This is a genomic window from Microbacterium flavescens (genome assembly GCF_018588945.1).
GTDB lineage: Bacteria > Actinomycetota > Actinomycetes > Actinomycetales > Microbacteriaceae > Microbacterium > Microbacterium flavescens.
Genome location: NZ_JAFIWA010000007.1, coordinates 115344 through 171997 on the forward strand (window position 1 = coordinate 115344; position 56654 = coordinate 171997).

54 protein-coding genes and 2 tRNA genes (2 of these 56 cut by a window edge) are annotated in these 56654 nt (G+C 71.3%); 28 read left to right on the plus strand and 28 right to left on the minus strand.

The annotated features are described in order from the left end of the window. Positions 1-901 carry the 5' portion of a cell division ATP-binding protein FtsE gene (ftsE, locus tag JX005_RS14110; RefSeq protein ID WP_214468229.1) on the minus strand. Its footprint begins 179 nt before the window's first position, so only the first 901 of its 1080 coding nucleotides appear in the window; it begins with the start codon at positions 899-901; its stop codon lies beyond the left edge, outside the window. Between the two features lie 117 nt (positions 902-1018). On the opposite strand from ftsE, the gene JX005_RS14115 reads away from it, so the two are divergent. Both JX005_RS14115 and JX005_RS14120 read left to right on the plus strand, forming a co-directional pair. After that, positions 1019-2308 (plus strand): HNH endonuclease signature motif containing protein, encoded by a 1290-nt coding sequence (locus JX005_RS14115; RefSeq protein WP_246533991.1) that lies wholly within the window; start codon positions 1019-1021, stop codon positions 2306-2308. A 68-nt stretch (positions 2309-2376) separates the two neighbouring features. Beyond that, a complete protein-coding gene (locus tag JX005_RS14120) occupies positions 2377-2724 on the plus strand; it encodes a cupin domain-containing protein (RefSeq protein WP_246533992.1) in 348 nt (115 codons plus the stop codon). A gap of 22 nt (positions 2725-2746) precedes the next feature. On the opposite strand, the gene prfB is transcribed toward JX005_RS14120, so the two are convergent. Continuing rightward, positions 2747-3856, minus strand: coding sequence for a peptide chain release factor 2 (gene prfB / locus JX005_RS14125; RefSeq protein ID WP_214468231.1), 1110 nt, complete (start codon positions 3854-3856; stop codon positions 2747-2749). On the opposite strand from prfB, the gene JX005_RS14130 reads away from it, so the two are divergent. Together JX005_RS14130 and JX005_RS14135 are read left to right on the plus strand one after the other, a co-directional pair. Next, positions 3855-5150 (plus strand): MFS transporter, encoded by a 1296-nt coding sequence (locus tag JX005_RS14130; RefSeq protein ID WP_246533993.1) that lies wholly within the window; start codon positions 3855-3857, stop codon positions 5148-5150. The genes prfB and JX005_RS14130 overlap by 2 nt on opposite strands. Further along, positions 5147-5476 (plus strand): hypothetical protein, encoded by a 330-nt coding sequence (locus JX005_RS14135; protein WP_214468232.1) that lies wholly within the window; start codon positions 5147-5149, stop codon positions 5474-5476. The genes JX005_RS14130 and JX005_RS14135 overlap by 4 nt, the downstream gene beginning before the upstream one ends. Before the next feature lie 24 nt (positions 5477-5500). Here the strand turns inward: JX005_RS14135 and JX005_RS14140 are convergent, their stop codons facing one another. Then, complete coding sequence (locus JX005_RS14140) at positions 5501-6517, minus strand: transcriptional regulator TrmB (protein ID WP_246533994.1); 1017 nt, start codon at positions 6515-6517, stop codon at positions 5501-5503. A 78-nt stretch (positions 6518-6595) separates the two neighbouring features. Between JX005_RS14140 and JX005_RS14145 the strand changes: the two genes are divergently transcribed. After that, positions 6596-10468: a S8 family serine peptidase gene (locus JX005_RS14145; protein ID WP_214468233.1), complete on the plus strand. Its 3873-nt coding sequence runs from the start codon at positions 6596-6598 to the stop codon at positions 10466-10468. Positions 10469-10605: 137 nt separating this feature from the next. Continuing rightward, positions 10606-11106, plus strand: coding sequence for a nucleoside deaminase (locus JX005_RS14150; protein WP_214468234.1), 501 nt, complete (start codon positions 10606-10608; stop codon positions 11104-11106). 10 nt (positions 11107-11116) lie between these two features. Here the strand turns inward: JX005_RS14150 and xdhC are convergent, their stop codons facing one another. Genes xdhC through JX005_RS14165 form a run of 3 tightly spaced genes read right to left on the minus strand, consistent with a single transcriptional unit; the run spans position 11117 to position 15791 of the window. Further along, positions 11117-11950 (minus strand): xanthine dehydrogenase accessory protein XdhC, encoded by an 834-nt coding sequence (gene xdhC / locus JX005_RS14155; RefSeq protein WP_214468235.1) that lies wholly within the window; start codon positions 11948-11950, stop codon positions 11117-11119. 14 nt (positions 11951-11964) lie between these two features. Continuing rightward, entirely contained in the window at positions 11965-14340 is a 2376-nt protein-coding gene (gene xdhB / locus JX005_RS14160; protein ID WP_214468236.1) for a xanthine dehydrogenase molybdopterin binding subunit, read from the minus strand. After that, entirely contained in the window at positions 14337-15791 is a 1455-nt protein-coding gene (locus tag JX005_RS14165) for a xanthine dehydrogenase small subunit (protein WP_214468237.1), read from the minus strand. Before JX005_RS14165 ends, xdhB begins: the two co-directional genes overlap by 4 nt. Positions 15792-15896: 105 nt before the next feature. Between JX005_RS14165 and JX005_RS14170 the strand changes: the two genes are divergently transcribed. From JX005_RS14170 to pucL, 6 genes are read left to right on the plus strand one after another with little or no spacing between them, the layout of a single operon-like run. Beyond that, positions 15897-17195, plus strand: coding sequence for a DUF6986 family protein (locus JX005_RS14170; RefSeq protein WP_214468238.1), 1299 nt, complete (start codon positions 15897-15899; stop codon positions 17193-17195). Then, on the plus strand, positions 17192-18016 hold the full coding sequence (locus JX005_RS14175; protein WP_214468239.1) for a bifunctional allantoicase/(S)-ureidoglycine aminohydrolase: 825 nt from the start codon (positions 17192-17194) through the stop codon (positions 18014-18016). The genes JX005_RS14170 and JX005_RS14175 overlap by 4 nt, the downstream gene beginning before the upstream one ends. After that, entirely contained in the window at positions 18013-19362 is a 1350-nt protein-coding gene (allB, locus tag JX005_RS14180) for an allantoinase AllB (protein WP_214468240.1), read from the plus strand. The genes JX005_RS14175 and allB overlap by 4 nt, the downstream gene beginning before the upstream one ends. Beyond that, a complete protein-coding gene (gene uraD / locus JX005_RS14185) occupies positions 19352-19849 on the plus strand; it encodes a 2-oxo-4-hydroxy-4-carboxy-5-ureidoimidazoline decarboxylase (protein ID WP_214468241.1) in 498 nt (165 codons plus the stop codon). The genes allB and uraD overlap by 11 nt, the downstream gene beginning before the upstream one ends. Continuing rightward, positions 19846-20181: a hydroxyisourate hydrolase gene (uraH, locus tag JX005_RS14190; protein WP_214468242.1), complete on the plus strand. Its 336-nt coding sequence runs from the start codon at positions 19846-19848 to the stop codon at positions 20179-20181. The genes uraD and uraH overlap by 4 nt, the downstream gene beginning before the upstream one ends. Positions 20182-20187: 6 nt before the next feature. Continuing rightward, entirely contained in the window at positions 20188-21081 is an 894-nt protein-coding gene (gene pucL, locus JX005_RS14195; RefSeq protein WP_214468243.1) for a factor-independent urate hydroxylase, read from the plus strand. 4 nt (positions 21082-21085) lie between these two features. On the opposite strand, the gene JX005_RS14200 is transcribed toward pucL, so the two are convergent. Genes JX005_RS14200 through JX005_RS14230 form a run of 7 tightly spaced genes read right to left on the minus strand, consistent with a single transcriptional unit; the run spans position 21086 to position 25533 of the window. Beyond that, on the minus strand, positions 21086-21469 hold the full coding sequence (locus JX005_RS14200) for a pilus assembly protein TadG-related protein (protein ID WP_307858599.1): 384 nt from the start codon (positions 21467-21469) through the stop codon (positions 21086-21088). A gap of 47 nt (positions 21470-21516) precedes the next feature. After that, positions 21517-21996, minus strand: coding sequence for a TadE family protein (locus JX005_RS14205; protein WP_307858600.1), 480 nt, complete (start codon positions 21994-21996; stop codon positions 21517-21519). Further along, positions 21971-22363 (minus strand): TadE/TadG family type IV pilus assembly protein, encoded by a 393-nt coding sequence (locus JX005_RS14210; protein ID WP_214468245.1) that lies wholly within the window; start codon positions 22361-22363, stop codon positions 21971-21973. Before JX005_RS14210 ends, JX005_RS14205 begins: the two co-directional genes overlap by 26 nt. A gap of 3 nt (positions 22364-22366) precedes the next feature. Next, positions 22367-22570, minus strand: coding sequence for a hypothetical protein (locus tag JX005_RS14215; RefSeq protein ID WP_214468246.1), 204 nt, complete (start codon positions 22568-22570; stop codon positions 22367-22369). Positions 22571-22604: 34 nt separating this feature from the next. Further along, the gene (locus JX005_RS14220) at positions 22605-23531 is read right to left on the minus strand and encodes a type II secretion system F family protein (RefSeq protein WP_307858601.1); all 927 of its coding nucleotides are present in this window, start codon (positions 23529-23531) and stop codon (positions 22605-22607) included. Continuing rightward, positions 23528-24385, minus strand: a complete 858-nt coding sequence (locus JX005_RS14225; RefSeq protein WP_214468247.1) for a type II secretion system F family protein — start codon at positions 24383-24385, stop codon at positions 23528-23530. Before JX005_RS14225 ends, JX005_RS14220 begins: the two co-directional genes overlap by 4 nt. Then, a complete protein-coding gene (locus JX005_RS14230) occupies positions 24382-25533 on the minus strand; it encodes a TadA family conjugal transfer-associated ATPase (protein WP_214468248.1) in 1152 nt (383 codons plus the stop codon). The genes JX005_RS14225 and JX005_RS14230 overlap by 4 nt, the downstream gene beginning before the upstream one ends. A 104-nt stretch (positions 25534-25637) precedes the next feature. On the opposite strand from JX005_RS14230, the gene JX005_RS14235 reads away from it, so the two are divergent. The 3 genes from JX005_RS14235 to JX005_RS14245 all read left to right on the plus strand — a co-directional run bounded on the left by JX005_RS14235 (position 25638) and on the right by JX005_RS14245 (position 26844). Further along, positions 25638-25850, plus strand: coding sequence for a PLDc N-terminal domain-containing protein (locus JX005_RS14235; protein WP_214468249.1), 213 nt, complete (start codon positions 25638-25640; stop codon positions 25848-25850). Between the two features lie 69 nt (positions 25851-25919). Beyond that, positions 25920-26001, plus strand: a tRNA-Leu gene (locus JX005_RS14240). A 66-nt stretch (positions 26002-26067) separates the two neighbouring features. Beyond that, entirely contained in the window at positions 26068-26844 is a 777-nt protein-coding gene (locus JX005_RS14245) for a DedA family protein (protein WP_214468250.1), read from the plus strand. A 13-nt stretch (positions 26845-26857) separates the two neighbouring features. Here the strand turns inward: JX005_RS14245 and ku are convergent, their stop codons facing one another. Continuing rightward, entirely contained in the window at positions 26858-27802 is a 945-nt protein-coding gene (ku, locus tag JX005_RS14250) for a non-homologous end joining protein Ku (RefSeq protein ID WP_214468251.1), read from the minus strand. A 78-nt stretch (positions 27803-27880) separates the two neighbouring features. On the opposite strand from ku, the gene JX005_RS14255 reads away from it, so the two are divergent. After that, positions 27881-30355 (plus strand): ATP-dependent DNA ligase, encoded by a 2475-nt coding sequence (locus tag JX005_RS14255; RefSeq protein WP_214468252.1) that lies wholly within the window; start codon positions 27881-27883, stop codon positions 30353-30355. Here the strand turns inward: JX005_RS14255 and JX005_RS14260 are convergent. The 4 genes from JX005_RS14260 to murI form a co-directional block, all read right to left on the minus strand. Beyond that, on the minus strand, positions 30352-31272 hold the full coding sequence (locus JX005_RS14260) for a cation diffusion facilitator family transporter (protein WP_214468253.1): 921 nt from the start codon (positions 31270-31272) through the stop codon (positions 30352-30354). The two genes, JX005_RS14255 and JX005_RS14260, sit on opposite strands and share 4 nt — an antisense overlap. 85 nt (positions 31273-31357) lie before the next feature. Next, complete coding sequence (gene rdgB, locus JX005_RS14265) at positions 31358-32002, minus strand: RdgB/HAM1 family non-canonical purine NTP pyrophosphatase (RefSeq protein WP_214468317.1); 645 nt, start codon at positions 32000-32002, stop codon at positions 31358-31360. A 22-nt stretch (positions 32003-32024) separates the two neighbouring features. Continuing rightward, complete coding sequence (rph, locus tag JX005_RS14270) at positions 32025-32795, minus strand: ribonuclease PH (protein WP_214468254.1); 771 nt, start codon at positions 32793-32795, stop codon at positions 32025-32027. A 28-nt stretch (positions 32796-32823) separates the two neighbouring features. Beyond that, positions 32824-33651, minus strand: coding sequence for a glutamate racemase (gene murI / locus JX005_RS14275; protein WP_214468255.1), 828 nt, complete (start codon positions 33649-33651; stop codon positions 32824-32826). 41 nt (positions 33652-33692) lie between these two features. Here murI and JX005_RS14280 point away from each other — a divergent pair, with 41 nt between their 5' ends. Continuing rightward, positions 33693-35024 carry a nicotinate phosphoribosyltransferase gene (locus tag JX005_RS14280; protein ID WP_214468256.1) on the plus strand — a complete coding sequence of 444 codons (1332 nt, stop codon included), beginning with the start codon at positions 33693-33695 and terminating at the stop codon, positions 35022-35024. Between the two features lie 6 nt (positions 35025-35030). Here the strand turns inward: JX005_RS14280 and JX005_RS14285 are convergent, their stop codons facing one another. Genes JX005_RS14285 through JX005_RS14295 form a run of 3 tightly spaced genes read right to left on the minus strand, consistent with a single transcriptional unit; the run spans position 35031 to position 38058 of the window. Next, entirely contained in the window at positions 35031-35297 is a 267-nt protein-coding gene (locus JX005_RS14285; protein ID WP_127474413.1) for a DUF3039 domain-containing protein, read from the minus strand. Between the two features lie 41 nt (positions 35298-35338). Then, on the minus strand, positions 35339-36907 hold the full coding sequence (locus JX005_RS14290) for a hypothetical protein (RefSeq protein WP_214468257.1): 1569 nt from the start codon (positions 36905-36907) through the stop codon (positions 35339-35341). After that, on the minus strand, positions 36883-38058 hold the full coding sequence (locus JX005_RS14295) for an ABC transporter ATP-binding protein (protein ID WP_307858602.1): 1176 nt from the start codon (positions 38056-38058) through the stop codon (positions 36883-36885). The genes JX005_RS14290 and JX005_RS14295 overlap by 25 nt, the downstream gene beginning before the upstream one ends. Before the next feature lie 197 nt (positions 38059-38255). On the opposite strand from JX005_RS14295, the gene JX005_RS14300 reads away from it, so the two are divergent. The 5 genes from JX005_RS14300 (at position 38256) to JX005_RS14320 (ending at position 44438) form a co-directional block, all read left to right on the plus strand. Beyond that, complete coding sequence (locus JX005_RS14300; protein ID WP_214468258.1) at positions 38256-38948, plus strand: phosphocholine cytidylyltransferase family protein; 693 nt, start codon at positions 38256-38258, stop codon at positions 38946-38948. A gap of 63 nt (positions 38949-39011) precedes the next feature. Continuing rightward, on the plus strand, positions 39012-39920 hold the full coding sequence (locus tag JX005_RS14305; protein ID WP_214468259.1) for a hypothetical protein: 909 nt from the start codon (positions 39012-39014) through the stop codon (positions 39918-39920). A 103-nt stretch (positions 39921-40023) separates the two neighbouring features. Further along, entirely contained in the window at positions 40024-41688 is a 1665-nt protein-coding gene (locus JX005_RS14310; protein ID WP_214468260.1) for a S8 family peptidase, read from the plus strand. Positions 41689-41728: 40 nt separating this feature from the next. Continuing rightward, positions 41729-43000 (plus strand): alpha/beta fold hydrolase, encoded by a 1272-nt coding sequence (locus JX005_RS14315; RefSeq protein WP_214468261.1) that lies wholly within the window; start codon positions 41729-41731, stop codon positions 42998-43000. 58 nt (positions 43001-43058) lie between these two features. Continuing rightward, a complete protein-coding gene (locus tag JX005_RS14320; RefSeq protein ID WP_214468262.1) occupies positions 43059-44438 on the plus strand; it encodes a maltokinase N-terminal cap-like domain-containing protein in 1380 nt (459 codons plus the stop codon). Here JX005_RS14320 and JX005_RS14325 read toward each other — a convergent pair whose 3' ends face one another. Further along, entirely contained in the window at positions 44439-45728 is a 1290-nt protein-coding gene (locus tag JX005_RS14325) for a CDP-glycerol glycerophosphotransferase family protein (RefSeq protein ID WP_214468263.1), read from the minus strand. Between the two features lie 40 nt (positions 45729-45768). On the opposite strand from JX005_RS14325, the gene JX005_RS14330 reads away from it, so the two are divergent. Further along, the gene (locus JX005_RS14330) at positions 45769-46863 is read left to right on the plus strand and encodes a glycosyltransferase family 2 protein (RefSeq protein ID WP_504740358.1); all 1095 of its coding nucleotides are present in this window, start codon (positions 45769-45771) and stop codon (positions 46861-46863) included. A 10-nt stretch (positions 46864-46873) separates the two neighbouring features. Here the strand turns inward: JX005_RS14330 and JX005_RS14335 are convergent, their stop codons facing one another. From JX005_RS14335 to JX005_RS14345, 3 genes are all read right to left on the minus strand, one after another. Further along, positions 46874-48322 (minus strand): CDP-glycerol glycerophosphotransferase family protein, encoded by a 1449-nt coding sequence (locus JX005_RS14335; RefSeq protein ID WP_214468264.1) that lies wholly within the window; start codon positions 48320-48322, stop codon positions 46874-46876. Beyond that, positions 48319-49596: a CDP-glycerol glycerophosphotransferase family protein gene (locus JX005_RS14340; RefSeq protein WP_214468265.1), complete on the minus strand. Its 1278-nt coding sequence runs from the start codon at positions 49594-49596 to the stop codon at positions 48319-48321. The genes JX005_RS14335 and JX005_RS14340 overlap by 4 nt, the downstream gene beginning before the upstream one ends. A 61-nt stretch (positions 49597-49657) precedes the next feature. After that, complete coding sequence (locus JX005_RS14345; protein WP_214468266.1) at positions 49658-51154, minus strand: S1C family serine protease; 1497 nt, start codon at positions 51152-51154, stop codon at positions 49658-49660. A 119-nt stretch (positions 51155-51273) separates the two neighbouring features. On the opposite strand from JX005_RS14345, the gene JX005_RS14350 reads away from it, so the two are divergent. Then, positions 51274-52473, plus strand: a complete 1200-nt coding sequence (locus tag JX005_RS14350) for an aminotransferase class I/II-fold pyridoxal phosphate-dependent enzyme (RefSeq protein ID WP_214468267.1) — start codon at positions 51274-51276, stop codon at positions 52471-52473. A 6-nt stretch (positions 52474-52479) separates the two neighbouring features. Here JX005_RS14350 and JX005_RS14355 read toward each other — a convergent pair whose 3' ends face one another. After that, positions 52480-53295 carry a carbon-nitrogen hydrolase family protein gene (locus tag JX005_RS14355; protein ID WP_214468268.1) on the minus strand — a complete coding sequence of 272 codons (816 nt, stop codon included), beginning with the start codon at positions 53293-53295 and terminating at the stop codon, positions 52480-52482. After that, on the minus strand, positions 53292-53825 hold the full coding sequence (locus tag JX005_RS14360; protein WP_214468269.1) for a DUF6328 family protein: 534 nt from the start codon (positions 53823-53825) through the stop codon (positions 53292-53294). The genes JX005_RS14355 and JX005_RS14360 overlap by 4 nt, the downstream gene beginning before the upstream one ends. A 93-nt stretch (positions 53826-53918) precedes the next feature. Between JX005_RS14360 and JX005_RS14365 the strand changes: the two genes are divergently transcribed. Then, positions 53919-53992, plus strand: a tRNA-Met gene (locus JX005_RS14365). A gap of 60 nt (positions 53993-54052) precedes the next feature. On the opposite strand, the gene JX005_RS14370 is transcribed toward JX005_RS14365, so the two are convergent. Then, positions 54053-54523 (minus strand): MarR family winged helix-turn-helix transcriptional regulator, encoded by a 471-nt coding sequence (locus JX005_RS14370; protein WP_214468320.1) that lies wholly within the window; start codon positions 54521-54523, stop codon positions 54053-54055. 80 nt (positions 54524-54603) lie between these two features. Here JX005_RS14370 and idi point away from each other — a divergent pair, with 80 nt between their 5' ends. The 3 genes in view from idi to JX005_RS14385 are tightly spaced (each overlapping or abutting the next) and all read left to right on the plus strand, a layout consistent with a single transcriptional unit that may run on beyond the window. Further along, entirely contained in the window at positions 54604-55155 is a 552-nt protein-coding gene (gene idi, locus JX005_RS14375) for an isopentenyl-diphosphate Delta-isomerase (protein ID WP_214468270.1), read from the plus strand. Beyond that, a complete protein-coding gene (locus tag JX005_RS14380; protein ID WP_214468271.1) occupies positions 55152-56207 on the plus strand; it encodes a polyprenyl synthetase family protein in 1056 nt (351 codons plus the stop codon). Before idi ends, JX005_RS14380 begins: the two co-directional genes overlap by 4 nt. After that, a protein-coding gene (locus tag JX005_RS14385) for a phytoene/squalene synthase family protein (RefSeq protein WP_214468272.1) crosses the window boundary here: on the plus strand, positions 56204-56654 show its 5' portion. 419 nt of this gene lie beyond the right edge of the window; only the first 451 of its 870 coding nucleotides appear in the window; the start codon lies at positions 56204-56206; its stop codon lies off the right edge, out of view. Before JX005_RS14380 ends, JX005_RS14385 begins: the two co-directional genes overlap by 4 nt.

Here is a 56654-nt window from a genome sequence, read left to right on the forward strand (position 1 = left end):
CGTCTGGCGTCGGCGCTGCGGATGCGGGCACGCTCGACGCGGAGGACGGCGCGGGCGCGGCATCCGTCCCCTCTTCCTGCTCGAGGTTCGCGAGGGTCGGATCGAGCCCGGCCTCGGCCGCCGCAGCGGCCTCTCGCTGCACCTCGAGCACGGCGGTGAGCGCCGCGACCGCGGCCGCTCCGCGCTCCTGCTGGGGGGCGAGGCTCGGGAGTCCGGACGTGTCGCCGTAGCCGCCGTGCCGCTCGTCGCGCACGATCTCGCCGTGGACGAGCTCGATGACGCGGCGCTGCATCTGGTCGACGAAGCCTGCCTCGTGGGTGGCCATGACGACGGTGGTGCCGCCGGCGTTGATGCGCGCGAGGAGCTGCATGATGTCGACGGATGTCGCGGGGTCGAGGTTTCCGGTCGGCTCGTCGGCGAGGAGCACCTGCGGCCGGTTCACCAGGGCGCGGGCGATCGCGACGCGCTGCTGCTCACCGCCCGACAGCTCGTGCGGGAACCGCTTCTCTTTACCCGCCAGGCCGACGAGCGCCAGGACCTCGGGGACGGTCTGCTGGATGAAGCCTCGCGACGAGCCGATGACCTGCAGCGTGAAGGCGACGTTCTGGAAGACGGTCTTGGTGGGGAGGAGGCGGAAGTCCTGGAACACCGCGCCGATGTGCCGCCGGAAGTAGGGCACCTTGCGGTTCGACAGCGTGCGGAGGTCGCGTCCGAGCACGACCACCCGGCCGTCGCTGGGCGTCTCTTCGCGGAGGATCATGCGCAGGCACGACGACTTGCCTGAGCCGGAGGCGCCGACGAGGAACACGAATTCGCCGCGCAGCACCTCGAAGTCGACATTGCTCAGGGCAGGCTTCGACGTGCCCTTGTAGCGCTTCGTGACGTTCTCGAACCGGATCATGGCCTAACGAGCCTAAGCGGATGCCTCGCCCCCCGCTCCCGCGACACCCGGCGCCGCGGCATCCGATCGTCCGTGCGGGCGGCCCGAATGTCGTAGGTATGTTCTAAAGTCCAAGACATGACCGACGACCCGTTCTCCAATCCGTCCGAGGCGGATGCCTGCGACGACGGTGGCAACGGGTTCGAGGGTCCGGATGACGTGGCGCGGGTGACCGAGGTGGCCGCGATGATGTCGGTGTTCGCCGCTCAGCGGGTCATGAGGGTCGAGGCGATGCGGCGCAACGCGCTCGAAGATGCGGCCCGCTACGGCGGTGCCGTCGTATCGGTGGTCGAACGGTCGGTGCGGTTGGAGCTGGCGGCGGCACTGCGGGTCACCGAGCACACCGCGGCTGCGCTTCTCGGGTTCTCCGAGGCCCTGGTGCACCGGTACCCGGGTGCGCTGGCGGCACTCGAGCGCGCACAGATCACCGAGCGGCACGCCGAGGTCCTCGTCAACCTGCTCGATGTGGTCGAACCCGATGTGCGCGCGCGGGTAGCCCCCGCGGCCGTCGAGTTGGCGATCGGTCTGCCGGTGGGTGCGTTCCAACGGCGGCTGCGGGCGCTCCTCGACGCGGAGCGCGCGGCGACGCTCGCCGAGCGGCACGAGGCGGCCATACGGCAGCGGCGCGTGATCGTCGACGTCGCGCACGACGGCATGGCGTGGCTGCACGCGTTCCTGCCCGCCGTCGAGGCCCGTGCGATCCAGGGACGACTGACCGCGATCGCCAAGACGCTCGCCGACAACGACGAGCGCACACTGGACGAGCGGCGCGCAGACGTGTTGGGCGACCTGCTCATCGACGGCGACACGACGGCGCTTCCACCGCAGGCATCGGGGATCCGGGCCACGGTCAGCGTCACCGTCCCCGTCTTCACCCTCCTCGACGAGGCCACCGACGCCGCGCCGGCTGTGGTGGAGGGCGTCGGTCCGGTGACCACGACGCAGGCGCGCCAGCTGGCCGGCGGAGCAGACGGATGGACGCGGATCCTCACGCATCCCGAGACCGGGATGGTGCTGTCCGTCGGGCGCGACCAGTACCGACCGCCTCCTGCGCTGCGCCGCCTGGTCCGATGGCGCGCCGACCGGTGCATGGCCCCCGGCTGCGGCATCCCCGCCGGCAGATGCGAGATCGACCACACCGTCGCCTGGGAGCACGGCGGTGCCACGGCGCTCGACAATCTCGCGCCGCTCTGCAAGGGCCACCACACCCTCAAGCATCACGGCGGCTGGCGGGTGAACCAGATCCCGGGCACCGGGGGTGCCCTGCAGTGGATCTCGCCGTCCGGACGGCGCTACCGCGTCGACCCCGAGCGACCCGTCCCCGTCTTCCGGCCGTCCGTCGGCGACACCACCTCCGCTCCCTTCTGAGCTAGGTGCCGGGCGCGCGGGCGAGGCCGGACTGGACGCGACGACGCGTGGCACCGACGATGGAACGCATGACCGCGTTTCCCATCCCCGCAGCCGAGCTGCTCATCGGCGCATCGCGGACGATGCGCTTCGAAGGCGAGCAGTACGGCTCTGGCGTCTCGTTCTTCTACGTCGACAACGACCCCGGCATGGGGCCGGGTCTGCACCGCCACCCGTACACCGAGACGTGGCTCGTGATCGAGGGCGAGGCCACCATCCGGATGGGCGACGACACCGTCATCGCTCACGCCGGAGACACCGCCGTGGTGGCCGCCGACACGTGGCACGGCTTCACGAACACCGGTCAGGGCCGGCTGCGGATCGTGTGCATCCACGCGTCGCCGGTCATGATCCAGGAGAACCTCGACGAGAGCTGAGGCCGACCGTCGCCGTCCGGCGTCAGTCGTCGTCCTTGCGCTTGCGCCACCGGATGCCGGCCGAGATGAAGCCGTCGAGATCGCCGTCGAACACGACGGCCGGGTTGCCGACCTCGTGCCCCGTGCGCAGGTCCTTCACGAGCTGCTGGCCGTAGAGGAAGTAGGACCGCATCTGGTCGCCCCAGCTCGCGGTGATGACACCGGCGAGCTCCTTCTTCTTCGCGGCTTCCTCTTCGCGCTGCAGCAGCATCAGGCGCGTCTGGAGCACCCGCATCGCTGCGGCGCGGTTCTGGATCTGGGACTTCTCGTTCTGCATCGACACGACCAGGCCCGTCGGGAGGTGGGTGATGCGGACGGCGGAGTCGGTGGTGTTGACCGACTGCCCGCCAGGGCCCGACGAGCGGAAGACGTCGACGCGGATGTCGCTCTCCGGAACCTCGACCTCTTGGGCCTCCTCCATGACGGGGATGACCTCGACCGCGGCGAAGCTGGTCTGCCGCTTGTCGGCCGATCCGAAGGGGCTGATGCGGGCGAGCCGGTGGGTGCCGGCCTCGACCGAGAGGGTGCCGTAGGCGTACGGAGCGTCGACCTCGAACGTGGCCGACTTGATGCCCGCGCCCTCGGCGTACGACGTGTCCATCACCTTGACGGGGTACTTGTGGCGCTCGGCCCAGCGCAGGTACATGCGCAGCAGCATCTCGGCGAAGTCGGTGGCGTCGTCGCCACCCGCGCCCGAGCGGATCGTGACGACGGCCGAGCGGTCGTCGTACTCGCCGTCGAGGAGAGTCTGCACCTCGAGCTGCCCGATGATGTCTTCGAGCTCGGCGATCTCGTGACGCGCCTCCTCGGCGGAATCCTCGTCGTCCATCTCGTTCGCGAGCTCCACCAGGACTTCGAGATCATCGAGCCGCGCCTCGACATCATTGACCCGCTTGAGCTCAGCCTGACGGTGGCTGAGGGCGCTGGTGACCTTCTGCGCCTTCTCCACGTCGTCCCACAGATCGGGCGCCCCGGCCGCCTCGCTCAGCCGCGCGATCTCGGCCGTGAGTGCGTCGACGTCGACCACGGACTTGATGTCGGAGAACGTGGAGCGCAGGGCCTGGATATCGGCGGAGGGGTCGAAGTCGAGCATGACAGTCCAGACTAACGTGGATGCGGTGAGCGATCGTCCGCGAGATGTGCTCGTCCGGTTCGGGCCGATGATCTACGGCCCGACCCTCCTCTTCGCACTCGGAGAGGGCGCGGTCATCCCGTTGATCCCCGTGATCGCGGCCGAGCTCGGCGCCGACCTCGCGACGGCCGCCCTCGTCGCCTCGGCGCTCGTCGTCGGGCAGCTCTGCGGCAACATCCCCGCCGGCTGGGCCGTCGCGCGCATCGGCGAGCGCCTCACCATGGCGATCGCAGGAGTGGTGGCACTCGCGGCAGTGGTGGCCCTCGCCCTCGCCCCCTCGCTCGGGGCGTTCGCGCTGGCCGTGCTCCTCATCGGCTTCTGCGCCGCCGCGTTCGGTCTGGCGCGCCACTCATTCATGACGACGCGGGTCCCCCTGCAGTTCCGGGCGCGCGCCCTCTCGCTCCTCGGCGGCACCTTCCGCCTCGGCATGTTCATCGGCCCGTTCGTCGCCGCAGGTCTGCTGGCCGTGTTCGGCGACGAGCACGCCACCATGTGGTTCTTCGGCGCCTGCCTGGTCGCGACGGTGCTGCTGGTGCTGCTCGGCCCCGATCCCGAGCGCGCCGTCCCGACCGCCGCCACCGCGCGCGGCGATGCGACGCTCACCGAAGACACCGGCGAACCCGTCACCGGCTCGATCCCCACGACCGAGCGCGCGGGGGTCTTCCGCACGATGTGGGCGTACCGGCGTGTGCTGTCCCGTCTCGGGCTGGCCGCGGCATCCCTCTCCGCCATCCGATCGGCGCGGCAGGTGGTCCTGCCGCTCTGGGGCGTCTCGATCGGGCTCGACGCGCAGACCATCGCGCTCGTCGTCGGGGTCTCGGGCGCGATCGACTTCGCCCTCTTCTACGCGAGCGGCCAGGTCATGGACCGATTCGGCCGTCTGTGGGCGGCCCTCCCCGCGATGCTGCTCATGGGCCTCGGATTCATCGCGCTGTCGTTCACGCACGACCTCCAGCAGTCCGCGCTGTGGTTCGCGATGTTCGCGGCGGTGCTCGGAGTGGGCAACGGCCTCTCGAGCGGCATCCTGCTCACCCTCGGCGCGGACGTCGCGCCCAAGACCGATCCGGCGCCCTTCCTCGGGTCATGGCGCACGCTCACCGACGCGGGCGGCGCCGTTTCGCCGCTCATCGTCTCGGCGATCGCGGCGGCCGCGAGCCTGGCCGTGGCGACGGGCGTCGTCGGGGTCATCGGCCTCGTGGGCGCAGCGGCGTTCGTCCGGTGGGTTCCGCGGTTCGTGCCGAGGTCACGCCCGTGAGCACCGTCCGCTTCTGCCGCAGCCGCAGCAACGGCCGGCGCTGCACCCGACCGCTGGATCATGCGGGGCTGCATCGCCACCGGTCGATCATGTGGACGGATGCCGCGGCCGACCCGCCGCGCTGCACCGGGTCCGGCACGCCCGGCGCCCCCGCAGCGATGCTCCCCGACGGCTTCCCCGACGGCCGCGCGCTGTGCTCGACCTGCCTGCGATTCGTGCGGCTCGACGATGACGGCCTGCTCGTCGAGCACGACACGTCCGACCCTGCCGAGTCCGACGCGGACCTCGCCCGGCGGCGCACCTGGTTCAACACCCACGCCGGCTGACGGCGGCCGTCCTTTCGCGGGTCCTCAGACCCACGACCTCCGCACGGCCTCGGCGCCCAGCTGCATGCGGGTGGTCACACCGGCGATCTCCATGAGGTCGGCGACCCGCCGCTGGACGGTGCGCAGCGAGATTCCGAGCTGCGCCGCGGCCGCGGCATCCGTCACTCCCAGCAGGAGCAGCCGGAGGAGGTCGCGGTCTACTTCCTCGGTGGTGGGCACTGCCGAGACGGGGAGGAAGGCGCTGGCCGCGGCCCAGTACTCCTCGAAGATCGAGCTGACGAGGTCGAGCAGTCCGCTCGGGTGGATGAGCAGCGCGCCGAAGCCCCGGTCGTCGCCGTGCGCGTGCATCGGCACCAGTGCCATCTGGTCGTCGGCGATGAACATGCGGGTCGGGAGCCTCGGGAGCACCCGGATCTCCTCGCCGATCTGGGCCATCTCGCGTGCCACCGTGAGGAAGCCGGGGCGTTCGAGCACCGCGCTCTCGACGATCACGCGGTAGCGCACGCCGCGCGCGAGGGCACGGTCCTCCTCGACGTTCTCCTCGCCGGTCACGAGCGCGACCTCGTGCAGGACGAGGACGCGCACCTGATCGGTGGAGGCGGCCTGCAGCTGCGCGACGCGCTGACGCACCGCGTCGTCGCCGATGACGACGTCGACCACGTCGGCGACGCTGCGCTGCTCGGCGGAGCGGCGGTACAGGTCGCTGAGCTCGACGAGCGCCTCGTGTGCGCGGGTGAGTCCGCGTTCGCGTTCGAGCAGCAGCGGGCGCAGCGCCATGGACGGCGGAGAAGCCACGAATCGGTCGCTGCGCGCGGCCTGACGTGCCAGCAGTCCCAGTCGTTCGAGCTCGGCGACGATCGGACGCACGCGGGGCAACGACATGCTGAGCGCCTCCGCCACCTCGGGTGTCGACGCCGAGGTCTGCTGGACGATCCACCGGTAGACCGAGGTGTGCGCCTCGTCGAGACCGAGTGCGTCGAGCACGGTGACCTTCTCCACGCCGACCATCCTCACCCGCCCGGCATGGCGGATGGTGGCCATGGCATTTCTCCGCCATAACTTTACGCCGAGGGCCGTGAGAGCTTCGTATCAGATCCCCTACCCCCGAGAGGTTCACGCATGTCCAATCCCCCACCCATCGGTCGCCGTCTGCGTCCGATCGTCGCCGCCACAAGCGGTCTGGCGATCGGCATCGCAGGCATCTGCCTCTGCACTCTGCCGGCGGCCGCAACCGCCAACGTCGACGGTCCCCCCGCCTCTGACGCCGTCGCCGGCAGCTCCTCCACCGTCACGCTCATCACCGGCGATCGCGTGACCGTCACCGACCTCAGCGACGGCACCCACGCCGTTGAGATCGACACCGCCCTCGAAGGCGCCGGTGTGCGCACCTACGAGGCCGCCGGCGAGTTGCACGTCCTTCCCGACGCGGCGATGCCGTACCTGGCTTCGGGCGCGCTCGACCAGGACCTCTTCAACGTGTCCAAGCTGATCGAGTTCGGCTACGACGACGCCTCGGTCGACGCGACGCCGATCATCGTCGAGACCGACGGCGCCGCGGCTCGCACGTTCGCCGCTCCGGTCCCGGGGCTCGATGTGCAGACCGAGCTCGAGAGCATCGGCGGCGCAGCCGCGACGCTCGGCCACGCCGACGCCGCTTCGGCGTGGAGCGCGCTCACCGGGACGGATGCCGCGTCCGCGCGCTCCTTCACTTCCGGAGCCGCTCTTGCCGGCGGCCTCGAGGCCATCCACCTCGACGGCAAGGTTGAGGCGACACTCGAGTCGAGCGTGCCGTTCATCGATGCGCCGGCGGCGTGGGCCCAGGGCCACACCGGCGGAGGCGTGACGGTCGCCGTGCTCGACACCGGCATCGACGACACGCACCCCGACATTCAGGGCCGCATCGTCGAGGGCTCGAAGAGCTTCGTTCCCGGCGAGGAATTCGCCTGGGACCCGAACGGCCACGGAACGCACGTCGCCTCGACCATCGCCGGTACCGGCGCTGCGAGCGACGGCACCCACCGAGGTGTCGCCGACGGCGCGGACCTGCTGATCGGCAAGGTGCTCGGCGCGGACGGCTACGGCCAGGACTCGTGGATCATCGAGGCGATGGAGTGGGCCGGCCAGAACGCCCCGATCGTGTCGATGAGCCTCGGTTCGATGTCGCCCTCGGACGGCAAGGACCTCATGGCCGAGTCGCTCAACCAGATCGCCGCAGACACCGGCTCGCTGTTCGTGGTCGCTGCCGGCAACTCCGGCGCCCCCGAGACGATCGGCGCCCCCGGATCAGCCGAGCAGGCGTTCACCGTGGGCTCCGTCGACGACCCGTCGGGCGGCATGTCCTACTTCTCGAGCCAGGGCCCGCTGTCGCGCTCCGGCGCGCTGAAGCCGGACGTGTCGGGTCCGGGCAACGACGTCACGGCGGCTCGCTCCGCCGACAGCGCCGGCGACGGCTCGTACATCGGCATGAGCGGCACGTCGATGGCCACGCCGCATGTGGCCGGCGCCGCCGCCATCCTGCTGAGCGCGAACCCCGACCTGACGACCGCTGAGCTCAAGGCGGCGCTCGCGAGCACGGCCACCGACTACGGCTTCACCGCCTATGCCGGCGGATCGGGTGTCATCAACGTCGACGACGCGCTCAACGCTCCCGTCGTCGCGTCCGGATCCGGCGACTTCGGCATGCTCATGTGGGGCGAGGAGCCGACCCCGGTTGAGCGCACCATCGAGTACACGAACCGCACGGAAGCCGAGATCACGGTCTCCCTCGAGGCCACGCTCGTCGACACGACCCCCCGTGGCGACAACGGGCCGGGCCCGTTGAGTGCCGGCATCGCGTTCGACGCGCTGACACTGGACGCCCAGGCGCTCACGATCCCGGCTGGCGGCACCGCGTCGGTCGGGATGACCGTCGACCCGGCGAAGGTGCCCGCCGGCACGCAGCTATCGGGCGTGCTCGTGGGGTCGGTTGACGGCGTGGCGGTCACCCGCACCGCTCTCGGCACGATCGCCGAGGCCGAGCGCTACGACCTCACACTGACCGCGACCGACTTCGCAGGCCAGCCCACGCAGACCTACGCACTGCTGTGGAACGAGGCGCAGAAGTTCGTCGAGCCGGTGTTCGTGGACGGTGAGACGACGCTGCGCCTCCTCAAGGGCGAGTACACCGTGATCGCCTACATGGAGCTCAACCGCACGCCTGACACGATCGCCACGGTGCTCGTCGGCGACCCGAAGGTGGTCCTCGACCAGAATGCGGCGGTCGCACTCGACGCCCGCACCGCGACCGAAGCAACGGTCGACGTCGGCGACGACCGCGTCGAGCAGGTCTTCCAGCGCATGGACGTTAACGTCGACAGCTTCGCCGCCGGCGTCATCATGCCCGTCTGGACAGACGAGCTGTGGGCGCAGCCGATGAAGGTCGACGACGCCGACTTCGACTTCACGACGCGCTGGCGTCTGTGGGAGCCGATGCTGACGGTGAAGGCGGGCAAGCAGCAGCTCGACATCATCCTGCAGGTGGGCTCGACCTTCCTCAACGGCGAGATCAAGGCCACGGCCGTGAACGCCGGGAAGGGCTCTGCCGAGGAGGTGGCCGCGGCCCGCGTCGGCGGGAGGGTGGCGATCATCACGCGGTCCGACGACATCACGCCCGGACAGGCCGTCGCCAATGCGGCTGCCGCCGGCGCCAAGCTGGTGATCCTCGCCAACGACGCGGACGGCGAGCTCAGCACCTGGGTAGGCTCCGACGACTTCGAGTCGGACGCGCCCATCGCCGTCGCCGCCATCAGCGGCGTCGAGGGACGCAAGCTTCTCGCCGAGGTCGCGAAGAAGAAGGTGACCGTCCGGGCGGTCGGCGACGAGTTCGCCGACGTCGTCTACGACATCGCGCGCTACAGCGATGGCGAGATTCCCGCCGACCTCTCCTACGCGCCGAAGAACCTGACCCGCATCGACACCCGGTACCACGGTCAGAACGAGCTCATGAGCGAGTTCCGGTACGACTTCGTACCGGGCGCGACGTACGGCAGCGGATACCCGATGCGTGCCGAGCGCGGAGTCGTGCGCACCGAGTGGGTCAACACCGAAGACCTGCGCTGGAACCAGGGTGTCGGAGTGGAGTCTGTGCGCTGGGAGATGCGAGACATGCTGCGCGCCTATAAGCCGGGGCAGAGGCTCGAAGTCGAGTACTTCGGCGGCATCGTGCGTCCGGCCATCGGCCTCGGCTACTGGGTGCCCTACCGCGTGTCGGACTACACCCAGATCAATGTGCCCAGCTGGGCGGACGGCGGCGATCCGATTCACACGGGAGCCTTCGACACCTGGATGGAGAACCCCACGGTCCGGCAGCTGACCGACGTCTACATCGACGGTGAGCTCGTCAAGCAGGCCGAGTACCAGGGCGCGACGGTGTACGACCTGCCGGACGGCGAGCAGGACTGGCGCGTGGTCAGCACGGCGACGCACGACGGCTCGCACCTGCGAGGCTCGACGAAGACCGTGACCGAATGGACGTTCCGCTCCGAGGGCAAGCTCGGCGACTGGACCAACCGCCTGCTTCCCATGATCTCGGCGTACTACGACGTCGACGTCAATGAGGACAACATGGCGGGCGACCGGCGGCGCAAGGGCTCGGGCATCGCGCTCGGTCTCGAGGTCGGCCACGTCGCGGGCACTGCTCCCGCCGGCAAGATCACGGATGCGACGCTCGAATACCGCACCGCGGGCGGTTCCTGGAAGCCGGCGTCGCTCAAACCGGCGAAGACGGATGCCCCCACGGGCGCCGTCGAAGGGGACGGCGACATCTTCGTGACGTCGCGCGCCTGGGTCAGCGGCTACGCCGCGCAGATCCCGGTGTCCGACAAGGGCGGCTGGGTCGACCTGCGGGTGACGGCGACGGATGCCGCGGGCAACACGTTCTCGCAGGAGATCGTGAAGGCGTTCGAGGCCACGCCGGTGAAGGGCGCAGGCCACGGCGGCGGCCACCGGCACTGATGAGCACTGATTACAAGCGCTGACGCCTGACGGCCGGCACAGGGCCCCATCCGCTTCGGCGGTTGGGGCCCTGTGCCGTCGAGGGACGTCGGCGCGCTGTCCCGTCACGCTCGTGCCGCGTGGCGTACGGTCGTGGCATGTCCTCGTCCACAGGGGCGTCGCCGGAGGCCGCCGATCTCCTCGCCCGCGCCGTCGACATCGCGACCGGCAACGCCGGCGAGTCCGGCGGCCCGTTCGGCGCGATCGTCGTCGCGCGCGATGGCCGCATCTTCGAAGGCGTCAACCGGGTGACGGCCGACCTCGACCCGTCGGCGCACGCCGAAGTCGTCGCCATCCGCCGCGCCTGCAAGGGTCTCGGCACCTTCGACCTGTCGGGCGCCACCCTCTACGCGAGCTGCGAGCCCTGCCCGATGTGCCTCGCGACCGCCCTGTGGGCGCGCATCGACCGCGTCTACTTCGCCGCCGACCGCGAGGACGCCGCGACGGCCGGCTTCGACGACGCCCGCTTCTACCGGTACTTCGAGGGCATGCCCGAAGACCGGGCGATCCTCCCCGTCGAGCGCATCGGCCTGCCCGACGACGGGCACACCGCGCCCTTCGTCGCGTGGGGTCTCAACGACCGGCGCATCGAGTACTGACGCCCGGCGCTCACCCGTCCGCGGTGACCGCCGCGGCCTCGATGAGCTGCAGGGTGCGCGCGGCGACGCTCACCGCGATGGACGCCGGCGCCTTGCCGCCGATCTCCGGGATGCCGATCGGCGTCGTGACGCGGGCGAGCTCCGCCTCGGTGTGCCCGAGTTCGGTCAGCCTCACGCGGAAGCGCGCCCACTTGGACGACGAGCCGATCAACCCGATCGACCCGAGGTCGTCGCGCCTCAGCGCCTGATCGGTGATCGCGAGGTCTTCACCGTGGTCATGGGTCATGACCAGCACATGCGCGCCCGCCGGCAGCACGGCGATGGCCGCCTCCGGTACGGGCGCATGCCGCACGTGCACCGTTGCGACGGCATCGGCCAGGATGCCCGACGTGCCCGGCACACCGAGGCGTGCCTGATCCAGCATCTCCGAACGGGTGTCGACGAGCACGAGCACCAGTTCGTGCCGCGCGAGGATGCGCGCCAGCTCGATCCCGACATGGCCGAGACCGAAGATCGCCACCGTCGGCACGGCGCGGACCGGTTCCAGCAGCATGGTCACCTCTCCTCCGCAGCATTGGATGCCGTACTCGGTCGTGGTCCTGTCGCTCAGCGTCAGGGTGAGCAGGCGCGGCTCGCCTGCGCCCGTGACGAGCATCTCGCGCGCCTCCGCGATCGCCGTTGCCTCCAGGTTCCCCCCGCCGACCGTGCCGAAGAGGGCGTCCGGCGACACGATGAGCTTCGCACCGCCGTTCCGGGGCGCGTGCCCACGCACCATCGCGAGCGTCACGATGACCGCGGGCGTGCGCGACTCCCGCAGCCGCTGCAGCGCGTCGACCCAGTCCATGGCGCGAGCGACCCTCAGCGCCGCGCCTCGGCGGGCTCCGTCGCGGCGCCGGGCACCACGGAACCTTCCGCCGCCTGCGCGGCCCGGATCGCCCAGAAGACCGCCTCGGGGGTCGCGGGCGATGCGAGCTCCACGCTGTGCCCCGCGGGCCCGAAGGCTCCCACGGCCTCGCGGATCGCCTCACGCACGCTGAACGCGAGCATGAGCGGCGGCTCCCCCACCGCCTTCGAGCCGTACACGGCTCCGTCCTCGCGGGCGTCTTCGAAGAGCCGCACGTGGAACTGCTCCGGCATCTCCGAGAAGCTGGGCAGCTTGTAGGTGCTCGCCGACTGCGTCTGCAGGCGTCCGCGGCTCGGTCCGTCGCCGGTGTCCCACCGCAGCTCCTCGAGCGTCAGCCATCCGGTGCCCTGCACGAAGCCGCCCTCGATCTGACCGATGTCGATCATCGGCGAGAGCGAGTCGCCGACGTCGTGCACGATGTCCACCCTGCGCAGCCGCATCGCACCGGTGAATCCGTCCACCTCGACCTCGGCGGCAGCGGCTCCATAGGCGAAGTACTTGAACGGCGAGCCCTGCATCCGCACGCCGTCCCAGTGGAGTCCCTCGGTGCGGTAGTAGCCCGCGGCGAACAGCTGCACCCGCTGCAGGTACGCCGCGTGGGCGACCTCGGCGAAGGTGAGCCGCTTGTCGACGCCCGGTGCCGAGACCCAGCCCCGCGAGAACCGCACGGTGCCGGCATCCGCTCCCAGCATCTCCGCCGCGACGGGCGTCATCCGCGCCCGCAGCTGTTCGCACGCGTTCTTGACGGCGCCGCCGTTGAGGTCGGCTCCGGCCGACGCCGCCGTCGCGGACGTGTTCGGCACCTTGTCGGTCCGCGTCGGCGCGAGGCGCACCTGGTCGAGTCGCAGGCCCAGCGTGGTCGCCGCGACCTGCAGCATCTTCGTGTGGAGCCCCTGGCCCATCTCGGTGCCGCCGTGGTTCACGAGCACCGAGCCGTCCTTGTAGACGTGCACGAGCGCGCCCGCCTGGTTGAACGCGGTGAAGTTGAACGAGATGCCGAACTTGACCGGCGTGATCGCGATCGCCCGCTTGACGTGCGCGTGGGTCTGGTTGAACGCCCGCACCTGCTCTCGACGGGCGTCGACATCGCTCTCGTCGCGCAGCTGGTCCCAGATCGCGGGCATGCGCGCGGCATCCTTCACCGGCTGCCCGTAAGGCGTGAGCTGGCCCTCGCGATAGAGGTTCTGCCGACGCAGGTCGACGGGATCCTTTCCGAGCAGGGGCGCGGCGCGGCCGAGGATGTCTTCGATCAGGAAGACGCCCTGGGGTCCGCCGAAGCCCCGGAAGGCGGTGTTCGACGGCTTGTTCGTCCGGGCGATGCGTCCGAGCGCACGCACGTGAGGGATCCAGTACGCGTTGTCGAGGTGGCAGAGCGCCCGGCTCATGACGGGCTCCGACAGGTCGAGGCACCAGCCGCCGTCGGAGGTGAGCGTCGCGTCCAGCGCGAGCAGTCCACCGCTCTCGTCGAAGCCGGCGCGCCAGGAGATGTGGAACGGATGCCGTTTCCCGGTCATCGTGATGTCCTGCGTGCGGTTCAGCCGCAGCCGCACGGGGCGACCCGTGAGCTTCGCGCCGAGGGCGGCGATCGCGGCGAGGCCGTGCGGCTGCATCTCCTTGCCGCCGAATCCACCACCCATCCGCAGGGTCTGCACCGTCACCTGGTGCGACGGAACGCCCAGCACATGCGCGACGATCTCCTGCGTCTCGCTGGGGTGCTGCGTCGACGACTGCACGAAGTACTGGCCCTCGGAGTCGCGCAGCGCGAGCGAGGCCTGCGTCTCGATGTAGAAGTGCTCCTGTCCGCCGAGCTCGGTCACGCCTTCGAGCACGAAAGGCGCCTCGGCGAGGGCCGCCTGGGCATCCCCTCGCTCCACCGTGCGCTGCACGCCTTGGAACGAGCCCGCGGTGATCGCCTCGGAGAGGGTGAGGATGCTCGGCAGCGGGCTGTACTCGACCGTGACGGCCGCGGCACCCAGCCGCGCCGCCTCGGGTGTCTCGCCGAGCACCCAGGCCACAGCGTGCCCGTGGAACATCGCCTCGCGAGGGAACAGCGGCTCGTCTTCCTTCACGCCGGCGTCGTTGACGCCGGGCACGTCCTCGGCCGTGAGCACCCGAACGACGCCCGGCACGCGGTAGGCGCCCGAGACGTCCAGGTCGACGAGCGCGTGCACGTCCGTGGACTGCACGGGCCAGGCCGTGAGCACGCCTGAGGCCCAGACCGACAGGTCGTCGGTGTAGGCGGCTGCGCCCGTCACGTGCAGCGTCGCACTCTCGTGCGGCACGGCGATGCCGACGACCGGGTCGGCGGGGCGCTGGGCGAGCTCGCTCATGCCGTCGCCTCCTCGTGCGCGACGTCTCCCGCGGTGGCGCTGTAGAGCTTCAGAAGCGAGTTGCCGAGCATCAGGGCGCGGTAGTCCGCGCTCGCACGGTGGTCGGACATGGGCGTGCCCTCCGAGGCCAGCACGGCCGATGCGGCCCGCACGGTGGCGATGTTCCACGGCTCACCGATGAGTCGCCGCTCGGTGTCGCGTGCGCGCAGCGGCGTGGCGGCGACGCCGCCCAAGCCGATGCGGGCGGCCGTGACGACGCCCTCCTCGATGTCGAGGGCGAACGCGATCGCCGCACTGGAGATGTCGTCGAACCGCCGCTTGGCGATCTTGTGGAACGCGGTCACCGGTGCGAGGGGCAGCGGGATGCGGACGGCGCGGATGAGTTCGTCCGGGCGCCGCACCGTCTGGCGGTAACCGGTGAAGTACTCGGCCAGCTCGACCTCCCGGTCGCCCTCCAGCGACGTCAGCACGACCCGAGCGTCGAGCGCGAGAAGCGCCGGAGCCGCGTCGCCGATCGGCGACGCCGTGCCGAGGTTCCCGCCGATCGTGGCGCGATTGCGGATGAGGCGCGACGCGAACTGCGGGACGAGTTCGCCGAGGAGCGGAACCCGGCCGCCGAGCCGACGCTCGATCTCAGACAGCGTCAGCGCCGCGCCGATCTCGATCACATCCTCCGAAGCCGCCAGCGTGCGCAGCTCGGGCAGCCGGTCGATCATGACGGCGAGCGCGGCGCGACGACCGCGCAGGTTGACCTCGACGCCCCAGTCGGTCGCACCGGCGACGACGGTCGCCTCAGGCTCGTCACGCAGCAGCCGGAGCGTCTCGCCCAGCCCGGCAGGACGCACGAAGCGCGCGCCGTCGACGACGAGATCAACGGGAGCAGGTTCCGGCGCGGGCTGGGCGCGGCGCTCCGTGAGCGGGTCGGTGGGATCCGGCATCCCGAGCGCATATGCGGCGTCACGGATCGGCCGGTATCCCGTGCAACGGCACAGGTTGCCGCTCAGAGCGTGCAGGTCGAATCCGTTCGGGCCGTGCTCGTGATCCGCGGCGCCGGCGGCCGACGGAGTCCGGTCCGCGCGGTAGAACTCCGCCGCCATGCTGCACACGAAGCCGGGAGTGCAGTATCCGCACTGCGATCCGCCCGCTTCGGCGAGGCGCTCCTGCACGGGGTGCAGCGCCTCGGGCGACCCGAGGCCCTCGGCGGTGACGACTTCCTGACCCTCCAGAGAGCGAACGGGCACGAGGCAGGAGTTGACCGGCACCCACGCCGACGCGTCGGCGCCGTCCGGGCCGAGCACGAGCATCGCGCACGCGCCGCACTCGCCCTCGGCACAGCCTTCCTTGCTCCCCGTCAGCCCGACGGAGCGCAGCCAATCGAGCGCGTTCGCATTCACCGGCACGCCGTCCAGCGCCCGGCGGATCCCATTCACGGTAACGACGTTGTCAGCCAAGTGAGCTCCTCTTGCGCGATTGTACGTCGGCACTGTGGCGATCGCTCCTCGCGTGCGCCACGATGAGGGAACAGGATGGTCGGCCGCCGAAGGAGGCACCGCCGTATGAGCGAACCCGTCGCGCGTGCCCCGGGTGGCCGGCTCACGCCTGCGGTGCTCGATCACGTCGACGCCTCACTGCGCGAGACCGATGACGTGCTGCGCACCGCGTACCCGGGCCACGACGGCTCGCGCCAGCCGGTGCACACGGTGTACGTCCCCGCCGACCGCATGACCGCGACTCTGCCCGCGCAGTGGGGCGTCGCAGCGCTGGCCGCCGCCGACGCCGCAGGCGGCCTGGCCGTGCTGGCCGAGCGGGTCGGCCTGGCGCCGTCACTCGCCCGCGAGGTCGTCCCCCGCGTCCGCGCGAAGCTGGAGCGCGAGCCGATCGAAGACCTGCGGCTGGATTTCGAGGACGGCTACGGCGACCGAGGCGACGACGTCGAAGACGCCGACGCCGTCGCCGCCGCCCGGCGCGTGGCCGAGGCGGTCGAAGCCGGCGCGGCGCCGCCGTTCACCGGCATCCGCTTCAAGAGTCTCGAGCAGTCGACGCGCTCGCGCGGCCTGCGCACCCTCGACCTGTTCCTCGCCGCTCTCATCGACGACGGCGGACTCCCCGACGACCTCCTGCTGACGCTCCCGAAGGTGTCGACGATCGCGCAGGTCGAGGCGATGGTCGTGGTCGCCGCGGCGCTCGAGCGCACCCACGGGCTGCCGGAGCGCGCGCTGCGGTTCGAGGTGCAGATCGAGACACCCCAGATCGTGCTCGGCCGCGACGGGCGCGTGCCACTCGCACAGCTGGCCGCCGCCGGCGACAGGCGGGTCACGGGGCTCCACTTCGGCACCTACGACTACACCGCGTCGCTGGGCATCTCCGCCCGCCACCAGTCGCTCGAGCATCCCGCGGCCGACCTGGCGAAGGACCTCATGCAGCTCGCGGTGGCCGGCACCGGCATCCGGCTGTCCGACGGCTCGACCAACATCCTCCCCGTCGGCGACGGCGCGCTCGACGCCTGGGTGCTGCACGCCCGGCTCGTGCGCCGCGCCCTCGAGCGCGGGATCTTCCAGGGCTGGGACCTCCACCCGCACCAGCTGCTGACCCGGTATCTCGCCACGTACGCGTTCTTCCGGGAGGGATATCCGGATGCCGCGGCCCGCCTCGCCGGGTACCTGCAGAGCCGTGCGGGCACCGTGCTCGACGAACCGGCCACCGCACGAGCGCTGGCGTGGTTCCTGCAGCGCGGCGTGGAGTGCGGGGCGGTCGACGTCGCCGATGTCACCGCCGACGTGGGCATCGGTCCCGACACGCTCACCGCGCTCGCGCATCCCACCCGTCCCGCTCCCCCGGCTGAGGAGTCCGCATGAGCTACTTCACCCCGTCGGGCGGACTGCCCGCCCAGACCGAGCTGCTCACCGATCGCGCTATCGTCACGGAGGCCTACACGGTCATCCCCCGGGGCGTGCTGCGCGACATCGTCACGAGCAGCCTGCCCGGGTTCACCGCCACACGCGCCTGGATCCTCGCCCGGCCGATCGCCGGATTCTCGACCACCTTCTCGCAGCTCATCGTCGAGATCGGCGCGGGCGGCGGCGCCGAGCGCCCCGAGCAGGAGGCCGGCGTCGAGGGCGTCGTCTTCGTCACCTCCGGCAGCCTCACCCTCACGATCGCCGGCGAACGCCACGTGCTCGAGCCCGGCGGCTACGCCTACCTCGCAGCCGGCGAGGAGTGGTCGCTCGCGAACGAGGCCGACGGGCCGACGAGCTTCCACTGGATCCGGAAGGCGTACGAACCGCTGGACGGCCACCCCGCGGCATCCTTCGTCACCCGGGATCAGGATGTCGTCCCCGAGCCGATGCCCGACACCGACGGCGCATGGGCGACGACCCGTTTCGTCGACCCCGACGACCTCGCCCACGACATGCACGTGAACATCGTCACCTTCCAGCCCGGCGGGTCGATCCCCTTCGCCGAGACGCACGTCATGGAGCACGGCCTCTTCGTGCTCGAGGGCAAGGGCGTCTACCGCCTCAACGGCGACTGGGTCGAGGTGCAGGCGGGCGACTTCATGTGGCTGCGCGCCTTCTGCCCGCAGGCCTGTTACGCGGGCGGGCCGGAGCCGTTCCGCTATCTGCTGTACAAGGACGTGAACCGTCAGATCCGCCTGACCGGGACCAGCCCGACGTGACGTTCGACACGGTCTTCCGCGCGGCACGCGTGCTCGTCGACGGCGCGTTCCGTCCGGCCGACGTGGGTGTGCGGAACGGCGTCGTCGCCCACCTCGGCGAGGTGGGGACGGGACGGGATGCAGCGTCCCTCGTCGAGCTGCGCGACGACGAGGTGCTGCTGCCCGGGCTCGTCGACACGCACGTCCACGTCAACGAGCCCGGCCGCACCGAGTGGGAGGGGTTCGAGTCGGCCACCCGCGCCGCGGCCGCCGGCGGCGTGACGACGATCGTCGACATGCCGCTCAACAGCATCCCGCCCACGGTGTCGGTGGACGCCCTCGCCCAGAAGCGCTCGGCCGCCGTGGGGAGCGTCTACGTGGACGTGGGGTTCTGGGGCGGGGTCGTGCCCGGCAACCTCGCCCAGCTGCGCCCCCTCGCCGAGGACGGCGTATTCGGCTTCAAGTGCTTCCTCGCCCCGTCCGGCGTCGACGAGTTCCCTGCCGTCACCCCCGACGAGATGGGCGAGGCGATGGCGGTCATCGCCTCGCTGGGCTCGATGCTGATCGTCCATGCCGAGGACGCGCACACGATCGAGACCGCACCCCACCGGGGTGGCCGCGACTACGCCGACTTCCTCGCCTCGCGTCCGGCCGCGGCTGAGGACACCGCGATCGCCGACGTCATCCGGCTCGCCGAAGCGACCGGGGCGGCGTCCCACATCCTGCACCTGAGCAACGCGAACTCGCTCGCTCGCATCGTCGAGGCGCGGCGGCGCGGCGTCGACCTGACCGTGGAGACCTGCCCGCACTACCTCACCCTCATCGCAGACGACATCGCGGCCGGCGCGACCGTGTGCAAGTGCTGCCCGCCGATCCGCGACGCCGGCAACCGCGACGCGCTGTGGCAGGGCCTCGCCGACGGCTCGGTCGACTTCATCGTGTCGGACCACTCCCCCAGCACGCCCGATCGGAAGAACGCGGGCGACGGCGACTTCGAGGTGGCGTGGGGCGGGATCGCCTCACTGCAGCTCGGGCTGCCGTTGGTGTGGACCGAGGCGCGGCGGCGCGGTATTGGCCTGGCGCGCATCGTAGAGCTCATGGCCGAGAACCCCGCGGCGCGCGTGGGCCTCGCCGACAAGGGCCGGATCGCGGTCGGCGCCGCCGCGGACTTTGCGGTGTTCGCGCCCGACGAGACGTTCGTCGTGGATGCGCGGGCGCTCGAGCACCGGCATCCGATCTGCCCGTATGACGGCCGCGAACTGACGGGTGTGGTGCGGGCCGCCTACCTCGCCGGCGCACGCATCGACCGCGCCGTGCCGCGCGGGCGTCTGCTCACCCGGCGCGAGGAGGTGCCGCATGCGGCTTGAGGAGTTCAACGCCGCAGGCCGCGGCGACGCGCTCGCCGCGCTGCGAACGTGCGCCGACGTGACGCGCTGGTGCGAGCAGCTGGTCGATCGCCGGCCGTACGCGTCGGTCGACGAGCTGTTCGCCGAGGCGGCGAGCGCAGCCGACCCGTTCAGACCGGATGAGGTCGATGCGGCACTCGCGCGGCATCCGCGCATCGGCGAGCGCGCGCACGGCGTCAGCCGCGAGGCGGCGCTGTCGCGATCGGAGCAGGCCGCGGTCGACCCGGCGGACGTCGAGGTGCAGCGCGCTCTGCGCGACGGCAATCGTGAGTACGAGGAGCGGTTCGGACGGGTGTTCCTCATCCGGGCCGCGGGGCGGAGCGCGCCCGAGATCCTGGCCGCGCTGCGCGCACGACTGGAGAACGACCCCGACATCGAGGCGCGGGTCGTCGGAGAACAGCTGCGCGAGATCGCGCTGCTGCGACTGGAGGGGATGGTGCAGCCATGAGCGTCTCGCACATCACGACGCACGTGCTGGACGCGGCCCGGGGGCGACCGGCGAGCGGCGTCGCCGTGCAGCTGCTCGCCCGCGACGGCGAGGACTGGCAGCCGATCGCAGAAGCGGTGACGGATGCCGACGGCCGGGCGTCGCAGCTCGGTCCTGAGCGCGTCGCTCCCGGCGACTACCGGCTGCGGTTCGACACCGGCGCATACTTCGACGCGCAGGGCAGGCCGACGTTCTATCCCGAGGCGGTGCTGACGTTCCGCGTCGACGAGGGGCACTGCCACGTGCCACTTCTGCTGAGCCCCTTCGCCTACTCCACCTACCGAGGAAGCTGAGCACCGATGAGCATCGTCCTGGGCGCCAATCAGTACGGCAAGGCCGAGGTGCGCGTCGTCAAGGTGACGCGCGACGACCCCCGCCACGAGATCGAAGACCTGAGCGTCACGTCGCAGCTGCGCGGCGATTTCGCGGCCGCCCACCTGACCGGCGACAACCGGCATGTCGTGCCGACCGACACTCAGAAGAACACCGTCTTCGCGTTCGCGCGTGCCGGCATCGGGTCACCCGAGGAGTTCCTGCTGCGCCTCGCCGACCACTTCACCGGATCGTTCGATTGGGTCACGGGCGGCCGGTGGACCGCCGAGAGCTACGCGTGGCAGCGGATCCACGTGGACGGCGCCCCGCACGACCACTCGTTCATACGCGTCGGCCAGGAGACCCGCACCGCCGTGGTCGTCGCCGACGGCGACGCACGTCACGTGCTGGGCGGACTCCGCGGGCTGACCCTGCTGAAGACCACCCAGTCGGGGTTCGAGGGGTACCCCAAGGACCGCTACACGACGCTGCCCGAGACCCGCGACCGGGTCCTCGCGACCGACGTCGCGACCCGGTGGAGGTACCTCCCGGGCGCGGACGTCGACTACAACGCCGTGTACGCCGACGTGAAGCGCATCCTGCTGGAGGAGTTCACGCGCCGGTACTCGGCAGCGCTGCAGACGACGATGTTCGAGCTCGGCACCGCGGTGCTGGAGGCGCACGACGAGATCGCCGAGATGCGGTTTTCGCTGCCGAACAAGCATCACTTCGTCGTCGACCTCGAGCCGTTCGGCCTCGACAATCCGAACGAGGTGTTCTACGCCGCCGACCGCCCCTACGGGCTGATCGAGGCGCAGGTCACCCGGGAGGGCGTCGAGCCGGCCGACGCCGCGTGGGACGGCGCGACGGCGTTCTGCTGAGGCGTCACCTCAGCGCGGTGCGGCTGGTCGCAGTCGACTCGATCGCGACCCCGTCAGGTACGAACAGGGTGAGGACGGGGGGACGCCACGTCGCCGCGACCGTGACCCGCGCCGAGAGGCCGTCGGGGGTGTCGGCCGAGACGAGGGCCGCACCCTGTCCCACCTCGTCGACCATCGCCTGAGCCTGGTCGCGGACATGCGCCGACGTCAGCTCGGCGACCGGCTCGCCGTGTTCGACCGAGAGCACGAAGCCGTCCGCGGCGGCGAGGGCCGCGGCATCCGCCAGCGAGTCCAATCGCTTTTGCGCGAGATAGAGGCTCGTCGCATCTGCGCACAGCAGGATCGCCACGAGTGCGAGCGCGCCGTAGCCGAGAGTCAGCAGCAGCACGCTCCCCTCATCATCCGGAGATCCTGACGCAGGCCCCCGCCGCAGCTTCATCGCGTGCCCCAGAAGCGCGAGACCTTCTGTGCGGCCGACGCTTCGACCGGGATGCTCGCGAGCCGGTCGAGCCCGAGGACGGCAGGCACCAGCGGGAGAGCGACACGCGTGCGCAGCGTCACGACGAGCGTCGCTCCCGCACGCGGGCACTCCCCACCGGCCGGGCGGCAGTCGAACGCCACGTCGAGCGCCGCGGGGTCGAGGCCGTACTCGGTGGCGATGGCCGTAAGGACGAGATCCGCGCGTCGCGACGCGTCGGCGCGATCGGTCGCCGTCGCGACCGAGCGGGCGACGTGACGCGCCCCCGCCTCGGCACCCAGCGACTGGCTTTGAACGAGTCCGAGCGCGCCGACGAGGTAGACGAGCGGAACGAGCAGCAGCAGGCCGACGAGGATGAACTCGAGAGCGGCGGAGCCCCGTTCGCGGTCGTCAGCCGGTAGGGCTAGGTCGTCAATCGAAGGACTCGACCGGGGCACGGGCCGTCACCTCCATCGTCTGCGGTGCGCCGAGCAGACCGACCAGCGGGAGCACCGCGCGTACCGTCACCTCCACGGCGGGGTGGCCCGACGTGTCCGTTTCCCGCACGGCGACGTCGGCGGCGTACTCCTGCCCGACCGTGCGAGAGACGATCTCGCGCGTGCGCCGCGCCCCGTCGTCGAGCGACGTGTCGGCGAGCGCAGCGTGGTACGCGCCCTCGACGGCCGCGTCGTGCACGACGTTGCGCACATAGACGGCCAGTCCGAACTGCAGGACGCCCAGGGTGAGGACGGTGAGCAGCGCTCCGACGAGCACGAACTCGACGGGGCTGGATCCGGCGTCGTCGAGCGGAGGACGGACGCGCACGGGCTAGAAGCCGGAGACCCGCGAGATCGCCTGCTCGAACAGGCCGGCGAGCGCGGGTCCGGCGAGTGCCCAGATGACGACGACCAGTCCGGCGGTCATGAGCGTGATGAGCACCCAGCCGGGCACGTCGCCCCGCTCGTCCTCGGCGAAGTCGACGAGGGAGGCTCGGAGCCGCGCCGTCAGGCGCTGGAGGTGGTGGCGGATCATTTCTCTCCTTCGAGGGGGGTGAGTGGAAGATGGGTCAGCCGAGGCCGAGCCGGAGCATGAACACTCCCGGGAACACGGCGAACAGGACGCTGAGCGGGAGGATGAGGAACACGAGGGGGACGAGCATGTAGATCTCTTTGCGCCCGGCGCGCTCGATGAGATCGCGCTTGGCGTCTTCGCGCGCGTCGAGCGCCTGAGCGTGGAGCACCTGGGCCAGGGGCGCACCGCGATCGATCGCGGCGACGAGCTGGTCGACGGAGCGCGAGAGCGCCGGGATCTGCAGGCCGTCCGACATCTTGGCCAGGGCTTCCGGAAGCGGGGACCCGGTGCCGACCGCCACCACGGCGCCGCGAAGCTCCGCGGTCAGCTCGCCGGCTCCCACTGCGCTCACCCGGCGGAGCGAGTCGAGAATCCCCTCCCCCGCGGAAAGGCACAGCGCCACGAACTCGAGCACGGTGGGCAGCTCTTCGCGGATGCGTCCGACCCGCGACTTCGCCGCGTGGGAGAGCCACGCGTCGCACCCGAGCATCCCCCCGACGGCGAACAGGGGCGGCAGCAGGACGAGCGACGGCGAGCCGCGCCCGAGGAGGACGACCGCGACCACGATCAGACCTCCGGCGGCGAGGCCCGCGACCGACCATGCCAGCTGACGGCCTCTGAAGGCCGAGGCATCCATCGCCCAGCCTGCCTGGTGGAGCCGTCGCGCGAGCGCGGCGTCACCGCCGAGGAAACGTGCGAAGCGCTGCCGCAGCGCGTCCCAGGCCAGGGCGGGCGCCGGAGCCGCGAACGCGACGCCCACGCCGCGCGGGTCGGTCACGTCGCGGATGTACGGCGCGATCCGCCGCGCGAGGCTCGGCGCCCCGAACCGCGGCGCGAGCGACAGCAGCAGGCAGGCGCCGACGCCGAGCGCCGTGCCCAGCACGATCGAGAACGCGAGATCGTCGGTGGGGAGAATGCTCACCCGAACCACCTCCGCGGCTCGGGGAGGCGCCCGAGCCGGATCATCACGCGGAAGGCGACGAACGACACCGCCGCTCCGGCCAGGATGAGCGCGACGCCCTCGGTACTGGCGTAGGCCTCGGCTCCTTCGGGCCGCATCGCGAGCAGCGACAGGATCACCCACGGCGCGGCGACCCCCAGCACGGCGGCACCGCGGATCCACGACTGGCGCGACTCGACCTCAGCGCGCAGGGCGGTGTCAGCCCGCACCGACGCGGCGAGCGCGCGCAGCACGGGGGTGAGCTCCGTCCCGCCCACCTGCCGCGCCATGCGCAGCGTCTCCAGGATGCGATCGCCGACCGGATCGGCGAGCGCGACCTTCAGTCGCTGCGCGCTGGAATCGAAGTGACCGGATGCCGCGACATCGCGTGCGAACCCCGCGAATGCGGGCCGAAGCTCGGCGGGGGCGGACTGCGAGAGGCTGGCGACGGCGTCGGGGAGCGACATCCCGGCACGGACCGACGCGATGAGAAGGTCGCACACGTCCGGCCACAGCCCGCGCCGCACCCGCACGAGCCGAGAGCGCCGGGCGCGCAGCCACGCGAAGGGGGCGATGCCGCAGGCGACGGCCGCGACGAGGCTCAGTGTCGGCACCTGCGCGATGAGCCAGGACGCAGCGGCGCCGACCGCCGCCGCGCACACGGCCACGACGATCACCGAACCGGGCGACACGCGCGCGAGCCCCGCCGCCTCGAGGAGCCGCGCCAGACTCCCGGACGACGCCGCGGCAGTCCGCTCCTCTCGCAGCGGCCAGAGCCAGGGCGACAGCGCGAGCAGGGTGCCGGCGGCGAGCACGGCGCCCCAGACGAACGTCATGCGTCCTCGCTCCGGTAGAGCGTGCGCGCCGCGATGACGCCCGACTCGACGCCGACGGGCTCGACGATCTCGGCGACACGGCGCCGGCCGGCGGCATCCCGCTCGCAATGCACGACGAGATCGACGGATGCCGCGACCGCCGGCAGCACGAAGGCGGCGTCGATGTTGCGGCCGGCCAGCAGCGGCAGAGCGGCGAGCTTGCCCAGCGCCTCTCGTGCCGAGTTGGCGTGGATCGTCGCAGCGCCGGGCACGCCGGTGTTGAGCGCGAGCACGAGGTCGAGCGCCTCGGCATCGCGCACCTCGCCCACCACCAGGCGGTCGGGTCGCATGCGCAGCGCCTCCTTCACCAGGCGCCGCAGGCTCACCTCGCCGGTGCCCTCGAGGCTCGGCTGGCGGCCCTGGAGCGCCACGAGGTCGGTCGCGGCGACGGCGAGCTCGAAGGTCTCCTCCACGGTGACGATGCGGTGCTCGGGCGGGCAGGCCGCGATGAGGGCGCCGAGGAGCGTCGTCTTGCCCGCATGGGTGGCACCCGACACCAGCACCGAGGCGCCGCGGCCCATCGCTGATCGCAGCAGGTCCGCCCCGTGCGGGGCGAGTGAGCCCGCAGCGACGAGCCGGTCGAGATCGCGGAAGGCCGGCAGGAACTTGCGGACATTCACCGCCCAGTGCCGCCGGGTGATGTCGGGGATCACCACGTGCAGGCGGGAGCCGTCGGGCAGGGAGGCGTCGACGAAGGGCTGGCTGAGATCGACGCGGCGACCCGAGGATTGCAGCATCCGCTCCACGAGGTCTCGCACGGCGGAGTCGGTCAGCGTGAGCGGCGTTCGCTCGGGCACCCCGCCGCGAGCGACGAAGATGCGGTCGGGAGCGTTGATCCACAGCTCTTCGACGGAGGGGTCGTCGAGATAGGGCTGCAGCGGACCGTACCCCGCGACGGCGGCGAGCACCTCCCGCACGCAGGCCGACTCATCGTCAACCGGTGCGAGCCCTCGAGCGAGCGCGAAGTCGTTGTGACGACGCACCTCGGTGCGGGCGATGTGCGCCGCGAACTCCGGGTCTTTCGAGGGGTCGGCCCGCTCGGCCCGGAGTCGTTCGCGCACTCGCTCTGCGACGAGCGTCGTCGTGGGCGGGGCAGTGGGCGAAGGCACCACTGCATCCTCGCAAGGGAGGAAAACGACATTCCGAAGTTATCCACAGGTGCGCGGCGCGGCCATGCGAGGCAGGATGGACAGCACAACGGAAGGAGCCGCGAATGGGCACCACGAAGACGGAGATCTCCCCGGGCGGCCGGGCGGCCCTGGGCGTGCTGGGGCTCGTGCAGGCGGTGTTCGCGTTCCTCGCGTTCTGGGACCTCGCGCATCGCGACGCCGAGGAGGTGCGGGGCCCGAAGCCGGTGTGGATCCCGGCGATCCTGGTCAACTGGATCGGTCCGGCGAGCTACTTCCTCTTCGGAATCCGTCGCTGACCCCGACCGGAGAACCGGGGGTTTCCCCCACAGCCGCCGTCCAGCCCCCTCAGTAGACTGATCCTGCTCGCGGGAGTGGTGGAATTGGCAGACACGCAGGATTTAGGTTCCTGTGCCTCCGGGCGTGTGGGTTCAAGTCCCACCTTCCGCACGCAGCTGCTTCGCTGACCCGCGCTGCCGCGCCGCCGACCTCAACGACCGACGGGAACCCCACATCGTGCACGCCGTCCCCACCGCTCTCATCCCCTGGCTCGATCCTGCCGCGATCATCGAATGGGCCGGCCCCTGGGCGCTCGTGGTGGTGTGCTTCATCGTCTTCGCCGAGACGGGCCTGCTCATCGGCTTCCTGCTGCCGGGCGACACGCTCCTGGTCATCGCCGGCCTGCTCTCGCACCCGCAGGACTACGCACCGAACGGCGTCTTCGGCCTGAGCGTCTGGTGGGTCGCGCTGCTGATCGGACTCTCCGCCTTCGTCGGCGGCGAAGTCGGGTACTACATCGGCCACAAGGGCGGACCCTCGGTCTTCGAGAAGAAGGAGTCGGGGCTTTTCAGCGTCAAGAACGTCGAGCGCACGAACGCCTTCTTCGAGCGCTTCGGCGGACTCACGATCATCCTCGCGCGCTTCGTGCCGATCGTGCGCACGTTCGCGCCCGTCGCCGCCGGCGTCGGCCACATGAACAAGTGGAAGTACACGCTCTACAACTTCATCGGAGCGGTGATCTGGGGCTTCGGGCTGACGATGTTCGGCTACCTCATCGGCTTCATCCCGCCGGTCGCCGACTTCGTCGAGAACTACATCGACCTCATCCTGCTCGCGGCCGTGGGTGGCACCGCCATCGTGACGCTGTGGCACTACTTCCGCGAGCGCAGCAAGGCCAAGAAGGCCGCCGCCGCCGGTGAGGACGTCGTCACCGACCACCAGGAGGCCGAGGCTCTCGTGCTCGACAACGACGTGTTCGACCGCGGTCCCGAGCACGAGTCGCCGCGGGACTGATCGGACTCGCCCGTCAGGAGGCCTTAGCGGTCTTCTTCGCCGCCGGCTTCTTGGCGGCGGGCTTCTTGGCGGCCGGCTTCTTCGCGTCGCTCTTCGGCGCCGATTTCTTCGCCGCGGGCTTCTTCGCGGGGGCGTCGTCTTTCTTCGCGGATTTCGCGCCGCCGCCACGTGCTGCCCGCGACTTCTCGACGCTCGCGCGCAGCGCCTCCATGAGGTCGATGACCTCTCCCCCGGTGTCCTCCTCCTCGTGGTCGCCGAAGGTCTCGGAGGTGTCGAGCGCGTCGCCCTGCTCGAGCTTCGCGTCGATGAGGATGCGCAGCTCCTGCTGGTACTCGTCGGTGAACTCCGACGGATCGAAGTCGCTCGCGAAGCTCTCGACGAGGGATGCCGACAGCTCGAGCTCCTTCGCCGAGATCCGCACCGTCTCGTCCAGCGCCGGGAAGGCGGCCTCGCGTACCTCGTCCGCCCACAGGAGCGTCTGCAGCACGAGCACGTCACCGCGCACGCGCAGCGCCGCCAGCCGGGTCTTCTGGCGCAGCGAGAACCGCACGATCGCCGTGCGGTCCGTCTGCTCGAGGGTCTTGCGCAGCAGCACATAGGCCTTGGGCGAGGCGCTGTCAGGCTCGAGGTAGTACGCCTTGTCGAGGGTGAGCAGGTCGACCTGATCGCTCGGCACGAACTCCACGACGTCGATCTCTCGGCTCTTCTCGGCAGGGAGCGCCGCGAAGTCCTCCTTGGTGAGCACGACCGTCTTGTCGCCGTCGTCGTAGGCCTTGTCGATGTCCTGGTAGGGCACGACCTCACCGTCGATCTCGCACACGCGCTGGTAGCGGATGCGACCGCCGTCCTTGTTGTGCACCTGATGCAGCGACACGTCGTGGTCCTCGGTCGCCGAATACACCTTGACCGGCACATTGACCAGACCGAAGGTCAGCGCGCCCTTCCAGATCGCCCTCATCCCACCAGTGAACACCGGTCACACCCGCCACGGCTAGCCCATATGCGGGTGTTGACATGTCGCGGCTACCCTGAACGCATGCCCCGCGCAGAGCAGACGGTCTCGATCGGCGGCCGGAGACTGCGCGTCACGAACCTCGACAAGGTGCTGTACCCCGAGACCGGGACCACCAAGGGCGAGGTCATCGACTACTACACGCGCATCGCGCCGCTGCTGATCCCGCACGTCGTCGGCCGGCCGGTGACCCGGAAGCGGTGGCCCGAAGGGGTGGGCACCGACGACGATCCCGGCATGGTGTTCTTCGCGAAGGACCTGGAGCGCGGCGCACCCTCCTGGGTGAGGCGGATGCCGATCCCCCACTCCACGGGCACCAAGAACTATCCGCTGGTCGGCGACGTGCCGACCCTCGTCTACCTCGCGCAGGTGGCGAGTCTCGAGCTGCATGTGCCGCAGTGGCGATTCGCGCCCGACGGCGAACGCGGCTTCGCCGACCGGCTCGTCCTCGACCTCGACCCCGGGCCCGGCGCCGGCCTGCCGGAGTGCGCGATCGTGGCGGGCTGGGCACGCGGCATCCTGTCGGGAATGGGACTCGAGCCCTACCCGGTGACCAGCGGCAGCAAGGGAATCCACCTGTACACGGCGCTCCCCGAAGGCCAGACGACCGAGCAGGCCTCGATCATCGCCAAGGAGCTCGCGCGCGCGATCGAGGCCGACCACCCCGACCTCGTCGTCAGCTCGATGAAGAAGACCGAGCGCCCCGGCAAGGTGCTGATCGACTGGAGCCAGAACAACGGCGCCAAGACGACGATCGCGCCGTACTCGCTGCGCGGCCGCACCCACCCGACGGTCGCCGCTCCCCGCACCTGGGACGAGCTCGAAGACCCGGACCTGCGCCACCTGCTGTTCGAGGAGGTGCTCGAGCGCATGGAGGAGCTCGGCGACCCGATGGACGCGCTCGGCTTCCACGCCGGCGGTCGCGAGGCGGAGGCAGGACCCCTCTCGGCGTACATCTCCAAGCGCAGCGCGTCGCGCACGCCCGAGCCGGTTCCGGGGAATCCCCTGGGCGCCATCCCGCACGGCGAGAAGCCCATCTTCGTCATCCAGGAGCATCACGCGACGGCGCTGCACTGGGACTTCCGCCTCGAGCACGACGGCGTCCTCGTCAGCTGGGCGGTGCCTCGCGGCGTGCCGCACTCGTACAAGCGGAACAACCTCGCGATCATGACCGAGGACCACCCGATGGAGTACGCGACGTTCGAGGGCACGATCCCCGCCGGCGAGTACGGCGGCGGCTCGGTCACGATCTGGGACGACGGCCGCTACGACCTCGAGAAGTGGCGCGACGACGAGGTGATCGCGACGCTCGAGGGCCGTCCGGGCGGGCCGCTCGGGCGCGTGCGCCTCGCGCTCATCCGCACGGAGGGCGAGGGCGAGAAGTCGAGCTGGCTGCTGCATCGGATGAAGACGGATGCCGCGGGCCGCGCTCAGCCGGACGGCATCCCCGTCGAACCCAGCCCGCAGGCCGACGAGCGCCCGCCGGCACCCCGCCCCTCGACGACCGCGTCCTCCGCCCCGACGGCGCCGGCCGCGATGCTCGCGACGAACTCCACGCCCGCGATGGCACGGCAGGCGGCGGCTCGCTGGGGAGGCGACGCGTGGGTCGAGGGCAAGTGGGACGGCATCCGCGCCGTCGGCGTGTGGGACGGCGCACGGCTGCGGCTCTACGCCCGCAGCGGCAACGACATCACGCACCGCTACCCCGAGCTGACCGACGTCGACGCCGGCTTCGGCGATGCACCCGCGATCGTGGACGGCGAGCTCGTCGCGCTCGAGCCTGACGGCAGACCCAGCTTCCCGCTCCTGCAGGGGCGCATGAACCTGGAGCGTCCCGCCGAGATCACCCGCGAGTCGCGTAGGGCACCGGTGCGCTACTACCTCTTCGACGTCCTGTCCGCCGACGGCGATGACGTCACGGAGCAGCCGCTGCGCGCCCGCCGTCGCATCCTCGAGGATCTCGCCGCCGACGCCATCCGGCTGATCACCGTCCCGCCGGTCTTCGACGACGTCGACGCCGCGCTCGAGGCGAGCAGCACGCTGCGCCTCGAGGGGATCGTCGTGAAGGACCCGCGCTCGCGCTACACGGGTGGCGTCCGCTCCGAATCGTGGCTGAAGGTCAAGCACACGAGCACGCAGGAGGTCGTGATCGCCGGCATCCGGCCCGGGAAGGGCGGACGCAGCGGCACCTTCGGGTCGCTCCTGCTCGGCATCCCCGGACCGGACGGTCTCCGGTACGCCGGTCGTGTCGGCACGGGGTTCAGCGACAGCATGCTCACCCAGCTGCTCCGCACGCTGACGCCGCTGCGCACCGGTGAGAATCCCCTGGTCGGCGTGCCTCCGCTCGACGCGCGGGACGCCCTCTGGGTCCGCCCCGAGCTCGTCGGCGAGGTCGAGTACGGCGAGTTCACCCCGGCCGGCATCCTGCGCCATCCGCGCTGGCGGGGTCTCCGGCCCGACAAGAGTCCCGACGAGGTGCGACGCGAAGACCGCCCCTAGGCGTGCGCGTCGTGCTCGATGTGCCCGGCCGGCTCGAGCTGGAAGGTCGAGTGCTCGACGTCGAAATGCTCCGAAAGGCAGGACTGGAGGGAGCTCAGGATGCCGGAGGCCCGCCCGTCCCGCATCGCGGCGTCGTCGACCACCACGTGGGCGCTGAACACGGGTGCCCCGCGCGTGAGCTGCCACACGTGCACGTCGTGCACGTCGACCACCCCCGAGGTGGCGAGGATGTGGTCGCGGATGTCGCGCACGTGCGTTCCCGCCGGAGCGGACTCCGCCAGCACCGACACGACCTCGCGCAGCAGGCCGATCGCACGCGGGATGATCATGGCGGCGATGACGAGCGAGGCGAGCGCATCCGCCTGAACCCAGCCCGTGGTCACGATGACGATCGCGGCGATGATCACCATGGCGGACCCGATGAGGTCGCCGAGCACTTCCAGGTAGGCGCCCCGCACGTTGATGCTGCGGCGCTGAGCGGAGCTGAGGAGCCACATCGCGACCGCGTTGGCGATGAGGCCGGCGACGGCGACCGCCAGCATGAGTCCGCCGGCAACTTCCACCTCGCCCGGGTCGAGCAGGCGCTTGACGCCCTCTACGGCCACCCACACCGACAGCACGATGAGGATGGCGCCGTTGACGAGGGCGCCGAAGACCTCGGCGCGCTGGTAGCCGAAGGTGCGCCGGTCGTTCGCCGGCCGCGCCGCCACGCTCGTCGCCACGAGCGCGATGACCAGGGCCGCGGCATCCGTGAACATGTGCGCCGCGTCGGCCAGGAGCGCGAGGGATCCCGACAGCGCCGCGCCGACCACCTGCACCACCATCACGAGACTCGTGATCGCGAGCGAGATCGCCAGCAGCCGGCGGTTGCTCGCCCCGCGGATGCCGCCCTGCGGGGCGCTCGCGTGATCGTGCATGCGCCCAGGCTAAGCCCGGGCGCAGAGCCTCATGCGCCGATCCGCCCAGTCGGGAATGATCGTGATTCTCACTCCCGCGAGCGCCTCAGAGCTGCTCGAGCAGCGGCGCGAGCTCGGCGAAGGCGCGGGCGCGGTGCGACGAGCGGTTCTTCTCGAGCGAAGACCATTCGCCGACGGTGCGCTCGCTGCCCGGCTCCTGGCCGTCCGGGATGAAGATCGGGTCGTAGCCGAATCCGCCCTCGCCCGACGCCGCCGCAGCCAAGCGGCCCGGCCAGCGTCCTTCGACGACCTGCTCGCTCGAGGCATCCCCCGGCACCACGAGCGCGATCGTCGACACGAACTGCGCCGTGCGGTGCGGATCGGCGATGTCGGAGAGCTGGTCGAGCAGCAGCGCGAGATTGGCCGAGGCGTCCTTCGCGTGCCCTGCCCAGTACGCCGAGAACACGCCCGGCGCACCGCCCAGCACGTCGACGCAGATGCCGGAGTCGTCGGCGAGGGCGGGAAGACCCGTGTGCTCGGCGGCGGCACGGGCCTTGATGAGGGCATTCTCAGCGAAGGTCACACCGTCCTCGGCGGGCTCGGGGCCGTCGTAGGCGACCACCTGCAGGTCGGGCCGGGTGTCGGCGACGATCGCCTGGAACTCCTCGACCTTGTGGCGGTTGTGGGTCGCGAGCACGATCTGGCGGAGCGGCTGCGCATCCGCGGCGGCGTCGGCCACGGCATCCGCCATCTCCTCCGGCAGTGCGGTCATGTCAGGACTCCGCGCCGGCCTCGAGCGCGGCGAGCTGGTGGCCGCGCAGCGACGCGCATCCGGCCACGCCGAGCTCGAGGAGGGCGTCGAGCTCTCGCTTGTCGAAGGGCGCGCCCTCCGCCGTGCCCTGCACCTCGACGAACAGGCCGCGGCCGGTGACGACGACGTTCATGTCGGTCTCGGCGCGCACGTCCTCGACGTAGGCGAGGTCGAGCATGGGCTCGCCGTCGATGATCCCGACCGACACCGCTGCGACCGAGTCGACGAGCACCTGCGACCGCTGCGCGATGAACTTCTTGGCGCGACCCCACTCGATCGCGTCGGCCAGCGCGACGTAGGCGCCGGTGATCGCCGCGGTGCGCGTACCCCCGTCGGCCTGCAGCACGTCGCAGTCGATGACGATGGTGTTCTCGCCGAGCGCCTTGGTGTCGACGACCGCGCGCAGGGCCCGGCCGATCAGGCGGGAGATCTCGTGCGTCCGCCCGCCGATGCGGCCCTTCACGCTCTCGCGGTCGTTGCGGCTGTTGGTCGCGCGCGGCAGCATCGCGTACTCCGCGGTCACCCACCCCTTGCCCTTGCCGGTCAGCCAGCGTGGAACGCCGTTGGTGAACGACGCCGTGCACAGCACCTTGGTGCCGCCGAACGAGATGAGCGCCGAGCCCTCGGCATTCGCGCTCCAGCCGCGTTCGATCGTGATGGGTCGCAGCTGGTCGACGGCGCGGCCGTCGGCGCGGACGACGTCGGCGGCGTCCTGATCCTGTGGAAGGGTCATCGGGTCTCTCCTCGGGTGGGGCGGTGGGTCAGTTCGGGCGGTGCGGGAGCTCGATGGCGCCGGTCTGCACGAGCTGGACCTCGCGCACCTCACGGCCCATGAGCCGGTGGGCGAGGTCGAGGAAGTCGTCGGCCGACGCGCCGGTGGCCTCGTAGACGTGGCGAGGCGAGGCATCCGGCCCCGCGAGGAGATCACGCGACACCAGCTGCCGGTAGACGTCCTTGGCCGTCTCGGTATCGCTCGAGACGAGCGAGACGTCGGGTCCCATGACGTAGCTGATCGCGCCCTCGAGGAAGGGGTAGTGCGTGCAGCCGAGCACGAGCGTGTCGACCCCGGCGTGCCGCAGCGGCGCGAGGTAGTTCTCCGCCGTCGCGAGCACCTCGGGCGAGTCTGTCACGCCCGCTTCGACGAATTCCACGAACCGCGGGCAGGCCTCGGCGAACACGGTCAGGCGCTCGTTGACCTCGAGCATGTCCTGGTACGCCCGCGAGCCGATCGTCCCCTCGGTGCCGATCACGCCGATGCGGCCGTTGCGCGTGGTCGACATCGCGGTGCGCACCGCGGGGCCGATCACCTCGACGACCGGCACGTCGTAGCGCTCGCGGGCATCGCGCAGCATCGCGGCAGACGCCGTGTTGCACGCGATCACCAGCATCTTCACGCCCTCGTCGACGAGTGTGTCGAGGATCTCGAGCGAGTAGCGCCGCACGTCGGCGATCGGCTTCGGCCCGTACGGCGAGTGGGCCGTGTCGCCGATGTAGAGGAGCGACTCGCGCGGCAGCAGCGCCGACACGGCTCGCGCCACGGTGAGTCCGCCGACACCGGAGTCGAAGATTCCGATGGGCGCATCCTTCACGATGATCCAGCCTACGCCAGGCGGTCAGTAGGCTGACCCGCATGACCGCCTCCCGCAGCACGGCGCTTCACACCGACCGCTACGAACTCACCATGCTGGACGCGGCGCTGCGCGACGGCACCGCCGACCGCCGGTGCGTCTTCGAGCTGTTCGGCCGACGGCTGTCCGCCGGCCGGCGCTTCGGCGTCGTGGCCGGCACCGGGCGGCTGCTGAGCCTCATTCGCGACTTCCGCTTCGCCGAAGAGGAGCTGCGATTCCTCCGCGACGAGCGGGTGGTGGATGCCTCGACCCTCGACTTCCTCGAGGGCTACCGGTTCACCGGCTCGATCACCGGCTATCGCGAGGGCGAGCTCTACTTCCCGGGGTCTCCGATCCTCACCGTCGAGGGGACCTTCGCCGAGGCGGTCGTGCTGGAGACCCTTGCACTGAGCGTCCTCAACCACGACTCCGCCGTCGCGACGGCCGCCGCCCGCATGAGCGTCGCGGCGGGCGACCGTCCCCTCTCGGAGATGGGCTCGCGCCGCGCCGGCGAGGCCTCGGCGGTCGCGGCCGCGCGCGCCGCCTACATAGCCGGATTCGGCGCGACCTCGAACCTCGAGGCGGGCCGCACGTGGGGCATTCCGACCATGGGAACCGCCGCCCACGCGTGGACGCTGCTGCACGACACCGAGGAGGAGGCGTTCCGCTCCCAGGTGGAGGCCCTCGGCACCGACACGACGCTGCTCGTCGACACGTACGACACCCGGGAGGGCGTCGCGACGGCGGTGCGCGTCGCCGGTACGGAGCTCGGCGGCGTCCGCATCGACTCCGGCGACCTGCCGCTCGTCGCGGCCGACGTGCGTGCGCAGCTCGACGAGCTCGGAGCGACGGGCACCCGCATCACCGTGACGAGCGACCTCGACGAGTACGCGATCGCGGCCCTCGCGGCATCCCCCGTCGACTCCTACGGCGTGGGCACCTCGGTCGTCACCGGATCGGGCACCCCCACCGCCGGCATGGTGTACAAGCTCGTCGCACGTCAGGACTCGGCCGGCGGATGGGTTGCCGTGGCGAAGGCCTCGGCCGACAAGTCGTCGAGGGGCGGGCGGAAGGCCGCGTTCCGCACCCTCGACCGCGGCACCGCCACCAGCGAGCTCATCGTCGTGTCGGACGGGTTCGAGGAGGTCGCGACGGCGTCATCCCACCCCGACGCCCGCGCTCTGCAGGTGACCCTCGTCGAGGATGGCGAGCCGGATGCCGCGTATGAGGGCCACGCGGGTGTGGAGGCGGCGCGCGAGCATCACGCCTTCGCGCGCGAGGAGCTCCCCGTGCGCGGGCTCGCGCTCAGCAAGTCCGACCCGGCGATCCCGACCGTGTACGCGGATGCCGGCTGACTCAGCTCACTTCGCGAGTGACTCGTAGATCTCTTTGCAGGTGGGGCACACCGGGAACTTCTCAGGGTCGCGCCCGGGCGTCCACTTCTTGCCGCACAGCGCCCGCACCGGCTTGCCGGTGATCGCGGACTCGAGGATCTTGTCCTTCTTCACGTAGTGCGAGAAGCGCTCGTGGTCTCCGGGCTCGATGTTCTCTTCGCGGATGAGCTCTTCGAGCTCTCGGTCGAGGGTGGCCAGACCGCCCTGGTCCGGGCCTTCGAGAGGGGTGCTCATGGTCAGCGAGTCTATCGCGGTGCGCCCGCGTCGGGACCGGCTCAGGTCGACTCGGCGAACTCCATGAGCCGCCCGCCCCGACGCGAGAACACCATCGATCCCGCCGTCACGCCGATGATGAGCACGCCGAGTCCGGCCGCCAGACCCGCCCACAGGGCCGGCGTCGCGGCATCGATGTCGTCGGTGAGGGCGATCCACCCGCACCACAGCGCGGGCAGGCTCGCCACGACGGCGCCGAGCATGACGAGGCTCTGCGAGACGGCCCCCGACGAGCCGGTGCGCTGCGGCTGCTGGAACGGGCTCTCCCCCGGGCGCGAGACGGCGTACGGCGCGACGACGGAGGACACGCTCGACAGCCCGAGCCCCGCGAAGAAGAGTGCGGCGCAGACTCCGACCATGGCGGGCAGGAGTGCCCACCGGTCGTGGATGGCGATCACCACGGGGATCGCGACGGCGAGCAGCGGGATGCCGACGAGCAGCACCGGCACGAGGCGTCCGAGCCGGTCGGAGATGCCGCGCATCCCGCTGGCGATGTGCATCCACACCGCCGTGGAGTCGTACGCGACATCATTGTGCGGAAGCCAGCCGAGCAGCAGCGCGGCGAACGGCACCGGCACAAGGATCGCGAGCTCGAGCGGAACCCCGGCGACGACGAGGGGGACGACCGTCGCCGCCGCGGCCACCGGGATGACGAGCATGTTGACGATGTAGCGGCGATCGCGGAACCAGTACAGGAGGCTGCGTGCGGCGACAGCGCCTCCGGGGGTGCCGGGAGCGACGGCGAACCAGCCCAGGCCGGCGCGCTCGCGGCTCGTCACGGGTCGCTCTGTCGTGGTGAGCAGTCGCTTCACGACCCACGCCCAGAGCAGGCCCAGGACGGCGAGCGTCGCCGCCGCGATCAGCAGCGACAGCCACGCACCGTCCAAGCCGCTGCCGACGAGCCCCGGGAAGGCCCACGCCGCCCCGATGGGCGTCAACGCCAGGGCGTGAACGGCCTCGGTGAGCTGAGTCGGGACGTCCCCGCGCCACTCCAGGGAGGCGAGGAACACGCCCACCGGCACGACCACGACGACGATGACGAGCAGGAACAGACCGGACAGCTCGCGCGACCGCCGCTCGCGCAGGTGTAGGGCGGCGAGCGCCATGCACACCCGTGCGAGGAGCGCGCACGTCAGGACGCCGAGGACGACGCTCGCCGCCGCTGCCGGCCACGCCACTCCGTGCTCAATCCAGACGATCGCCGCGCAGATCGCGATCGCGAGGAGGGCGAGGACGGGCACGCTCACCAGGCCTACGGCGGCGAGCACCAGCGCCAGCCGGCCACGGTGGACCGCCAGCAGCGCGAACCGTCGCGGATCCAGGGGGTCCTCCACCGCGCCGATGAGCGGAGCCAGGCCGAATCCCAGCGTCACGCCGGATCCGCCCAGCACGATCACGGCCAGGGCGACATCGGCATCGCCATCCCGCAGCGTCAGCAGCGCCCAGCATGCGGCCGCCGTCGCTCCCACGAGCAGCAGGACGCCGAAGACGACACGTGCCGCGTGGGCGCGACCGCCGCGAAGGGTGCCGACGAGGAGTGCGAGCCTCAGTCGGAGAACGTGTGCAGCCACTCGAGGCCCTCCACGTCGCTGAGCCCGCCGGCCAGCTCGATGAACCGCTGCTCGAGGCTGAGCTCGCCGCGCACCTCGGCCACCGTGCCTTCGGCGAGGACCTGCCCGGCGACGATGACGGCGACGCGCGAGCACACGCGCTCGACCAGCTCCATGCCGTGGCTGGAGAGGATCACCGTGCCGCCGTGGGCGACGTAGGTGGAGAGGATGTCGAGGATGATCGCACTCGAGACCGGATCGACGGCCTCGAACGGCTCATCGAGGACCAGCAGCCGCGGCGAGTGGATGAGGGCGCCCGCGAGCATGACCTTCTTGACCATGCCTGCGGAGTAGTCCGACACGACGCGTCCGAGCGCGTCGGTCAGGTCGAACGCACGGGCGAGGTCTGCCGTGCGGCTCTCGACCACCGCCGGCGACAGCCCGCGCAGGACGCCGTAGTAGTACAGCAGCTGACGGCCGGTGAGCCGATCGAAGGTGCGGAGGCGATCGGGCAGCACGCCCATGACGCGCTTCGCGCCGAGCGGGTCGGACGCGGCATCCACTCCCCCCACCTGGATCGAGCCGCGGTCGGGCTCGAGCAGACCGGCGATCAGGGACAGCGTCGTCGTCTTGCCGGCTCCGTTGGGGCCCACCACGCCGTAGAAGGTGCCGGTGGGGACGGTGAGGTCGATCCCGTCGACCGCGAGGGTGTCGCCGAACCGCTTGGAGACGCCGCGCAGCACGAGCACGTCGCCCGCCGTCGCCGGGGCGGTGAGCACCGGCGGGACTTCAGGTTCGAGCTCGGGCCTGGGCTCCGGTGCGGGCTCGGGCTCTGGCTCCGGCTCGCTTTCGACTTCCGGCTGAGGCAGCGGCGGCTTCGGCGGAATGAGGATGTCCGCCTCTGCCAGGTCGGAGAGCTCGGCGGGCGGACTCGGCGGCGCGGGCGCCTCGGGCGCGGCCTCCTCGACGGTGTCGACCTCCGCGGCGTCGGCCTGGGGCTCCGCCTTCGCGGGGCGCGCGGGGCGCTTGCCCTTCGCCGTCTTCTTCCGCGGCGGCGTGCGCTCGACGGACGGAGCCTGGGGCCCCGACGGCAGCGACACGATCGGCGCGCTGTCGTGACCGTCCGGCTCTTCCGGATCGATGTCGTTCGGCACCGGGAGGGAGGCTGTCACCGATCCAAGGTATCAAGCGGCCGCGGGAGAGGGGGCACCGTGTGACGCCGAGTCTCGTTGACGCCGTTTTGTCACGAATCGACAACGGCACCCCGCTGTTCTGCCCGTTCTCAGGTGCCATCGCTACCATGGACCCGGCACGAAGGGGTGTCGAGTCGGTGAACCGACAGTGAATCTCACACTTCAGGAGCAGACCTTTGACCCTTCAGACCGTCATTCTCGCAGCCGGAATGGGCTCGCGGCTCGGCCGCAGCCTTCCCAAGCCGCTGACCGAGCTCAGCGACGGCCGCAGCATCATGCAGCAGCAGCACGACAACATCCGCGCGGCGTTCGGCGCCGAGGCGAAGATCACCACCGTCGTGGGCTACCGTGCCGAGACCATCGTCGAGGCGTTCCCGTCGGCCGACTACGTCTACAACGACCGCTACGACCAGACCAACACCTCCAAGAGCCTCCTGCGCGCCCTCTCGACGACGGGCAAGGGCGGAGTGCTGTGGATGAACGGCGACGTCGTCTTCGATCCCATGGTGCTGGGCCGCGCGATCGAGCTCATCGAGCGCGACCAGTCGTTCGTGACCGTCAACACCTCGAAGGTCAGTGACGAAGAGGTCAAGTACACCGTCACCGCCGCGGGCTTCATCAAGGAGCTCTCGAAGACCGTCGAGGGCGGCATCGGCGAAGCGGTCGGCATCAACTACATCTCGAGCGGCGACAAGAAGGCGTTCATCCGCCAGCTGACGCGGGTCGACGACCAGGACTACTTCGAGCGCGGGCTCGAGCTCGCGATCGCCGAGGACGGCGTCCTCCTCCAGCCGCTCGACATCTCCGACCTGTACGCCGTCGAGGTCGACTTCGCCGAAGACCTCGAGCGCGCCAACCTCTACGTCTGACGCTGCCTGCGCGACCTGTCAACCCGCAGGTCGCGCTCGGTTGCGGCGCATAGGATCGGCCCGATGACCGACAAGGTGCACAGGATCCACTCCCTGCCCGGCGACGCTCCCTGGCAGGGCGGTCTGCCGCCTGTCGGCTCGGACGAGCACCCGCGCACGATCCGTGCGCTCGATCGCGTGCTCGGGATCCAGCGTCCCGTGGTGCTCGCGCACCTGCGCAGCATCCGCCTGCGCCACCCGGATGCCGGCGCCCCCGAGATCGTGCGCATCCTCGAGCGCCGCTACCTCGCGGCGGTGACGACCGGCGGGGCCGCCGTGGGGGCGACCGCCGTCGTCCCGGGCATCGGGACCAGCGTCACGCTCGCGCTGAGCGGCGTCGAGACCGTGGCGTTCCTCGAGGCGACCGCGCTCTTCGCGCAGTCGGTGGCCGAGGTGCACGGCATCCCGGTCGCCGATCCCGACCGCGCCCGCGCGCTCGTCCTGACGCTCATGCTCGGCAAGGAGGGCGTGGACCTCGTGTCGCAGCTCGCCGGCCAGGCGATGGGTCGTGGCCCGTCGCGCGACCGGTACTGGGGCGAGATGATCACCAAGACGCTCCCCCGTGCGGCGATGGGCCCGCTCGTCGACCGGCTCAAGACGACCTTCATCCACCAGTTCGCCGTCCGCGGCGGTGCGTCGTGGATCGGCAAGGCGCTTCCGTTCGGCATCGGCGCAGCCATCGGAGGCACCGGCAACCACATCCTCGGCCGGCGCGTACTCGTCAACTCCCGCCGCGCGTTCGGCGAGCCGCCCGCCATCCTGCCCCCCGAACTCGAGCCCAAGGAGGGGGCGATCCGCCTCGAGCGGGCCGCCAGCCGCACGATCCGCCACGCGGGCGAGGCGATCGTGAGCGGCGCCAAGCGCCTCCGCCCCGGATCCCGCAAGGCCCCGCCGGCGAGCAAGGGCGATCCGGAGGACCTCGCCGACGACTGACGGCGCGACCCCCGCGGGTGTATCAGGCGTCCCCTCGCCGCCCTCGACCTGGTGACACAGCGCCCGTGGGAGTACTCTCACCGCGGGAGAGGGGACGTGGCCCATGGCGTCCGCAGAAGACCGCCGGCACCTGCCGAAGGAGTTCCGCGCGGTCGAGCCCGAGGCCGACCTCGAGCCCGATCCGGCCAAGCCGATGCCCCGCGGCGAGGAGTCGCCGTCGGGCGAACCGGCGCCGCCGCCGACCGCGCCGACCGCAACGACGCCCGCGTTCGCGCTCCCCGACATGCCGACCACCGTGTCGCTCGTGACGGACTCGGTCATCACGCGTCCGCTCGCCGAGCGGATGGCATCGGCTTCCGAGTCCGAGCCGATCGGGATCGTGATCGAGCTGCGCACGGACAGCGGAATCCCCCTCGACGACGCCGTGGCGGAGCTGCTCGGGCTCGTCAGCATCGCGGCGGGCGGACGGGATGCCTCGGCCTGGCGGACCGGCAGCTATGTGATGGCCGCCCTCACCCCGGCCGAGATCCACGCACTGGTGCGCATCGACGCCGACAAGGGATCGACGCCGCGTTCGAGCCGTCAGGAGGCCAAGTCGGCTCCGCGCAGCTTCATCAACCGCGTGTGGCCGAACTTCGAGGTGCGCGCCACCATCCACCGCTCGGTGATCACGACGAAGGCGGATGCCGCGGTCCGGTCGTTCGACGCGACCGGCGACGGCATCGTGTGGGCCGTGCTCGACACGGGCATCGACGCCCGCCACGCGCACTTCCGCACGTACGAAACGCTGTCGCTGCCCGAAGGACTCACCGCCCGCAGCTTCGTGCCGGGGACGACCGACGAGTCCGCGCTGCAGGATCCGAACGGCCACGGCACGCACGTCGCGGGGATCATCGCCGGCGGGCAGACGGCGTCTCCGCGCGGCAAGCGCATCGCGGCGGCGACCTGGTACCGCACGGCCGAGGGCGACACGGGCGTGGAGCGCGTCACGCTCGACCGCATCAGCGGGATGGCGCCGCAGGCCAAGATCCTGCCGATCAAGGTGCTGCGCGACGACCGCACCGGCGACCTCGCTTCGCTGCTCGAGGCGCTCGAATACCTTCAGGAGCTCAACCGCTGGGGTCGCGAGCTCAACGTGCACGGCGTGAACCTCTCGCTCGGCTACCCGTTCGACCCGTCGTGGTTCGCGACCGGGCTGTCGCCGGTGTGCCGCGAGGTCGACCGGCTCGTCGCGAACGGCGTCTGCGTCGTCGTGTCGGCCGGGAACACCGGCTACGGCGCCGCACGCGACACCGCCGGGCGCGAGATGCGGCTCGGCTTCGGCATGACGATCAACGATCCCGGCAACGCCGCCCGCGCCATCACGGTCGGGTCGACGTCGCTCAAGCCGTACTCCACCGGCGTGTCGTACTTCTCGTCGAAGGGTCCGACCGGCGACGGCCGCCTCAAGCCCGACCTGGTGGCCCCGGGCGAGCGGGTGGTGAGCGCCGGCGCCGGCGAGCTCCTCACCAAGGCGCGCGCGAACGTGCGTCTGAAGGCCGGGGAGAAGGCATCCGACATCACCTACGTCGAGGACTCGGGCACGTCGATGTCGGCGCCGCACGTCTCGGGAGTGGCCGCTGCCTTCCTGTCGGTGCACCGGGAGTTCATCGGCAAGCCCGACGAGCTCAAGCGCGTGCTGATGGACACGGCGAGCGACCTCGGCCGCGAGCGCACCTTCCAGGGGCACGGCCTCGTCGACGCGATGCGCGCGATCCAGAGCGTGTGAGAGCCCTGCCCTGCCCGATCAGACAGCAACCGGAGGCATCATGAAGCTGCCGTACACCGACGTCGCTTTCGACGCCAAGGGCGCCATCGCCCACCCCGAGGATCTCGACGACCTCGCGACGACCCTCGCCGACAAGCGGCCGACCGACGTGCTCGTCATCTCGCACGGCTGGAACAACACCCCGGGCCAGGCGCGAGCGCTGTACGAGAGCCTCATCGACTCGGTCGCCGCCGTGCGGTCACGGCTCGACGGAGCGCTCGACCGCCGGTTCGTCGTCGTCGGGGTGCTGTGGCCGTCGATCCAGTGGGCCGAGGACGAGAACTCCGGTGCCGGAGCAGGTGTCGACGACGACGTCGCCGCCCTGGAGCGCGAGATCGATCAGCGGATCGAAGACCCCGCGGTGCGGGCGAAGCTCGAGGCGCTGGCGCCGAAGCTGGAAGCGTCGTCGCAGGCCCAGGAGGAGTTCGTCGCGCTGCTGCGCTCCACGCTCCCCGGCTCGACGAAGGGAGAGGACAAGGCCGGCTTCGATGCCCTCAAGAAAGCCCCTGCGAGCGAGGTCCTGGAGGCGGCGCGGGGAGGACTGGAGACGGATGCCGCTCCCGCAGCCGTGGGCGGCGCGGCCTCGATCGACCCGGCCGGACTCGCACCGCTGGACACGGACGGGGGCGGCGCCGGGTTCTTCGACAGCATCGTGGGCGCCGCCCGCAACCTCGTGAACGTCTCGACCTACTACACGATGAAGGAGCGGGCCGGCGTGGTGGGGAAGAAAGGCATCGGGCCGCTGCTCGACCGCATCCACGACGAGGCGGCGGACGCCCGCATCCACCTCGTGGGCCACTCCTTCGGCGGACGCGCGATGACCGCAGCCGTCCTCGCGACATCGGCGCCCGTCGCGTCCCTGTCCCTGCTGCAGGCCGCCTACAGCCACTTCGGGATGGCGAAGGACTGGGACGGCGCGGGCAAGAGCGGCATGTTCGCGAAGGTGCCCGCCAAGGTGAGCGGCCCCATCATCGTGACGCACACCCGCAACGACAAGGCGGTGGGCATGGCGTACCCGATCGCGTCGCGTCTCGCCCGGCAGATCGGCGTGGCGCTCGGGGACCAGAACGACCCGTACGGCGGCATCGGGCGCAACGGCGCTCTGAAGACGCCGGGCGGGGTGGCCGCGACGCTGCTCGACGTGGGTGGCACGTACGATTTCGCTGCGCACGACGTGTGGTCGCTCAACGCCGACGCGTTCGTGTCCGGGCACTCCGACATCACCGGCAGGCAGGTCGCCTACGCGGTGCTCTCGGCGGTGATGAGCACGTGAGGACCCACCGGCGCGCTCGGGTGGCTCCGCGGGCGCGTTGGGGCATACGCTCGGAGCCATGGACAGCACGCTGGCCTGCCTGGCGGCATGGATGCCGCGGCAGCGGTGGTATGCGGCGAAGGGCCGCCCGCCGAGCCTGCGCCTGATCTCGTGGTGGGACCTCGCTCCGGTCGCGGCCGAGGACGCCGGTGCGCGCATCCGCACCTACCTCGTCGCCGACGAGGGGGCCTTCCCCGCCGTCCTGTACCAGCTTCCGGTCGTGTCGCGGGCGACCGAGACCGTCGACGCTCTGCCTGCCCACATCATCGGCAGCCCCGAGCCGGGAACGACGTTCATCGATGGCCCGTTCGACCCGGCGTATGCGCGGGCGCTGATCCGCCTGGTGACCCTCGGCGGCACGGGCGAAGGCCCGCGCACCGTGGCGACCGGCCATCCGGCTCTCGACGCCCCGCCCGACGAACCGCGCAGCGCGAGCGTCGTCACCGGCGAGCAGTCCAACACCTCGCTGATCTATCGCTGCAGCGGAGTGCCGATCATCTGCAAGGTCTATCGTCAGCTGCATCCCGGCCTCAACCCCGACATCGAGCTGCCGACGGCGCTGGCGGAGGCGGGATCGATCCACGTCCCCCGCGCGATCGGGTGGATCGAAGGAGCATGGCCCGATCCGGCGACCGCACAGGGAACCGTCCGGGGGTCCCTGGCCGCGGCGCAGGAGTTCCTTCCGAACGTGGAGGACGCCTGGCGGGTCGCCCTGCACGCGGCCGCTCGCAGCGAGGACTTCCGCGCGCCGGCCCGGGCTCTCGGGGCAGCCACAGCCGAGGTGCACGTGTCGCTGGCCGAGCTCTTCCCGACCCGCGAGACGCTCCCCCAGGATCGCGAGGCCACTGCGGCGTCCTGGCACCGCAGGCTGACGATCGCGATCGCCGAGGTGCCCGAGATCGCCGAGCGCCGCGACGCCATCGAGGCGGTGTACGAGCGCGCCGCCGCGGGCGACTGGCCCGACCACCAGCGCATCCACGGCGACTACCACCTCGGTCAGGTGCTCCACGTGCCCGGGCGGGGATGGGTGCTGCTCGACTTCGAGGGCGAGCCGCTGCGGCCCATGGCCGAGCGCACGCGTGCCGATCTGGCGCTGCGGGACGTCGCGGGCATGCTGCGCTCGTTCGACTACGTCGCCGGCTCCATCCGCCTCGACGATCCCGACCGGTCCCCGGGCGCCGCCCGGGAGTGGGCCCGTGCCGCGCGTGAGGCGTTCCTCGAGGGGTACGCACTCGCTTCGGGCGCCGATCTCGAGGCCGACAGCGCGCTGCTGGCCGCGCTCGAGCTCGACAAAGCGGTGTACGAGGCGATCTACGAGGCCCGCAACCGTCCGACGTGGGTCTCAATCCCGCTGCGGGCGATCGAGCGTCTCGTGGAGCGTCCGGCGCCGGTCGGCTGATCAGCTCTCGCCGGCGTCGTCGAGCTCCGCTTCGTCGGGATCGGGCTCATCGTCCTGGGTCTCGTCGACCGACCGCGCATACCAGGCATCCCACTCGTCCATGAGGCGCCGGACGGCGCCGTGGAAGCGCTGGGTCGCCGCACCGGGCGACGTATCGCCGAAGTAGTGCCGCACCCACCGCTCGAGGCGCTCCACGGACTCGGGGTCGGCGAGCACCCGATCGGTCTCCGCGACGATCGACCCGGCCACTGAAGCGTCGAGCCACTCGCAGGCCGACAGGTAGCCGTGCGTGTCGATCGCGGCAGCCGGGTCGACCGGGCGCGTGATCATCAGCGGCTTGTCGGCGGCGAGCCGGTCGTAGACCATGGCCGAGATGTCGACGACGGCCACGTCGGCAGCGGACAGCTGCCAGCCGAGGTCGGGCCCGTCGTCGAACACGTGCCGCGCCGAGGGTTCGGCGGCGTTGGCCGCGGCGATCGCGGCGATGATCCGCCGGTTGGCGTCACCGTACTCGGGCAGGACGACGCCGGATCGGGGATGCGGCCGGTAGATCACGCGGTGGCGCGTGCTCGCCAGCAGCGCTCCGACGAGCGCTTCACCGTGGCTGAGGATCGAGCCGTAGTGCGCGGAGGGCCGGTCGCCCTCCCACGTGGGCGCGTAGAGCACGACCGTCCGATCGTCGGGCGTGTACGGGAGCCGGCCCGAGTAGTGGTCGGCCTGCGGGCGACCGATCGCGATCGTGCGGTGCTCGATGTCGTAGTCCCACAGCACCCGGGACAGCCGGTCGCGGGCGGCGTCGCCGGCGATGAACGCGTAGTCGTAAGCCTTGTACTGGTTGGTGGTCATGTACATCTTGTCGGACTCGCCGTGGTTGATGAACACGTGCCACCGGCGGCCGTACCGGAACATCTGGAAGTTGCGGGTGTTCTGGTTGACGTAGAGCACGACCCGGATGTCCTGCGTCGCGATGAACTGCTCGAGGTCTCGCACCGTCGGCACGAAGGCGACCGGCGGGGCATCCTCCGCGAGGAGGGCCTGCGCTCCGGTCACCGCGCGGCTCAGCACCACGACCGGCCAGGTCTCGGCCAGCTCCGCGAGGGGCTTGTACCACTGCCGCATCTGGTACATGTTCACTGCGCCATCGGCGAAGTAGACGGCCACGCGGTAGTGGAATCGCGGATGCTGCGGCCGGGCGGCGAGCGTACGGCGGACGTCCTTGACGGCCGACCGGGTGCGCAGCGCCTTGCGGAGGAGCGCCGCCGCCTTCTTCGCATCCGAGACCAGTGCCACCCGTCCAGCCTACTCAGGCGACACATGACATGATCGACGCGTGCAGGACGAGCAGCGCGGGCGCAAGGACGCTCCAGAGGTCCCCCGCGGCTCCGGAGTGACGTTCGTCATGCCGGTCCTCAACGAGCACGACTATCTGCGCCGCGCGGTGGAGACGGTCCTGGCCCAGGACGTGGAGGGCCCCGCTGAGCTGATCCTCGCGCTCGCCCCCTCGACGGACGGCACGACGGAGCTCGCCCGGGAGATCGCCGCGGCCGACGAGCGCATCGTCCTCATCGACAACCCCGCGGCCGACATCCCGGTCGGGCTCAACCGCGCGATCGCGGCCGCGCGCTACCCGACGATCGTTCGCGTGGACGCGCATTCCGAGCTGGAGCGCGACTACACCCGCCGGGCGCTGGCGACCCTGGAGCGGGTGCGCGCGGCGAACGTCGGCGGAGTCATGCGCGCGGATGGCCGGACGCCCTTCCAGCGGGCTGTCGCGCGGGCGTACAACTCCCCCATCGGCCTCGGCGGCGGCGCCTACCACGGCGGCACGACCGAGGGCGAGGCGGAGTCCGCCTACCTCGGCGTCATGCGCCGCGCGGTGCTGGACGAGGTCGGCCTGTTCGACCAGACCATCCGCCGCGGCGAGGACTGGGAGCTCAACCTCCGCATCCGGCGCGCCGGTTACCGCGTGTGGTTCGATCCCACGCTGTCGGTGACGTACTGGCCGCGCGAGAGCTGGTCGCGCCTGGCGCGGCAGTTCTCGGCGACGGGCCGCTGGCGAGGCGAGCTCGTTCGCCGGTTCGGGCGCGGGAACTCGCTGCGGTTCTTCGCTCCTCCGGCGCTCGTCGCGACGATCGTCCTCGCCGTCGTGGTCGGCGTGCTGCAGCTGACCGGCGTCCTCACCGGCTGGTGGTCGGCCGCGGCATCCGTCGTCTATCTGCCCGTGATCACCTACGCCGTCCTCATCGTGATCGTCGCGCTCGGACCAGGCGGCGGCCGGGGATGGCGGGACAAGCTGTGGACGATGGCGGTCCTGCCCACGATGCATCTCTCGTGGGGCTGGGGGTTCATCATCGGCGTGCTGCGCGGCGCGCACGACACCGTCGACACGTCGCGCCTGGGCTCGCGCAACACCCCGCTTCCTTGAGGCCGCGGGGTCAGTCCGTCTCGATCAGCCCCTGATCGAGGATGCGCGTCACGACGCGCTCGGCGGCGTGCCCGTCGTCGCGGGCGTTGAACTTCTCCCGCCACTGCGCATAGCGCGCAGCGTGGGCGTCCGGGTCTTCCGCCAGAGCGGCGATGAGCTCGTCCTGGGAGCGCACGACCGGCCCCGGAGCGTGAGCGGTGAGGTCGAAGTAGAACCCGCGCAGCTCGCCGCGGTAATGCTCCATGTCGGGCACGAGGAAGTACATCGGCTTGCCGGTGACCGAGAAGTCGAACATGACCGACGAGTAGTCCGTGACGAGCGCATCCGCCGCGAGCAGCAGGAGGGACGTGTCGGGGAACCCCGTCACGTCGACCACCCGAGGGCCCTCGGCGTCCTTCCCCTGCTGCAGCGTGCGCGAGTGGCCGCGGACCAGCACCACGGCGTCGGCGGCGGCGGCGAGCGCCGCAGGGTCGACGAAGTCCACGATCTCGTCGCGGTCGTCACGCCAGGTCGGCGCGTACAGGAGCACGCGCTCGCCGTCCTTGATGCCGAGCGAGGCGCGCGTCGCGCGGCCGTCGCCGGTCACGAGGACGTCGTTGCGGGGGTAACCCTCGACCCACACCGGCCGCGAGAGGAACGCGTAGGCCTTGCCGAGGATCCGCGCCGCGTACGGGTTCTGCGCCAGCAGCACGTTCCAGCGACGGGACTCTCGGAGCACCGCCGCGGCTCGGCGAGGGTCGAATCCCGGACGATGCAGCGCGAGCCGCTTGAGCGGGGTGCCGTGCCACGTCTGCAGCACGACCTGACCGCGGCGACGGGAGAACCGGCGGCGCAGCCAGTCGTTGACCACGAGCAGCCGGGCCGAGCCGCGGGCGCGCCACCATTCCGGGCTGCCCTCCACGATGGGGATCGCACCGTCGGGAACGGCGACGGAGAGATCCACGACGCTCCAGTACCGCGTCACGCCGGGTGCCCGGCGTGCCAGCTCGCGATCGATCGCCAGTGGGTTGCAACTGGCGTTGCGGCCGTAGAAGCTCTCGAAGAAGACCGCGTTCTCGAGGCGCGCGGAGCGGTGCGCGTAGCGCCGCTCGAGGGCGTCCTGTCCTTCGCCCGAGTCGTAGGCCGGGTCGACCGGCGGTCCGATGCGCAGCAGCCAGCCGTCGAGCGACGCCCTGACGGTGCCGAGCTGCACCAGCGGCAGGGACGCCGGCTCGGCGACCCTCTCGTCACCGGCGAGGGCGACGTGCACCTGGTAGTCGCCGGTGGGCAGGGGCAGCTCGGGTCCGCCCCATCGCCGCGCCCGCAGCGGCAGCACGGCGCGCCACGTCTTGCCGCGGCCGGTGAGCGACGCGAGGACGCGCGCGCGCCGGCCGACGAGCTCCACCGATGCAGGACGTGGCCCTACGCCCGAGAGGACGAGTGCGGGGCCGTCGTCGGTCGTGAAGCGGGCGTCGGTCATCGTGGTCCTCTCCTCGCGGCGGCGTCCTCGCGCGATCCGGCCAGGATCGCACGGTACACCCTTTCCGAAGCGCCGCCGTCCCGGAAGGCGTGGACCCGCGCGCTCAGCGCGCGCGCTCGCCCGCGTCGCCGTTCGGCGTCCGCTTCGTCGTCGAGAACGGTGTCCAGCTGGGCGAGAGCGGCCGTCCAGTCGCGGGCCCAGTCCTCCCCCGCCACCTCCGCGTACCGGCCGTAGAAGCCGCGGCGACGCGCGTAGTCGGCGACGTCGGGCGCGAGGAAGACGACGGGGAGCGGCACCAGCGCCGAGTCGAAGACGAGCGACGAGTAGTCGGTGATGAGCACGTCGGCGCCCGGGAGCAGCGGGGTCACGTCGGGGACCAGGTCGCTGCCGATCAGGCGGACGCGATCGGTCGCGTGCGGCGGGCGGTACTCCCCCGCGCCGAGCGGATGGGAGCGCACCAGCAGCAGGGCGTCCTGACGTTCGAGCACGTCCGCGAGCGCGCGCCACTCGTCCGCCGACGGCACGGCCGGGTCGGGCGCGCCGTCGCGCCACGTCGGCGCATACAGGACGACCCGGGTCGCTTCGCCGATCGGCCCCACCGCGGCCGCGATGGCGGTGCGGGCGGCGGCGCGCCGCTCTTCGGCGGTGCCCCGCGAGAGCACATCCACGCGCGGCTCGCCGGTCACGGGGACGCGATCGTCGGGAAGCGCGAAGGCCGACTCGAGCCGGCCGCGCACGGCATGCGAGGCCGCCGGCAGGATCCGGATCCGCCGCACTGCGCCGCGGTACATCGCGCCCAGCATGCGCCGCACGTGGCCCCCGGCGCCCAGCCGTGCGACGGCACCCGGCACGCGCAGCGTCTCGGGCGAGTCGAGCCCGATCCGCTTGAGCGGGATGCCGTGCCACAGTTGGACGAGGAACGCACCCGAGACGGCGTAGCGGTTGACGTCGCCGAAGCCGTGCGTGACCACGATCACGCGAGCCCGAGCCGTGCGCCACAGGCCCCGCAGCGAGGACTTCCGAACGGTGGGGATGCCTCGGGCCGCGGCATCCGTCGCCTCACGGTCGCTGCCGACGAGCCACAGCGCGCGGTGGCCGTGGGCGGAAGCGACCTCCCACAGTGCGAGCGCTCCGTCGCCGATGCCGGCGCCGCAGCCGAACACCCACTCGTCGCGCGAGCGCGGAACGAGGAGGGTGAGCATGCGCCCCGCGGCATAGAGCGGGATGCTCGCGAGCTTTCGCGCATTCCCCGCGCCGAACGAGAAGGACGCCACCCCGCGAGCCTAGCGCCCAGAGGGGCGTGCGCTCGCAGGGTGGCGTCCTGCACGTCGGTGTCTACTGCTGGAGCTCCCCGAGCGTGACGTCGACGGTCTCCGTCTCGCCGTCGCGGACGTAGGTGAGCGTCGCCTCGCTGCCGGCAGCGGCCGCACGGACCTGCGCGGTGAGGTCGACCGCGTCGGTGACGGGGACGCCGTTGAAGGAGGTCACGACGTCGCCCTTGCGCAGTCCGGCCTCGGCGGCGGCACCACCCTCGACGGCCTCGTCGATGAACGCGCCGGTCGTGGTCGAGCCTTCGACGGACGATGCGGGCAGCACGTTCGCGCCCAGGAGGCCGTGGGTCGCCTTGCCGTTCTCGATGATCTCGTCGGTGATGCGCTGGGCGATGTCGGACGGGATGGAGAATCCGACGCCGATCGAGCCCGAGCCCTCCGACGATCCGCCGGCCGTCGCGATGGCGACGTTGATGCCGATGAGCCGGCCCTCGTCGTCGACGAGCGCGCCCCCCGAGTTGCCGGGGTTGATGGCCGCGTCGGTCTGGATGACCGCGATCGAGATGGACTGACCGGGTGCCCGCTGCGGCTGGCCCTGGCCGAAGTCGAACTGGAACGGGCTGCCCTGCTCGCCCTCCTGCTCACCCTCGCCCTCGCTCGAGTCGCCGGAGTCGGGTGCGGCCGCCGAGGCGATCTCGATCGAGCGGTTCAGCGCGCTCACGATGCCGGTGGTGACGCTGTTGGACAGCCCCAGCGGTGCGCCGACGGCGATCGTCGTATCGCCCACGTTGAGGTCGGATGACGAGGCGAACTCGATCGGCTTCAGGTCCTCGGCGCCCTCGAGCTTGATGACGGCGAGGTCGTACGTCGGGTCGGTGCCGACGACCTCGGCGTCGTACACGCGACCGTCGGACGTGGTCACGCGGATCGCCGCGTCGCCGGTGGCGCCGTCGAGGGTCACGACGTGCGTGTTGGTCACGACGTACCCGTCCTCGGTGAGGATGACGCCCGATCCCGTGCCGCCACCGCTGCCCGTCGTGGCAGCGATCGTGACGACGCTGGGCACGACCTTGGCCGCGATCGCGGTCGTCTGGTTGACCGCGTCGGTGTCGTTGACGGTGACGGTGGCGGGGCCGGCGGCCGGAACCGTGCCGTCGGGGGCGAAGAGATTGACGCCGGCGTACGCGCCGCCCAGGCCGGCGGCGCCGCCGACGATGGCTGCCGCGGCGACGAGGCCGACGATGCGTCCAGCGCCCGTGGGCTTCTTCGGGCCGGATGGGGCGGAGGGTGCGGAGGGGCCTGTCTGCGGCTGCCCCGCGTACGACGCCGGGTAAGCGGTCGGCTGGCCGGCGTAGCCCTGCGGGCGAGCGTACTGCTGGGGCGCGGTCGGCGCCTGCTGCGCCGCCTGCCACGCCGCGGTGGCGGGAAGCGCGGGGACGACCGGCGCCTGCGGCGCGGGTGCGATCGGGGTGGTCTGGGCCGAGGGGGCAGCGGGCGAGGGCTCGCGGGCCGCGTCGGCGGGGGTGTGGTCTGCGGGGGCGTTGCCCTGGTTGTCGCTCATGATTGCTCCTTCTGGTGCCAAGCAATGACCACATTGCCCACCGATGCTGTGCGTTTCTTATGGCGCCGATGGGACGGAACTATGCAATCGACCTGAGCCGGTCGAGTACCGTGAGTGCGATGCGACACATCCCCGGGGCATGGCACCGAGCGGCGACGGGCGCCGGACTCGTCAGCGCGGACGGTTCGATCCACCCCACCATCTTCGCCGAGATGTCGGCCCTCGCGGCGCGCACCGGCGCGATCAACCTGGGCCAGGGCTTTCCCGACGAGGACGGACCCGTCGAAGTCCTCGAGGCCGCTCGTGACGCGATCAGCGACGGGCTCAATCAGTATCCGCCGGGGCGCGGCATCCCGGATCTCCTCTCGGCTGTCAGCGAGCACCAGCAGCGCTTCTACGGGCTCGGGCTCGATCCCGCCACCGAGGTGCTCATCACAGCGGGGGCGACCGAGGCGCTGGCCGCGGCGCTCCTCGCGCTGGTCGACGGCCCCGACGACGAGGTCGTCGTGTTCGAGCCCTACTACGACTCGTACGCCGCCGTCGTGGCACTGTCCGGCGCTCGGCTGGTCACGGTGCCGCTGCGCTGGCCGGACTTCCAGCCCGACCTCGACGACCTCCGGCGCGCGGTCGGCGACCGCACGCGCGTGATCCTCGTCAACGACCCCCACAACCCGACCGGCGCCGTGTTCACCGCCGACGTGCGTGCGGAGGTGGTGCGGCTGGCCGAGCGCCACGATGCCGTCATCGTCACCGACGAGGTGTACGAGCACCTCGTCTTCGATGAGCCGCACGTGCCGATCGCAACCCTGCCGGGCGCCTTCGAGCGCACGCTGTCCATCTCGTCGGGCGGCAAGACGTTCTCGACGACGGGATGGAAGATCGGCTGGATCACCGGTCCCGCCGACCTCATCTCGGCGGTGCTCGCGGTCAAGCAGTTCCTCACCTACGTGAACGGCAGCGCCTTCCAGCCGGCGATCGCGACGGGCCTCCGCCTGGACGACGGGTTCTTCCGCGGCATCGCCGACAGTCTGCGAGCCAAGCGGGATCTCCTGGGCGCGGGCCTGCGCGCGGCGGGGTTCGCGGTGTCGACGCCCGCCGGCTCCTACTTCACCGTCGCCGATGCGCGCGATCTCGGGGCGTCGGATGCCGCGACATTCTGCCGCGAGCTGCCCGAGCGGGCGGGCGTCGTGGCGATCTCGCTCACCGCCTTCGCCACACCCGAGCACCGCGCGGAGTACGCCACTCTCGTCCGGTTCGCAGCGTGCAAGCGCGTCGAAGTGCTCGAGGAGGCGGCATCCCGCCTCGCCTCACTCCGCTGAGGAGCGTCAGTCCTCGCGCGGGACGACGCCCAGGCGCCGGAGGCGCAGCGACGGGTTGACGCGACGCACGCGTTCGACGGCCGCGGGGTCGAGGTGGGCGACTGCGACATCGGTCGCGGTTCCGACGGCGGCGAGCTCGACGCCCTGAGGGTCGACGATCATCGAGCAGCCCACACCCAGGGGCGGCGGATGATCGGCGGCCGCGACGAACACCGTGTTCTCGATGGCGCGCGCGTGGAGGAGCGTGCGCCAGTGGTGCTCCTTCAGCGGGCCGCGCACCCACTCCGCCGGCACGACGAACACGTCGGCGCCGGCGTCGACCAGAAGGCGTCCGACCTCGGGGAAGCGGAGGTCGTAGCAGGTCATCAGGCCGAACCGCAGCCCGCCGAGCTCGAACGTCTCGGGGGTGGCGAGCGCACCGGGCTCGATCCAGTCCGACTCGCGCTGACCGAACGCGTCGTAGAGGTGCAGCTTTCGGTAGCTCGCGACCAGCCCGGTGGCGTCGACGGCGACGACGGTGTTGCGCACGCGGCGTTCGTCGTCTGCGCGCTCCAGGAGCCCCGCCACGATGTGCACGTCGTGCTGCGTAGCCAGTGCCGCGAGGGCGCCGACGAACGGCCCGTCGACAGCCTGGGCGTTATCGGCGAGCGAGGAGTCGAACGGGTCGACGAAGTAGCTCGAGTACTCCGGGAACACCACCAGGCGAGCGCCCCGCGCCGCCGCCGTGGCCGTGAGCTGTGAGATCACGGCGAGGTTCGCCTCGGTGTCGGCGGTGGGGGCGAACTGCGCGACGGCCACGCCGATCGCGTCGGCGGCGGTCATCGTCGGCTCCCGCCCGGGGCGTCGGCGCCCACGCCCACCCGGGAGCGGATCGCCGCCGGAGCGACGAGCCAGAGGACGATGATCAGGGCGCTCAGGATCCCGAGCGCCCACAGGGCGGCTGAGGTTCCGACGACGACATCGAAGACGAACGCCACCACGCCCACCACGAGGACCGAGACGGTGAACAGAGCCGTGATGAGCGCCGCGTGGCCGTACATCACCACGGCCGCCTTGGCCCGCTGGCGGAACAGGACACGATGGAGGGCGACGGGGGCGAGCGCGATGATCGCGCTGAGCGCCGATATCACGACGAGCGTGAGGTAGATGTTGCGCTGTGCCTGGGTGAGATCGGAGAAGGCCGGCTGGAACGCGAGGGCGAGGAGGAAGCCGGTGAGGATCTGGGTGCCCGTCTGCAGCACGCGCAGCTCCTGCAGCACCTCGTTCCAATTGCGATCGGCTCGCTCGGTCGGGGTTTCGTCGCGGCCGTCGTCGATGTCGTCGTGCGTGTCGTCGTCGCGCGGCGTGCCCATGCGTTCATCCTCGCCCGCGGGGGTTCACGGGGCAAGCGAACGCACCCCGCGGCGCGACCTGGTCGAAATCCGTGCTAGGCTAACTTCTTGTGCCGCGGGGTGGAGCAGCTCGGTAGCTCGCTGGGCTCATAACCCAGAGGTCGCAGGTTCAAATCCTGTCCCCGCAACAAGAAGAAGAAGGACCCTCCGGTTTCGGAGGGTCCTTCTTCGCATGTGGGGCGCGGCGCTCAGGCCCCCTCGAGCACGCTTCCCAGTTCGTCGAGGAAGCGCGCGATCACCGCGAGCTCGTCGTCCGAATACCGCGTCGCGACGCCCCTCATCGCCTGCAGTCGCCCGCCGAGATGGCGGAAGAACGTGCGCCGGGACTCGTCGGTGAGCACGATCACACGGGCGCGGCGGTCGCTCGGATGCGGGCGGCGCTCGACGTGCCCGGCGGCCGTCAGCCTGTCGAGGAGCTTCGTCGTCGACGCGGTGGATATCTTGAGGTGTGCGGCCACGTCGTGCGGACTGACGGACTGGCCGCGCTGCTCGCGCATGATGAGCATGCGCAGCGCGGAGAGGTCGGAGGCGTTCATGTCCATGTCGTCCTTCATGCCGCCGTGCATGCGGTCCATCGCGTCGCTGAAGGCGCGAACCGCCTGGAGCACTTCGAGGATCGCCTTATCATGCGGAGTCGCCGACGACCACTGCTGGACCATTGTGGACACCCCCTCCCTACCCTTGTATCATCGGACAACGCCAATCGCTAGCTAAACTAGCGAATTCCGAGGAGGATCACATGACCGAAACCGAGCTCGTGGTGCTTCTCGACGACGATGGCCAGGCCATCGGCACCGCACCGAAGACCAGCGTCCACGGGACCGACACGGCACTTCACCTGGCATTCTCATGCCACGTCGTCAACACCGACGGACAGGTGCTCGTGACGCGGCGCGCCCTCGACAAGAAGGCGTGGCCCGGAGTCTGGAGCAACTCGTTCTGCGGCCACCCCAAGCCGGCGGAGCCGGTGCTCACCGCCGTCCACCGCCGCGCGGAGTTCGAACTGGGCATCGCTCTCTCCGAGATCGAACTGGCTCTTCCGCTCTTCCGATACCGCGCGACGGATGCCAACGGCATCGTCGAGCACGAGGTGTGCCCCGTCTACACCGCGCTCACCTACGACGAGCCGGTCCTCAACCCGCTCGAGGTGGTCGACGCCCGCTGGGTGGATCCGGCCGAGCTCGCGGCATCCCTCCGCAGCACCCCCTGGGCGTTCAGCCCGTGGCTCGTCCTGCAGGCCGAGCAGCTGCATCTCTTCGACACCGTGGTCCAGCGACGACGCGCATCATGATGACGCTTTCCCCCGATCCCCGCATCGACGCGGCGATCGACTCCTCGCTCGACCGCATCGTCCTGCGCGCGCAGCGCCTGGGTCCCGGCTTCGGCGCCCTGGGCGAAGCGCTCGCGCGGGCTGCACGAGGCGGCAAGCGGTTCCGTCCCGCCCTGGTGGCGGCATCCTTCACCGCTTTCGACGGTGATCCCGCCACGACGCCCGGCCTGTATCCGGTGGCCGCCGCGTTCGAGCTGCTGCACGCCGCGTTCGTGGTGCACGACGACGTGATCGATCACGACGTCGAGCGGCGCGGCGTCCCGAACATCGCGGGCGAGTTCCGCGATCGGGCTCGTCTGCAAGGAGCGGATGCCTCGGGCGCGGCCGTCCTCGGAGACGCCGCCGCGATCCTCGCCGGCGACCTCCTGCTGCACGAGGCGCTCGGACTCGTCGCGTTCGCCGACGTCGACCCGGTCGCGCGCGAGCAGCTGCAGGCGCTCGTCGACGAGGCGGTCTACGTCTCGGCGGCGGGCGAACTCGCCGACGTCGAGAACGCTGTGGCGGCCGAGCAGGCATCACGCGAGGACATCCTCGACGCGGCGTTCAACAAGACCGCCGTCTACTCGTTCCAGGCTCCGCTCCAGGCGGGCGCCGTGCTCGCCGGCGCGAACGATGAGGCCCGTGGCGTCCTCGCGGGCGCCGGCGGCCGCCTGGGCCTCGCCTTCCAGCTCGTCGACGACCTCATCGGCGCGTTCGGATCGGCCGAGCAGGCGGGGCGCGAGACCGGCGGCGATCTGCGCGAATCGAAGCGGACGCCGCTCGTCGCCCTCGCACGCGACTCGGACTCCTGGCCGCGCGTGAACGAGGCTCTCGCCGTCGCGCACACGGGGCCCATCGCCGTGCGCGAGGCCCAGGTCGCCCTGCTCGAGAGCGGCGCCCCGGTGCGATTGCGCGGGCTCATCGCAGACACGCTCGACGAGGTGCGCACCGTCTCACGCGAACCGGCGCTTCCCGCGGCCGCGGGGGCTCTGCTGCGCGACCTGGCCGAGGGCGTCGAAGGGCGCATGCCGTGAGCGCGCGCGAGACGGGCCTCGCCCTGTACGACCGAACGGCTCGGGATGCCGCGGCCACCGTGATCTCGCGCTACTCGACCTCGTTCAGCCTGGCGTGCCGGCTGCTGGGCCCGCGGCCGCGTCCGCACGTGCGCGACGTCTATGCGCTGGTGCGCGTGGCCGACGAGATCGTGGACGGCCCCGCCGAGGCGGCCGGACTGTCGCCCGAGGCCGCGGGGCGCGTCCTCGACGAGCTCGAGACGGAGACGCTGGCCGCCGTGGAGAGCGGGTTCAGCGCGAATCTCGTCGTGCACGCCTTCGCCGGCACGGCCCGGGAATGCGGGATCGGCGGCGACCTGATCCGGCCGTTCTTCGCGTCGATGCGCACCGACCTCTCGACGAGCAGGCACGACGGCGCATCGCACGACGCGTACGTCTACGGGTCGGCCGAGGTCGTCGGGCTGATGT

Coding starts and splice junctions, on each gene's coding strand:
- JX005_RS14115 (WP_246533991.1), top strand. CDS start 1,019: ATGACCGACGACCCGTTCTCCAATCCGTCCGAGGCGGATGCCTGCGAC.
- JX005_RS14120 (WP_246533992.1), top strand. CDS start 2,377: ATGACCGCGTTTCCCATCCCCGCAGCCGAGCTGCTCATCGGCGCATCG.
- JX005_RS14130 (WP_246533993.1), top strand. CDS start 3,855: ATGACAGTCCAGACTAACGTGGATGCGGTGAGCGATCGTCCGCGAGAT.
- prfB (WP_214468231.1), bottom strand. CDS start 3,856: ATGCTCGACTTCGACCCCTCCGCCGATATCCAGGCCCTGCGCTCCACG.
- JX005_RS14140 (WP_246533994.1), bottom strand. CDS start 6,517: ATGGCCACCATCCGCCATGCCGGGCGGGTGAGGATGGTCGGCGTGGAG.
- JX005_RS14145 (WP_214468233.1), top strand. CDS start 6,596: ATGTCCAATCCCCCACCCATCGGTCGCCGTCTGCGTCCGATCGTCGCC.
- JX005_RS14150 (WP_214468234.1), top strand. CDS start 10,606: ATGTCCTCGTCCACAGGGGCGTCGCCGGAGGCCGCCGATCTCCTCGCC.
- xdhC (WP_214468235.1), bottom strand. CDS start 11,950: ATGGACTGGGTCGACGCGCTGCAGCGGCTGCGGGAGTCGCGCACGCCC.
- xdhB (WP_214468236.1), bottom strand. CDS start 14,340: ATGAGCGAGCTCGCCCAGCGCCCCGCCGACCCGGTCGTCGGCATCGCC.
- JX005_RS14170 (WP_214468238.1), top strand. CDS start 15,897: ATGAGCGAACCCGTCGCGCGTGCCCCGGGTGGCCGGCTCACGCCTGCG.
- JX005_RS14175 (WP_214468239.1), top strand. CDS start 17,192: ATGAGCTACTTCACCCCGTCGGGCGGACTGCCCGCCCAGACCGAGCTG.
- uraD (WP_214468241.1), top strand. CDS start 19,352: ATGCGGCTTGAGGAGTTCAACGCCGCAGGCCGCGGCGACGCGCTCGCC.
- uraH (WP_214468242.1), top strand. CDS start 19,846: ATGAGCGTCTCGCACATCACGACGCACGTGCTGGACGCGGCCCGGGGG.
- pucL (WP_214468243.1), top strand. CDS start 20,188: ATGAGCATCGTCCTGGGCGCCAATCAGTACGGCAAGGCCGAGGTGCGC.
- JX005_RS14215 (WP_214468246.1), bottom strand. CDS start 22,570: ATGATCCGCCACCACCTCCAGCGCCTGACGGCGCGGCTCCGAGCCTCC.
- JX005_RS14225 (WP_214468247.1), bottom strand. CDS start 24,385: ATGACGTTCGTCTGGGGCGCCGTGCTCGCCGCCGGCACCCTGCTCGCG.
- JX005_RS14235 (WP_214468249.1), top strand. CDS start 25,638: ATGGGCACCACGAAGACGGAGATCTCCCCGGGCGGCCGGGCGGCCCTG.
- ku (WP_214468251.1), bottom strand. CDS start 27,802: ATGAGGGCGATCTGGAAGGGCGCGCTGACCTTCGGTCTGGTCAATGTG.
- JX005_RS14255 (WP_214468252.1), top strand. CDS start 27,881: ATGCCCCGCGCAGAGCAGACGGTCTCGATCGGCGGCCGGAGACTGCGC.
- JX005_RS14260 (WP_214468253.1), bottom strand. CDS start 31,272: ATGCACGATCACGCGAGCGCCCCGCAGGGCGGCATCCGCGGGGCGAGC.
- rdgB (WP_214468317.1), bottom strand. CDS start 32,002: ATGGCGGATGCCGTGGCCGACGCCGCCGCGGATGCGCAGCCGCTCCGC.
- rph (WP_214468254.1), bottom strand. CDS start 32,795: ATGACCCTTCCACAGGATCAGGACGCCGCCGACGTCGTCCGCGCCGAC.
- JX005_RS14280 (WP_214468256.1), top strand. CDS start 33,693: ATGACCGCCTCCCGCAGCACGGCGCTTCACACCGACCGCTACGAACTC.
- JX005_RS14285 (WP_127474413.1), bottom strand. CDS start 35,297: ATGAGCACCCCTCTCGAAGGCCCGGACCAGGGCGGTCTGGCCACCCTC.
- JX005_RS14305 (WP_214468259.1), top strand. CDS start 39,012: ATGACCGACAAGGTGCACAGGATCCACTCCCTGCCCGGCGACGCTCCC.
- JX005_RS14310 (WP_214468260.1), top strand. CDS start 40,024: ATGGCGTCCGCAGAAGACCGCCGGCACCTGCCGAAGGAGTTCCGCGCG.
- JX005_RS14315 (WP_214468261.1), top strand. CDS start 41,729: ATGAAGCTGCCGTACACCGACGTCGCTTTCGACGCCAAGGGCGCCATC.
- JX005_RS14320 (WP_214468262.1), top strand. CDS start 43,059: ATGGACAGCACGCTGGCCTGCCTGGCGGCATGGATGCCGCGGCAGCGG.
- JX005_RS14335 (WP_214468264.1), bottom strand. CDS start 48,322: ATGACCGACGCCCGCTTCACGACCGACGACGGCCCCGCACTCGTCCTC.
- JX005_RS14345 (WP_214468266.1), bottom strand. CDS start 51,154: ATGAGCGACAACCAGGGCAACGCCCCCGCAGACCACACCCCCGCCGAC.
- JX005_RS14350 (WP_214468267.1), top strand. CDS start 51,274: ATGCGACACATCCCCGGGGCATGGCACCGAGCGGCGACGGGCGCCGGA.
- JX005_RS14355 (WP_214468268.1), bottom strand. CDS start 53,295: ATGACCGCCGCCGACGCGATCGGCGTGGCCGTCGCGCAGTTCGCCCCC.
- JX005_RS14360 (WP_214468269.1), bottom strand. CDS start 53,825: ATGGGCACGCCGCGCGACGACGACACGCACGACGACATCGACGACGGC.
- JX005_RS14370 (WP_214468320.1), bottom strand. CDS start 54,523: ATGGTCCAGCAGTGGTCGTCGGCGACTCCGCATGATAAGGCGATCCTC.
- idi (WP_214468270.1), top strand. CDS start 54,604: ATGACCGAAACCGAGCTCGTGGTGCTTCTCGACGACGATGGCCAGGCC.
- JX005_RS14380 (WP_214468271.1), top strand. CDS start 55,152: ATGATGACGCTTTCCCCCGATCCCCGCATCGACGCGGCGATCGACTCC.